Annotated in this window: 52 protein-coding genes, 1 tRNA gene and 4 pseudogenes (2 of these 57 cut by a window edge); 31 read left to right on the top strand and 26 right to left on the bottom strand. The window is 60.7% G+C overall.

Annotated elements, in window-relative coordinates; all coding sequences use genetic code 11:
- Together LUU92_RS29180 and LUU92_RS29175 are read left to right on the top strand one after the other, a co-directional pair.
- Nucleotides 1–502, top strand: a pseudogene (locus tag LUU92_RS29180) (PDC sensor domain-containing protein); its annotated part reaches 716 nt to the left of the window's first position; the annotation flags it as partial.
- Nucleotides 503–517: 15 nt separating this feature from the next.
- Nucleotides 518–1,360, top strand: a complete 843-nt coding sequence (locus tag LUU92_RS29175) for a methyl-accepting chemotaxis protein (protein ID WP_371322052.1) — start codon at nt 518–520, stop codon at nt 1,358–1,360.
- A gap of 29 nt (nt 1,361–1,389) precedes the next feature.
- Here LUU92_RS29175 and LUU92_RS10730 read toward each other — a convergent pair whose 3' ends face one another.
- Together LUU92_RS10730 and LUU92_RS10725 are read right to left on the bottom strand one after the other, a co-directional pair.
- Entirely contained in the window at nt 1,390–2,838 is a 1,449-nt protein-coding gene (locus tag LUU92_RS10730) for an APC family permease (RefSeq protein WP_222541434.1), read from the bottom strand.
- Between the two features lie 207 nt (nt 2,839–3,045).
- A complete protein-coding gene (locus LUU92_RS10725) occupies nt 3,046–4,020 on the bottom strand; it encodes a helix-turn-helix domain-containing protein (RefSeq protein ID WP_071489614.1) in 975 nt (324 codons plus the stop codon).
- 206 nt (nt 4,021–4,226) lie between these two features.
- Here LUU92_RS10725 and LUU92_RS10720 point away from each other — a divergent pair, with 206 nt between their 5' ends.
- From LUU92_RS10720 to LUU92_RS10710, 3 genes are all read left to right on the top strand, one after another.
- A complete protein-coding gene (locus tag LUU92_RS10720; RefSeq protein ID WP_071489615.1) occupies nt 4,227–5,603 on the top strand; it encodes an aspartate aminotransferase family protein in 1,377 nt (458 codons plus the stop codon).
- A 15-nt stretch (nt 5,604–5,618) separates the two neighbouring features.
- Nucleotides 5,619–7,073: an aldehyde dehydrogenase family protein gene (locus LUU92_RS10715; RefSeq protein ID WP_092249855.1), complete on the top strand. Its 1,455-nt coding sequence runs from the start codon at nt 5,619–5,621 to the stop codon at nt 7,071–7,073.
- 85 nt (nt 7,074–7,158) lie between these two features.
- Entirely contained in the window at nt 7,159–7,722 is a 564-nt protein-coding gene (locus tag LUU92_RS10710; RefSeq protein ID WP_222541431.1) for a cytochrome b, read from the top strand.
- A gap of 41 nt (nt 7,723–7,763) precedes the next feature.
- Here the strand turns inward: LUU92_RS10710 and LUU92_RS10705 are convergent, their stop codons facing one another.
- Complete coding sequence (locus LUU92_RS10705) at nt 7,764–9,101, bottom strand: alginate export family protein (protein WP_257103581.1); 1,338 nt, start codon at nt 9,099–9,101, stop codon at nt 7,764–7,766.
- 205 nt (nt 9,102–9,306) lie between these two features.
- On the opposite strand from LUU92_RS10705, the gene LUU92_RS10700 reads away from it, so the two are divergent.
- The 12 genes from LUU92_RS10700 (at nt 9,307) to LUU92_RS10645 (ending at nt 18,371) form a co-directional block, all read left to right on the top strand.
- The gene (locus LUU92_RS10700) at nt 9,307–9,699 is read left to right on the top strand and encodes a DUF6152 family protein (protein ID WP_071489618.1); all 393 of its coding nucleotides are present in this window, start codon (nt 9,307–9,309) and stop codon (nt 9,697–9,699) included.
- A 61-nt stretch (nt 9,700–9,760) separates the two neighbouring features.
- Nucleotides 9,761–10,507 carry a hypothetical protein gene (locus tag LUU92_RS10695; RefSeq protein WP_071489619.1) on the top strand — a complete coding sequence of 249 codons (747 nt, stop codon included), beginning with the start codon at nt 9,761–9,763 and terminating at the stop codon, nt 10,505–10,507.
- 10 nt (nt 10,508–10,517) lie between these two features.
- Nucleotides 10,518–12,005, top strand: coding sequence for an alpha/beta hydrolase domain-containing protein (locus tag LUU92_RS10690; RefSeq protein WP_257103580.1), 1,488 nt, complete (start codon nt 10,518–10,520; stop codon nt 12,003–12,005).
- Nucleotides 12,006–12,026: 21 nt separating this feature from the next.
- Nucleotides 12,027–12,503, top strand: a complete 477-nt coding sequence (locus LUU92_RS10685; protein ID WP_257103579.1) for a DUF6644 family protein — start codon at nt 12,027–12,029, stop codon at nt 12,501–12,503.
- Between the two features lie 32 nt (nt 12,504–12,535).
- Nucleotides 12,536–13,024 carry a DUF6644 family protein gene (locus LUU92_RS10680; RefSeq protein ID WP_071489621.1) on the top strand — a complete coding sequence of 163 codons (489 nt, stop codon included), beginning with the start codon at nt 12,536–12,538 and terminating at the stop codon, nt 13,022–13,024.
- The gene (locus LUU92_RS10675; protein WP_257103578.1) at nt 13,024–13,725 is read left to right on the top strand and encodes a DUF6162 family protein; all 702 of its coding nucleotides are present in this window, start codon (nt 13,024–13,026) and stop codon (nt 13,723–13,725) included. The genes LUU92_RS10680 and LUU92_RS10675 overlap by 1 nt, the downstream gene beginning before the upstream one ends.
- Nucleotides 13,722–14,669 (top strand): metal ABC transporter solute-binding protein, Zn/Mn family, encoded by a 948-nt coding sequence (locus tag LUU92_RS10670; RefSeq protein ID WP_071489623.1) that lies wholly within the window; start codon nt 13,722–13,724, stop codon nt 14,667–14,669. The genes LUU92_RS10675 and LUU92_RS10670 overlap by 4 nt, the downstream gene beginning before the upstream one ends.
- Nucleotides 14,669–15,337 (top strand): metal ABC transporter ATP-binding protein, encoded by a 669-nt coding sequence (locus LUU92_RS10665; protein WP_257103577.1) that lies wholly within the window; start codon nt 14,669–14,671, stop codon nt 15,335–15,337. Before LUU92_RS10670 ends, LUU92_RS10665 begins: the two co-directional genes overlap by 1 nt.
- Nucleotides 15,334–16,239, top strand: coding sequence for a metal ABC transporter permease (locus LUU92_RS10660; protein ID WP_092249810.1), 906 nt, complete (start codon nt 15,334–15,336; stop codon nt 16,237–16,239). Before LUU92_RS10665 ends, LUU92_RS10660 begins: the two co-directional genes overlap by 4 nt.
- Nucleotides 16,236–17,174, top strand: coding sequence for a metal ABC transporter solute-binding protein, Zn/Mn family (locus tag LUU92_RS10655; protein ID WP_257103576.1), 939 nt, complete (start codon nt 16,236–16,238; stop codon nt 17,172–17,174). Before LUU92_RS10660 ends, LUU92_RS10655 begins: the two co-directional genes overlap by 4 nt.
- Nucleotides 17,175–17,187: 13 nt before the next feature.
- A complete protein-coding gene (locus LUU92_RS10650; RefSeq protein WP_071489626.1) occupies nt 17,188–17,511 on the top strand; it encodes a hypothetical protein in 324 nt (107 codons plus the stop codon).
- 8 nt (nt 17,512–17,519) lie between these two features.
- Entirely contained in the window at nt 17,520–18,371 is an 852-nt protein-coding gene (locus LUU92_RS10645; RefSeq protein WP_071489627.1) for a DUF4198 domain-containing protein, read from the top strand.
- Here LUU92_RS10645 and LUU92_RS10640 read toward each other — a convergent pair.
- Together LUU92_RS10640 and LUU92_RS10635 are read right to left on the bottom strand one after the other, a co-directional pair.
- Nucleotides 18,365–19,114, bottom strand: a complete 750-nt coding sequence (locus tag LUU92_RS10640; protein ID WP_222541423.1) for a creatininase family protein — start codon at nt 19,112–19,114, stop codon at nt 18,365–18,367. The genes LUU92_RS10645 and LUU92_RS10640 overlap by 7 nt on opposite strands.
- A gap of 19 nt (nt 19,115–19,133) precedes the next feature.
- A complete protein-coding gene (locus LUU92_RS10635) occupies nt 19,134–20,465 on the bottom strand; it encodes an MFS transporter (protein WP_257103575.1) in 1,332 nt (443 codons plus the stop codon).
- Nucleotides 20,466–20,602: 137 nt separating this feature from the next.
- Here LUU92_RS10635 and LUU92_RS10630 point away from each other — a divergent pair, with 137 nt between their 5' ends.
- On the top strand, nt 20,603–21,535 hold the full coding sequence (locus LUU92_RS10630) for a LysR family transcriptional regulator (RefSeq protein WP_257103574.1): 933 nt from the start codon (nt 20,603–20,605) through the stop codon (nt 21,533–21,535).
- Here LUU92_RS10630 and LUU92_RS10625 read toward each other — a convergent pair.
- Nucleotides 21,520–22,884 carry an ArnT family glycosyltransferase gene (locus tag LUU92_RS10625; RefSeq protein ID WP_083351565.1) on the bottom strand — a complete coding sequence of 455 codons (1,365 nt, stop codon included), beginning with the start codon at nt 22,882–22,884 and terminating at the stop codon, nt 21,520–21,522. The two genes, LUU92_RS10630 and LUU92_RS10625, sit on opposite strands and share 16 nt — an antisense overlap.
- 404 nt (nt 22,885–23,288) lie before the next feature.
- On the bottom strand, nt 23,289–24,239 hold the full coding sequence (locus tag LUU92_RS10620) for a LysR family transcriptional regulator (RefSeq protein WP_093513780.1): 951 nt from the start codon (nt 24,237–24,239) through the stop codon (nt 23,289–23,291).
- A gap of 98 nt (nt 24,240–24,337) precedes the next feature.
- Between LUU92_RS10620 and LUU92_RS10615 the strand changes: the two genes are divergently transcribed.
- Nucleotides 24,338–25,552 carry an MFS transporter gene (locus LUU92_RS10615; protein WP_257103573.1) on the top strand — a complete coding sequence of 405 codons (1,215 nt, stop codon included), beginning with the start codon at nt 24,338–24,340 and terminating at the stop codon, nt 25,550–25,552.
- A 187-nt stretch (nt 25,553–25,739) separates the two neighbouring features.
- On the opposite strand, the gene LUU92_RS10610 is transcribed toward LUU92_RS10615, so the two are convergent.
- The 5 genes from LUU92_RS10610 to LUU92_RS10590 all read right to left on the bottom strand — a co-directional run bounded on the left by LUU92_RS10610 (nt 25,740) and on the right by LUU92_RS10590 (nt 29,455).
- Nucleotides 25,740–25,815 (bottom strand) — tRNA-Gly (locus LUU92_RS10610).
- A 63-nt stretch (nt 25,816–25,878) separates the two neighbouring features.
- A complete protein-coding gene (gene pgsA, locus LUU92_RS10605) occupies nt 25,879–26,439 on the bottom strand; it encodes a CDP-diacylglycerol--glycerol-3-phosphate 3-phosphatidyltransferase (protein WP_003232771.1) in 561 nt (186 codons plus the stop codon).
- A 32-nt stretch (nt 26,440–26,471) separates the two neighbouring features.
- The gene (uvrC, locus tag LUU92_RS10600) at nt 26,472–28,295 is read right to left on the bottom strand and encodes an excinuclease ABC subunit UvrC (RefSeq protein ID WP_092249788.1); all 1,824 of its coding nucleotides are present in this window, start codon (nt 28,293–28,295) and stop codon (nt 26,472–26,474) included.
- A gap of 1 nt (nt 28,296) precedes the next feature.
- A complete protein-coding gene (gacA, locus tag LUU92_RS10595) occupies nt 28,297–28,938 on the bottom strand; it encodes a response regulator transcription factor GacA (protein ID WP_003190387.1) in 642 nt (213 codons plus the stop codon).
- Between the two features lie 151 nt (nt 28,939–29,089).
- On the bottom strand, nt 29,090–29,455 hold the full coding sequence (locus tag LUU92_RS10590; protein WP_071489634.1) for a helix-turn-helix domain-containing protein: 366 nt from the start codon (nt 29,453–29,455) through the stop codon (nt 29,090–29,092).
- Between the two features lie 82 nt (nt 29,456–29,537).
- Here LUU92_RS10590 and LUU92_RS10585 point away from each other — a divergent pair, with 82 nt between their 5' ends.
- Complete coding sequence (locus LUU92_RS10585; RefSeq protein WP_071489635.1) at nt 29,538–29,777, top strand: BcepMu_gp16 family phage-derived protein; 240 nt, start codon at nt 29,538–29,540, stop codon at nt 29,775–29,777.
- 35 nt (nt 29,778–29,812) lie between these two features.
- Here the strand turns inward: LUU92_RS10585 and LUU92_RS10580 are convergent, their stop codons facing one another.
- A complete protein-coding gene (locus LUU92_RS10580; RefSeq protein ID WP_092249782.1) occupies nt 29,813–30,244 on the bottom strand; it encodes a GNAT family N-acetyltransferase in 432 nt (143 codons plus the stop codon).
- Nucleotides 30,245–30,994 carry a carbon-nitrogen hydrolase family protein gene (locus tag LUU92_RS10575; protein WP_257103572.1) on the bottom strand — a complete coding sequence of 250 codons (750 nt, stop codon included), beginning with the start codon at nt 30,992–30,994 and terminating at the stop codon, nt 30,245–30,247.
- 608 nt (nt 30,995–31,602) lie between these two features.
- On the opposite strand from LUU92_RS10575, the gene LUU92_RS10570 reads away from it, so the two are divergent.
- Nucleotides 31,603–32,673: a 3-deoxy-7-phosphoheptulonate synthase gene (locus tag LUU92_RS10570; RefSeq protein ID WP_071489638.1), complete on the top strand. Its 1,071-nt coding sequence runs from the start codon at nt 31,603–31,605 to the stop codon at nt 32,671–32,673.
- A 137-nt stretch (nt 32,674–32,810) separates the two neighbouring features.
- Here the strand turns inward: LUU92_RS10570 and LUU92_RS29170 are convergent.
- Nucleotides 32,811–33,100: pseudogene (locus LUU92_RS29170) on the bottom strand (hypothetical protein); the annotation flags it as partial.
- Nucleotides 33,101–33,296: 196 nt separating this feature from the next.
- Between LUU92_RS29170 and dkgB the strand changes: the two are divergent.
- Nucleotides 33,297–34,112: a 2,5-didehydrogluconate reductase DkgB gene (dkgB, locus tag LUU92_RS10560; RefSeq protein ID WP_071489639.1), complete on the top strand. Its 816-nt coding sequence runs from the start codon at nt 33,297–33,299 to the stop codon at nt 34,110–34,112.
- Here the strand turns inward: dkgB and LUU92_RS10555 are convergent.
- The 8 genes and pseudogenes from LUU92_RS10555 to LUU92_RS10520 form a co-directional block, all read right to left on the bottom strand.
- Entirely contained in the window at nt 34,109–34,531 is a 423-nt protein-coding gene (locus LUU92_RS10555; RefSeq protein ID WP_071489640.1) for an ANTAR domain-containing protein, read from the bottom strand. The genes dkgB and LUU92_RS10555 overlap by 4 nt on opposite strands.
- A 134-nt stretch (nt 34,532–34,665) precedes the next feature.
- Nucleotides 34,666–38,280, bottom strand: coding sequence for a transporter substrate-binding domain-containing protein (locus LUU92_RS10550; RefSeq protein ID WP_257103571.1), 3,615 nt, complete (start codon nt 38,278–38,280; stop codon nt 34,666–34,668).
- A 1-nt stretch (nt 38,281) separates the two neighbouring features.
- Nucleotides 38,282–38,908 carry a response regulator transcription factor gene (locus LUU92_RS10545; protein WP_071489642.1) on the bottom strand — a complete coding sequence of 209 codons (627 nt, stop codon included), beginning with the start codon at nt 38,906–38,908 and terminating at the stop codon, nt 38,282–38,284.
- A gap of 301 nt (nt 38,909–39,209) precedes the next feature.
- Nucleotides 39,210–39,926 carry an MgtC/SapB family protein gene (locus LUU92_RS10540; RefSeq protein WP_033902087.1) on the bottom strand — a complete coding sequence of 239 codons (717 nt, stop codon included), beginning with the start codon at nt 39,924–39,926 and terminating at the stop codon, nt 39,210–39,212.
- 16 nt (nt 39,927–39,942) lie between these two features.
- Nucleotides 39,943–42,648: a magnesium-translocating P-type ATPase gene (gene mgtA / locus LUU92_RS10535; RefSeq protein ID WP_257103570.1), complete on the bottom strand. Its 2,706-nt coding sequence runs from the start codon at nt 42,646–42,648 to the stop codon at nt 39,943–39,945.
- Nucleotides 42,649–43,094: 446 nt separating this feature from the next.
- The gene (locus LUU92_RS10530) at nt 43,095–43,439 is read right to left on the bottom strand and encodes an FKBP-type peptidyl-prolyl cis-trans isomerase (RefSeq protein WP_071489645.1); all 345 of its coding nucleotides are present in this window, start codon (nt 43,437–43,439) and stop codon (nt 43,095–43,097) included.
- 39 nt (nt 43,440–43,478) lie between these two features.
- Nucleotides 43,479–43,613, bottom strand: a pseudogene (locus tag LUU92_RS10525) (type II toxin-antitoxin system HicB family antitoxin); the annotation flags it as partial.
- 11 nt (nt 43,614–43,624) lie between these two features.
- Nucleotides 43,625–43,753: pseudogene (locus LUU92_RS10520) on the bottom strand (type II toxin-antitoxin system HicA family toxin); the annotation flags it as partial.
- Between the two features lie 512 nt (nt 43,754–44,265).
- Here LUU92_RS10520 and LUU92_RS10515 point away from each other — a divergent pair.
- The 3 genes from LUU92_RS10515 (at nt 44,266) to LUU92_RS10505 (ending at nt 48,402) form a co-directional block, all read left to right on the top strand.
- Nucleotides 44,266–46,215 carry a flavin monoamine oxidase family protein gene (locus LUU92_RS10515; protein WP_257103569.1) on the top strand — a complete coding sequence of 650 codons (1,950 nt, stop codon included), beginning with the start codon at nt 44,266–44,268 and terminating at the stop codon, nt 46,213–46,215.
- A 112-nt stretch (nt 46,216–46,327) separates the two neighbouring features.
- Nucleotides 46,328–47,215 (top strand): nitrilase family protein, encoded by an 888-nt coding sequence (locus LUU92_RS10510; RefSeq protein ID WP_257103568.1) that lies wholly within the window; start codon nt 46,328–46,330, stop codon nt 47,213–47,215.
- Between the two features lie 14 nt (nt 47,216–47,229).
- The gene (locus tag LUU92_RS10505; RefSeq protein WP_257103567.1) at nt 47,230–48,402 is read left to right on the top strand and encodes a hypothetical protein; all 1,173 of its coding nucleotides are present in this window, start codon (nt 47,230–47,232) and stop codon (nt 48,400–48,402) included.
- Nucleotides 48,403–48,639: 237 nt separating this feature from the next.
- Here the strand turns inward: LUU92_RS10505 and LUU92_RS10500 are convergent, their stop codons facing one another.
- Nucleotides 48,640–49,260 (bottom strand): transglycosylase SLT domain-containing protein, encoded by a 621-nt coding sequence (locus LUU92_RS10500; protein WP_257103566.1) that lies wholly within the window; start codon nt 49,258–49,260, stop codon nt 48,640–48,642.
- Nucleotides 49,261–49,379: 119 nt separating this feature from the next.
- On the opposite strand from LUU92_RS10500, the gene LUU92_RS10495 reads away from it, so the two are divergent.
- Entirely contained in the window at nt 49,380–50,876 is a 1,497-nt protein-coding gene (locus LUU92_RS10495; protein ID WP_071489649.1) for a PAS domain S-box protein, read from the top strand.
- A 102-nt stretch (nt 50,877–50,978) separates the two neighbouring features.
- Nucleotides 50,979–51,251, top strand: coding sequence for a DUF1652 domain-containing protein (locus tag LUU92_RS10490; RefSeq protein WP_071489650.1), 273 nt, complete (start codon nt 50,979–50,981; stop codon nt 51,249–51,251).
- Here the strand turns inward: LUU92_RS10490 and LUU92_RS10485 are convergent.
- Together LUU92_RS10485 and LUU92_RS10480 are read right to left on the bottom strand one after the other, a co-directional pair.
- The gene (locus LUU92_RS10485) at nt 51,214–52,407 is read right to left on the bottom strand and encodes an MFS transporter (RefSeq protein WP_071489651.1); all 1,194 of its coding nucleotides are present in this window, start codon (nt 52,405–52,407) and stop codon (nt 51,214–51,216) included. The genes LUU92_RS10490 and LUU92_RS10485 overlap by 38 nt on opposite strands.
- Before the next feature lie 77 nt (nt 52,408–52,484).
- Nucleotides 52,485–52,793, bottom strand: coding sequence for an RcnB family protein (locus tag LUU92_RS10480; RefSeq protein WP_257103565.1), 309 nt, complete (start codon nt 52,791–52,793; stop codon nt 52,485–52,487).
- Between the two features lie 191 nt (nt 52,794–52,984).
- Here LUU92_RS10480 and LUU92_RS10475 point away from each other — a divergent pair, with 191 nt between their 5' ends.
- The 4 genes from LUU92_RS10475 to LUU92_RS10460 all read left to right on the top strand — a co-directional run.
- Nucleotides 52,985–53,542: a helix-turn-helix domain-containing protein gene (locus LUU92_RS10475; protein ID WP_071489653.1), complete on the top strand. Its 558-nt coding sequence runs from the start codon at nt 52,985–52,987 to the stop codon at nt 53,540–53,542.
- An 11-nt stretch (nt 53,543–53,553) separates the two neighbouring features.
- A complete protein-coding gene (locus LUU92_RS10470) occupies nt 53,554–54,900 on the top strand; it encodes a glutamine synthetase family protein (protein WP_071489654.1) in 1,347 nt (448 codons plus the stop codon).
- 20 nt (nt 54,901–54,920) lie between these two features.
- The gene (locus LUU92_RS10465) at nt 54,921–56,021 is read left to right on the top strand and encodes a DNA alkylation repair protein (protein WP_257103564.1); all 1,101 of its coding nucleotides are present in this window, start codon (nt 54,921–54,923) and stop codon (nt 56,019–56,021) included.
- A 147-nt stretch (nt 56,022–56,168) separates the two neighbouring features.
- Nucleotides 56,169–56,696, top strand: the start of a protein-coding gene (locus LUU92_RS10460; RefSeq protein ID WP_257103563.1) for a DUF3857 domain-containing transglutaminase family protein. 1,332 nt of this gene lie beyond the right edge of the window; only the first 528 of its 1,860 coding nucleotides appear in the window; the start codon lies at nt 56,169–56,171; its stop codon lies off the right edge, out of view.

The following is a 56,696-nucleotide window of genomic DNA, read 5'->3' as shown; positions in this document are numbered from 1 at the left end:
GGTACTCGGCGTGGTCGGCATGGACGTCAGCCTCGACACCCTGCAAAAGCTCGCCGCCCAGTTGGGCCAGGATTTGTATTCGGGCGCCGGCGAAGTCAGCATCCTGTCGCCCGCCGGCCAGATAGCAGGACGCAGCGGCGCCGTCGCGGGGGACACTGTCGATATCCGCCAGCCCCTGCAGGTGGTGGACGGCAACCCCGGCTGGCACCTGCAAATCAAAGTGCCGCAAGCCCTGGTGCAGGCCCCCGCCCGGCAGATGCAACGCGAGCTGGACAGCAAAAGCCGCGCCGCCAACGGTTTCAACCTTGGCCTGGGCCTGCTCGCCAGCGGCCTGGGTATGCTGCTGATCTGGGTGACCGCCTACGGCGTGACACGCCCACTGCTCAAGATGGTCGAATTGCTGGATGCCATCGTCGAAGGCGACGGCGACCTCACCCAACGCTTGCCCGCCGGGCGGCGCGACGAACTGGGCAGGCTGGCCGGTGGCTTCAACCGCTTCCTGGACACCTTGCAACCGATGATTCGCGCCATTCAAACCGCCGCCCGCGACACCCGCGACAGCGCCGACACCTCCTCGGGGGTTGCCCGCGACGTCAGCACCGGCATGCAACGCCAGTACCGCGAAGTGGAGTTGGCGGCCACCGCCCTGCATGAAATGAGCGCCAGTGCCCAGGAGGTGGCGCGCCACTCCCACAGCGCCGCCGATGCCGCCACCGCCGCCGAAAGCGCGAGCCGATCAGGCCAGGCGGTGTTCGCCACAGCCGAGCGCAGCATCGAGGCCCTCGATCAGCGCCTGGACGCCACCCTCCAGCACGTCACCGCCCTCGCCGACAGCAGCCACCAGATCGGCCAGGTGCTGGATGTCATCAGCAGCATTGCGCAGCAGACCAACCTGCTGGCGTTGAACGCCGCCATCGAGGCCGCCCGGGCCGGCGAGCAAGGGCGGGGTTTCGCGGTGGTGGCCGATGAGGTCAGGCACCTGGCGAGCAACACCCAACGCTCGGTGGAACAGGTACGCACGGTGATCGAAACGCTGCAACAGCTGAGTGAGGACGTGGTGCACAGCACCCAACTGAGCCGTGATCAAGCCAGCGGCAGCGTGGTCCAGGTGCAACAGACCCGCGCCGCGCTGGCGGATATTTCCCAGGCCGTGGACGTGATCGAACAGATGAACCAACAGATTGCCAGCGCGGCCCTGGAGCAAAGCACAGTGGTGGACGACATCAGCCACCGGGTCAGCGATATCCGAGGCATCAGCGAAACCCTCAGCCAGCGCATGCACGAGGCCTCGAAGGCCAGTGATGCACTGCGCGAAATGGCCAGTCACCAGCAGCAGCTGGTGGGCCATTTCCGTGTTTGACGGGGGAGGAGCCAGCCGCAGGGCACGCCTTAGAGCTTGTGGCTGCCCAACGCCCGGAAGCGTTCCGGCGACGCCTTGCGCAAGCGGGCCGCCAGGTACACACCGCCCAGCAGGGCCAGGGGAATGATTGCGCAGAGGCCATAGGACAGGAGCTGGCTGGCCCCGGTCAGCACATCGAAGTGCACCACCGCCAGCGCCAGCACTGCGAACAGGGCCAGGCAGGAGAAACCGGGGAAAATCCGTGCACGCCAGATCCCCACCTTGAGTTCGGGATGGCGCCGGAAGAACGCCAACACCGCGACGGAAGTCAGCGCCATCAGCAAGATCACGCACAACGTGGCCAGGTTCGACAGCCAGGCGAACAATTGCAGGATCGGGTCGGCATCCATCGCAGCAAAAATAAGCACCACCACTGCAGAAATCAGGCTTTGCAAGGCCGAGCCCATGTGCGGGCTCTGGTGCACGCGATGGGTGGTGCCCAGCAGGCTGTGCAGCAACCCATCGCGGCCAATCGCATAGAAGTAACGCGCGGCGGCGTTGTGGAACGCCAGCAGTCCGGCATAGATACTCACCATGAACAGCACGCGGATGACCTGGGTCAGGTGCGGGCCGACAAAATGGTCGGACATGCCGTAGATAAAGGTCGTCGGGTCCTGCAAGGACTGCAACAGCGGCACGATCTTGTCCGCGCCGACGCCCACCACCATCGACCACACCGACAACGCGTAGAACCCGCCGATCAGCAGCACCGAACAGTAGGTGGCAATCGGAATGGTGCGTTGCGGGTTCTTCGCCTCTTCGCCGTAGATGGTCGTGGCCTCGAAGCCGATGAACGCCGCGAAGCAGAACAGCAGGCCAATGGACGGCGTGCCGCTGAATACGTGATGGCTGCTGAACGACGCCAGGTTGACGCCACTGTCACCGCCTGACCTGAGGATCGCGAAATCCAGGATCAGGATCGCCAGGTACTCGGCAATCACCACCACCGACAACACCCGCGCCGACAGGTCGATCTTGCGATAGCCCAATATCGCCACGCTGGCCATCGCCAGCAGCGAGTACGCCCACCACGGCAACTCCAGGCCGAACACACTGGCCATGGTGCCGCTGACCACCCCGCCGAACATGCCATACAAGCCGACCTGCAGGATGTTGTAGGCAAACATCGCCAGCACCCCCGCCGCCCCACCGGCCAAGCCACCCAGGCCACGGGAGGTAAAGGCATAAAAGCCGCCTGCATTGGTCAGGTGCTTGGACATGGTGGTGTAACCCACCGAGAACGCCAGCAGCACCAGCAGGGCCAGGATCAGCAATGCCGGGGTACCGGCGCCGTTGCCGAGCATGATGCCAATCGGAAAGCCACCGGCGATCACGCTCAACGGGCTCGCCGCCGACACCACGAAGAAGATGATGAAACCCACGCCCAGGGCGCCACGCTTGAGTTCCGTGGAGGGGTTGACCGGGAGAGATACGCTCATGTTGTTGACCTTATTGTATGAGGCAGTCGCTGTTGGATCGGCACAGTCAACCACTCACCGTCACCGAGTCGCTTATCGTTGTTGTTGCACGCTGGAATCGATCCTATGCCTGCCAACGAACGTCGCGGTAGCCCAAATCGGTCACGCACGTCCTCACCTTGCGCAAGCAGCGAAGGTGCTCTCAGGTCGTTCAAAATCGGTGAAGGTTCAGCCGCGCGCAAAACCGCTGATGGCGGCGCGTGCCGTCTGGGACGGCAGCTCGGCGAACAGTTCCTGGTACTCCGCGGCAAAATGGCTCAGGTGGTAAAAACCCCACTGGGCAGCGGCATCGCCGATGGAGAGGTCGCAGGCACGGGTCGACATCAAGGCCCGGCGCACGCCGTTGAGCCGCACCGAGCGCAGGTAGTTCAGCGGCGTGGTTTCGGCCACCGCACGGAAGCTGTTCTGCACGGTGCGCCGACTCACCTGGAGCCGCTGGCACAACTCGATCACGCTGGGCACGTTGATCATTTCCGTGGTGGTCAGGCGGTGGCATTTCTCGACAATGAAACTGCGCGTAGAGCTGGGGCTGCGCTGCTGCTTGTCACAGGCCGGATCGGTCATCAGTTGCAGCAGCTCACCGAGCATCGCCTGTTCCAGCACCATCTCTCGCTCCCGATCGCGCGTGCTGTCGAGGTCATCGTCGGCCAGGGCCTGGGAGAACAACGCGAGCAATCGGCGGCGCGCCTGGGCGAAACGCTGGGGCGACACCTTGATCACCGGCTGGCGCAGCAGCAGGTTGAGTTCCTTCGCCGACGCGGTCTGCTCCAGCGCCTGCTCGAACAGCTCACGCTCGAAGGTGATGGACAGCAGCTCCATGCCCATCGGCATGTGGAACATGAACTCCTCGCCACCGTGCAGAAAGAACAGGCTGCTGTCGTCCACGTCGCGCCCCTGCATGCGGATCGAACCGGGCACGTTGATCGGCACCGCGAAGCACATCTTGCCCCGAGGGGCCACGCCGTTCTGCACCACACGCTGGTTGATCTGTTCGAGGAACAAGTGGCAGCCGGCGGTCGTCAGCTGCATCAGTGTGCTTTCGGCGGAGCCGGCGGTCAGCTGGCTGTAGTCCTGGCTCCACTGCTGGACGGTGGCTGCATGCACATGGATATCGCGAAAATGGCTGATCGTCTGATTTTTCATGGAGTCGCAAGCCTCTGCCAGAAATTCTTGTTTTTTTGATCGCCGCTGCGCTCGATAGTCGCACATAGCACACGTCCTGCAAATCGTTTGTGGGATAGCCGGCGGGCTGGAGCAGGCACGTGTATAGGTGCCGATTCGGGATACCGGTCAGGAACGCGCACCGGAGATGATCGGCACACGTAAATCGACCTGTCAGAGAGACCGTCATGAGTGAAGCCACACTAGAATCCCTGCACTTCGCGGATGCCCCGCGCATCCTCTCCAGCGCCCTGCCCGGCCCCAAGGCCAGCGAAGCCCTGGCGTTGTCGGCGCGCACCGAGTCGATGGCCCGTGGCGGCGGGCGCATGCCGGTGGCCATGGACCGCGCGTTCGGCGCAACCTTCAAGGACCCGGACGGCAATACCTACATTGACCTGTCCGCTGGCGTCGGCGTCAGCAGCGTGGGCCGTTGCCACCCCAAAGTGGTGCAGGCCATCCGCGAACAGTCCGAAGTGCTGATGCATGCCCTGGAAATCAACAGCACCCGGCGCACCGAGCTGGCCGCCAAGATGTCCGAGATCGCGCCGGACGGCTTGCGTGGTGACTGCATCACCTTTTTCACCCAAAGCGGCAGCGATGCACTGGAAGCCGCGATCAAGTTCGCCAAGCGCATCACCGGGCGGCACCAGATCATTGCTTTCCACGGCGGCTACCACGGCGTGTGGAACGCGTCGGGCGCGCTGACCACCGGCACTGCCTACCGCAAAGGCTACGGCGCGCAGATGGGCGGTGTGATTCACGCGCCCTACCCGTATGCCTACCGTTTCCCGTTCGACACCACCCACAAGAGCGCCGAGCAGATCGCCGGCGACTACGTGGACTACCTGCTGAACACGCCCTACACCGCCGCCGATGATGTGGCCGCAGTGATCGTGGAACCGGTACAGGGCGAAGGCGGCTACGTGCCGCCTTCGCCGGAGTTCCTGCAACTGCTGCGCAAGGCCTGCGACCGCAGCGGCACCTTGCTGATCGTCGATGAAGTGCAATCCGGCGCCGGGCGCACCGGCAAGATGTGGGCGGTGGAACACTCGGGCGTGAAACCGGACATGCTCACCTTCGGCAAAGGCATCGGCAGCGATCTGCCGATGGCCGGCCTGATCATGCGCTCGGACCTGGCGGCAAAGATTCCCGATGGCTCGATGCCCAACACGTTCGCCGCCAACTCGCTGTCGGCGGCCGTGGCGCTGACCAACATCAGCATCCTGCAGGACCCTGAACTGGACCTGCTCAACCGTGCCCATGCGCTGGGCCTGGAAGCCCAGGCCTACATTCGCGGCTTCAACAGCCCACTGGTCGGCGAAGTGCGCGGGCGCGGTTTGATGATCGGTATCGAATTGGTCGAAGACCCAGTCACCAAGGCGCCCCTGGCGGGTGAAAAGATCGGCCAGCTCATGGGCTACCTGCTCAACCACGGCGTGCTGATGATTCCCTGCGGTCGCTACAGCAACGTGATGCGCGTGATGCCGTCGCTGACCATCTCCCGTTCGCTGTTCTTCAAGGCACTGGACATCTTCGGCGACGCCCTGGCCGCCCTCAAGGCATGACTCATGGAGCGCAACATGACTGAACACTTGAATCACTTCATCGCCGGCGCGTCGCTTGAAGCCTCCGATGGACGCCGCATCGACCTTATCGATCCGGTCACGGAACAGGTCTACGCCCGTTCGGCACGCGGCACGGCCGACGACGTCAACCGCGCCGTGGGTGCTGCGCTCGAGCAACTCGAACGCGGCGCCTGGAGCCAACTCGACGGCGCCCAGCGTGGCCGGCTGCTGTCGAAACTGGCGGATCTGGTAGAGCGCGACAGCGAACGGCTCGCCGACCTGGACGCCAACGCCATCGGCCGCTCCCCCATCGAGCCGCGCCGCATGGACCTGCCCAATGCGATCGCCCACCTGCGCGCCGCCGCCGGCTGGGCCAACCAGCTCGAAGGACGCACCATCCCCACCGGCGGCTACTTCGGCACCCGCACCCTCTCGTACACCGTGCGTGAGCCGGTGGGGGTGGTCGGCGCTATCGTGCCGTGGAACTCGCCATTGATGATCACGGTCTGGAAGCTCGCCGCGTTGCTGGCGGCAGGCTGCACCGTGGTGGTCAAGCCATCGGAAGAGACCCCGCAGTCGGCCCTGCACCTGGCGGCGCTGGCGCAGGAAGCGGGTTTCCCGGACGGTGTGATCAACGTGGTCACAGGCTACGGCGCCGAAGTGGGCCGCGCCCTGTGCGAACACCCACACGTCGCCAAGATCAGCTTCACCGGCAGCCCCGAGGCCGGCCGCGAGATCCAGCGCACTGCCGGCGTGCTGTTCAAGCGCGTGGCCCTGGAACTGGGCGGCAAGAGCCCGCAGATTGTCTTCGACGACGCCTCCTTCGATGACGCCTTGCGCGGTTGTGCCCTTGGCCTGTTCGCCAACCAGGGCCAGGTGTGTGCGGCCGGTTCGCGCATCCTCGTCCAGCGCAGCCTCGCCGAGCGCTTCGGCGCGGCGCTGGCCGAAGCGGCCCAGGCGGTCAACGTGGGCGACCCGCGCCAGCCCGGCGTACAGATGGGGCCAGTGGCCAAGAAAGCGCAGTTCGATCGCGTCAACCGCTACATCCAGCTGGGCATCGACCAGGGCGCTACGCTGCTGGCCGGCGGCGTGTCCACCCCTGCACGCGGCTGGTTCGTGCGCCCGACGATCTTCGCCAACGCCCGCAACGACATGGCGATTGCCCAGGACGAGATCTTCGGCCCGGTGGGCACGCTGATCCCCTTCGACACGGAAGACGAGGCCATCGCGCTGGCCAACGACTCCACCTATGGCCTCGCCGCCACGGTGTGGACCACCGACCTGGTGCGTGCGCACCGTGTCGCCGCAGCGGTGAAAGCCGGCGCGGTGGGCATCAACTGCTGGAGCCCGCTGGACGCCAACCTGCCCTGGGGCGGCGTCAAGACCAGCGGAATCGGACGTGAAGGCGGCTTCAGTGGCGCGCTGGCCTACACCGAAGAGAAGGTGATCACCGTACTGATGCCCGGCTGAGCCAGCGCACTGAGCGAGCCACCCTCGATATCGCCAGGGTGGCTCACTCAACGGTGCATTTTTGATGATCGTTGGAGAGACCGTGATGAACCCAGAAAACCCAACCATAATCGATCGTTATCCAACATCCCTGCGCCTGCTGCACTGGGTGCGCGCTGTGCTCGTCGTCGGCCTGCTGTGGGCCGGCTGGCACATGACCGGTATGAATGATGAAGTGGCGAGCAAATTCGAGCTCTATTACCCCTGGCACAAATCCTTTGGGGTGCTGGCGTTCCTGCTGGTGTTGACACAGATCGCCGTGCGCTCGCGCACTCCGAATATTCCGCAACCGCTGCAAACCCTGGAACGCTACGAACAGGTGTTATCCCGACTGACCCAACGTGCGATGTATGCGCTGTTGGTGATCGTGCCGCTGATGGGCTACTCCATGTCGAGCACCTTCACCATGAGCGACGGTGTGTTCTTTTTCGGGGTCAACCTGCCCGAGTTGTTGCCGAAGAATGACGACTGGTTCGTGGTGTTCCAATGGCTGCACAAAACACTCGCCTATACCCTGCTGGTGCTGATCGTGTTGCACATCGCAGGGGCGCTCAAGCACCGCTTCTACGACAAAGACCCGCGCAACGACGTGCTGCGCCGCATGCTCTGAAACAACCAGGCGTCGGCGCCAGGCGCCGACGCCCTTCCCTTCTAGAACGTCACCCAGACAATGAACTGCATGTAGGTGTTGGTCGACGCACTGCCACTTTGCAGACCGCCATTGCCCAACCACTTCTCGGGTTTGTAGAAGCCGATCAGCGGTGACAGCGTGATGTTATCCGTCACCATCCAGTCCAGGAACAGGTCGACCTCGCGGGCGCTGAAATCCCGCTCCTGCTTGCGGGAAAGCTGGTGGTAATCGAAGGCCATCGCATTGAGGGTCAATGTATCGGTGGGCCGGACGGAGAGCAGCACATCGTTGATCCGCATGTTCGAGGTCACGGAACCGGCGTAATTCGTCGCTATCTCACCTTGGTAGCGTTTGCGGAAGCCACCCTGGAACAGGAAATCCCAGCCTTCGGAATAACGCGAATAGCGATAACTCACGGTCGGCTGCCATTTGACGTCGGCGAAGGTATAGCCCGCGTCGAAGAACATCGCCCGCTGCGAGCCGGAACGCTTTTCCTGGCGCGCCACTTCGAAGGCAAAGTCGGCATTCTCGATCCCGGCATTACCCTGCCCGCGCAGGCTGTAGATGTTCATGCCCTTGCGCTCGAGCCGATCACCGAAGGCGTAGCGCTCCTCCACATCCAGGCCGCGAACGTAGGTAGAGCCGATCGAGCCGAGGGGCGTTGTGTAGTCAATCGTGGCCGCCGCCACTTCGGTCTTGGACTGTCCGGGGTTATCCGATTTCAGCCAGATCAGGCTGCCGTGAAGGCCATCCTTGCCACCCAGCTTGAGCACCGCCGTGTTGCCGAACGCCAGGCGCTGGCCCAGGTAGAACGCGCCGCCACGGTTGAAGCGCCCGTCACGCACACCCTCGATGGGGCTGAAGGCATTGCCGGGGTTGAAGCCATCGTCGGTGATCAGGAAACCGTCCACCGTCACCAGCTGGCGGCCGAAGGAAAAGTCGACGCCGTCCTGGCCCAGGACGGGCACCAGGTCACCTGAGCGCCAGCCCAGGAAGGCATCTTCCACCGCGGTGCGGCGCTCGTTGCCGGCAGTGATCGCACCGGTGTCGCCATCGCCCCAGGTGCCGGAGCTGAGCAGGCTGAACCCGCCGTAGACCGACCCGGCGATGAGCTTGTCCGTCGAGCCGTTGAGGCCATATTTGGCATAGCCTTCCTGCCAACGCATGCTGCCGGGCGCCTTCTGCGGGTCGCCGAGGTAGTTGCGGGTGCTGCCGAACCAGCCAAAGCCGGCGCCCAGTTCCGCGTTCAGCAGCGTGCCGCCGTCGTCTTCGTTATAGAGCGTGTAGGCGTGGGCCTGCGGCTCGAAGGCACAGAGTGCAACCAGCGAAAGCAGGGGGGCATAGGGGGGGGTGCGCATGACGTCTCTCCTGTTTTTATATTTATGAGGCGAGACACGAGTGTTCCGATTGCGGCGTGCAGGCGGTAACCCAAATCAGCATGTGCGGGGCTGCTCAAAACATTCCCCCCTCCTCCCTCATTGGTTGCCGTTTTGGGCTACGGCCCGAGAACGCCATCCCCCTATGCTGGGCCCATAAGAACCATAAAAAACCGAGGCACCCGTCATGAGCGTTTCATCCCCCTCCCCGCTGTTCCGTCAGGCGCTGTGTCTGCTGACTCTCACTGCCTGCAGCGTGCTGTCGTCGGTCGCCACCGCCCACCATTCGTTCGCCTTGTTCGACCAGACCCGCACGGTCACGGTCAAGGGCGTGGTGGAGCGCTTCGCCTGGACCAACCCCCACATCACCCTTTACCTCGATGCCGACGGGCCGCCGCCCCAGCGCTACAAGATCGAGACCGGCAGCGTCAACGCCTTGCAACGCACCGGCTGGAGCGCGGACTCGATCAAGGCCGGCGACATCGCCGAGGTGTCCTTCAAGCCCCTGAAAAACGGTGAACCCGGCGGGCTCCTTGTCGAGATCAAGATCGGCGACGTGGTGCTCTCGGGCGGCGGATAGATCGCCCCTGCCCTGCGCCACGACATCCGAACTGCATCGATCCGCCGCGTGGAGACACCCCATGAAACCGACACGAACCTTGCTCGCCCTGGCCGTGGTCCTCGTGACCTGCGCCGGCATCGGCAACGCCGCGACAACACCGAATAAACACCGCCCCGACATCAGCGGCACCTGGGAAAGAACCCCGGACGACTGGTTCGGCGAGAACCCGGACGACCCTGTGCACCCGGGCGGGCCGATGGACCTCAAGGCGCCCTACGCCGCCGAATACGCCGCACTCAAGAAGAAACAGGCGGCGGCCAACGAAGCCGGGACGCCGCTGGCCACCACCAGCTCACGGTGCCTGCCCGAGGGCATGCCGACACTGATGGCGGCGCTGTTCCCGATCCAGATCATCCACGACGACCAGGACGTGATCGTGCTCGGCGAGTACCTGCAACAGGTCCGCCGCATCCGCTTGAACCAGGCCATGCCGCCCAAGGAAAAGCTCGACCCGCTCTACCAGGGCCATTCCCGTGGGCACTGGGAAGGCGACACCCTGGTGGTGGAGACCCAGCGGGTGCGTACGGATGTGCGGTTCTATGACGTGCCCCATGGCCCGGACATGAAGATCACCGAACGCATCCGCCTGCGCGGGCCGGACCGCCTGGAAGACCAGGTGCTGATCGAAGACCCGCAGGTGCTTGCCACGCCCTATCGCTTCACCTTCGAGTACAAACGCTCCAGCTACGCCATCCAGGAGTACGTCTGCGAAAACAACCAGATCGTGATCGACAGCGAGGGCAAGGCGTCCCTCAGCCTTGAGTGAGGTTGACCGCATGGAACGCTCGATAATCCTCGGCTGCATGCTGCTATCGCTGGCCCTCACGGCAAACGCGTGGGCAGAAGTGCCACGCATGCCCACGGCGATTGCCATCCCGCCGTCGGGCCAGTTGCCGCTGTCGTCGGCCAGGCGTCCCGGCACCGAATACAGCGACCTCGACAGGTACGGCTACACCGAGGAAGAGTTTTACCTGCAAGGCGTCGCCCCGGCCATTACCGCCGCGGGTCAAACCCTGCTGGAGGCGCCTTACACCACGCGCATCCTGGTGCGTAAGCCAATGGACCCGGCGCGGTTCAACGGCACCGTGGTGATCGAGCCGTTCAGTTGGTTCGGCGAGCGCGGTGCCGGCTGGATCCTGACCCGTGACTACCTGCTGCGGCGCGGCTATGCGTTTGTCGGGTACACCCTGAACCTCAACCAGCCGGCCGTTGATCCGAAGTTCATCGCGGACACCCCGGCGGCCGAGGCCGATGGGATTACCCAGTACGGGCGGATCGTGAACTTCGAGTTCATGCGCCGCTTCGACTTCGCACGGTACGCGCCGCTGGGTACCTATTACGACCCGCAACGTTTCACCCGGGGCAACGCGCCCGACCCGTTCGTGCCGCAATCCCAGGGCATCGGCGCGCAACTCGCGTTGCTGCTCAAGACCCCGGCGACACAAGGTCCACTGGCCGGCTTCGCCGTACAGCGCGTGTATGTGAACAGCTGGGCGGTGACCGCCCAGGTCTGGATGGACTACCTCGACCAGGGCCGCCACCAGCAATGGCGCATGCCCGACGACACACCACTGATCGATGCCTACATGACCGGCCGCATGGCCTATGGCGAAGTCGGTGGCGACGTGATCCGGCTGCCACGCCGGATGCCCGAGGGCGTGCCGTTCGTGACCGTCTACAGCCAGTCCGAACTGATGCATGACGTGCTCGAAGGCATCCCCCTGCCGCCGGACACCGACAGCCCGCAGGTGCGCTACTACGAAGTCACCGGCATGCCCCACCTGCGCCTGGCCGACCTCGGCACGCAGCATACCGAACGGTTCGCCGCCGATGTCGGCAAGGGCGACGACCCACGTTGCCAGACGCTGTACGACGAACCGGTGGAACTGGTGGTGTCGGCGCTGCTCGAGCGCATGGATCAATGGGTGCGCGAGGGCACCCCCATGCCCCGTGCGTCCCGGGTGGTGCGTGACGGCAAAGCCGCTGCGCGCGCGCCCTCCACCGGCAACCTGCTGGGCGGCGTGCGCCCGCCGTGGGTGCAGGTGCCCAGCGCGACTTACCTCACCGACCAGGAGACCGGCTGCGGGCTGATCTACGACACCAAGGTGCCTTATGCGAAGGACGTGCTTGGCCGGCGCTATGGAAACTTCAACCGCTACGCCCAGAAATTCGAAGAGGCCAAGGCCCAGTCGGTCAAGGAAGGCTACCTGCTTCCAGACGATGCGGCGGGCCTGCGCCCGATCGCCACGCCCCAAGACTTCTAACCCCACGAGGAAGGTACGCCGATGTCATCGTCACTCATCATTGCCTGGCTCTATGCGACGCCCTTGAGCACCGCCATCCGTGACGTCCTCTGGGTCATCCCCACGGTCCAGAGCATTCATATCATCGCCATCACCGTGCTGTTCGGCTCGGCGCTGGTCAGCGACCTGCGCCTGGCCGGGGTGCTCGCCACGGACGAGCCCTTGCGGGTTGTGGTGCGCCGCTACTACCCGTGGATGCGCAACGCCCTCATGGTCCTGCTCTTCACCGGGCTGATCATGATCATCGCCGAGCCCGACCGGGTACTCGTCAACACCACGTTCTGGCTGAAGATGGTCCTGGTGGTGACGGCGTTCACCCTGACGTTACTCCTGCGGCGCCCACTGCTGCGAGCCCCCGATGAGCGCGAAAAGCGCCCCATCAAGGCACTGGCCTGGCTGTCGATCGGCCTGTGGTGCGCGGTGATCATTTGCGGTCGCTGGATCGCCTACACGATCTAAGCGTTTTCAACCCAAGCCTTGAGGTACTCGCCATGGACATCCAACCGCTGCTGCAAACCCTCCAGGACACTCCCGTCGCCGCGTTCATCCGTGAGTCGGGCTCGGTCTTCCCATTGCTTGAATCGGTGCATGTGATCGGCATCGCCATCGTCTACGGCACCATCGCCGTGGTGGACCTGCGCCTGCTGGGCGTGGCCTCCCATCGGCGCAGTGCGCTGAAGCTGATCCAGGATCTGCTGCCCTACACCTGGGTCGCGTTCGTGGTGTGCGTGATGACCGGCCTGCTGATGTTCTGCGCCAATGGCACGACCTATGTGCAGAACACCGCGTTCCTGTGGAAGATGGGCCTGCTGGTGCTGGCCGGGCTGAACATGGGGGTGTTCCACCTGGGCGCCTTTCGCCGCATCGGCGAATGGGACACCACGCTACCGCCGCCCAGCCAGGCACGCGTGGCGGGTTTCAGTTCACTGGCGCTGTGGGCAGGGGTGATTTTCCTCGGCCGCTGGATTGCGTTTCTCTGATGGCCAGCCTGAGCGATGCAATCACGGTGGTGCGCCCGCGCTCCGGGCGCTGGGAGTCGCTGGCACTGCTGCTGGCGACCCTGGCCGTGATCGCCGGCGTGGCCGGCTATGTGGCCCTGCGCCCGCAGAAAGCCGGCCCGCCCATCCCCTTGAGCTGGCAGGTGCGCTCCTTCGACGGTCTGGGCGCAGTCGACCAGGCGATCCATAGCGCGCTGTTGCCGGCCGGCGAGGAAATCATCTGGTTCAACAACGACACTGGCGGCTGGATCACCTTGGAGCATGCGCAAAAGCTGCTGTTGCCGCCTTTCTACCGCGATGGTTTCTGGAAGACCCATGGCGAGGTGCAATGGCAGTTGATTTTGCCGGGTACCCACCAGGCCCACGGGCTTTCCGGCGACGCCCATGCACCGGCGGATCCGAGCGCCAACCAGGTGTCGCAAGCCACCCAGGGCCAGGGTGCCACGGTGTACTACGGCGCTGGCGGCCGCGCCACGGGCCAGAGCGCCTACCTGCTGGTCATCGGTCACGCCCACGCCGGTGTGATGTGGGCCAACCAAGCGACGATCTGGGTCCATCCCGACCCGAACGCGCCCTACCCTGGCATCGTCAAGCCCGAGTCGCTGGTCGGCGATGGCTGGCGCCAGGTCATTCCATACGACGGCGCCAGCGAAGTCGAACGTGTCAAAGGAACCCAGCCATGACTACCGCTACCCAACGCCCGTCACGGTGGCGCAGATGCCTTGCGCTGTTGATGCTGATGCCTGTGGTTGCACTCGCAGGCACCGCGACCGCCTCGGGCAAACCGCTCAGGATCGGCGTCACGCTCCACCCCTACTACAGTTTCGTGGCGAACATCGTCGGTGACCGGGCGCAGGTCATTGCGCTGATCCCGCCCGAGGCGAACCCGCACAACTACCAGCCGCAACCCGACGACATCACCCGGGCGATGAACCTGGATGTGCTGGTGGTCAACGGCATCGGCCACGATGAATGGGCTTTCCAGATCGTAAAGGCCGCCGGGCGCACGGCGACGTTGCCGATCATCCAGGCCAATGCATCGGTGGCCCTGATTCCCATCGCGGGCGACCAGAGCGGGGTCAAGGTGGTCAACCCACACACGTTCGTGTCCACCACCGCGGCGATCCAGCAGGTGTTCGAGATCGCCCGCCGGCTGGGCGAACTGGACCCGGACAACGCAGCGACGTACCGCCACAACGCCCTGGCGTATGCCGCGCGGATCCGCGAGTTGCGCGCGCGCTTCATGACCCGCTTCGCCGCGCTGGACCTGTCGGCGTTCCGCTGCGCGACCACCCATGCCGGCTACGACTACCTGATGCAGGAGTTCGGCCTGTTCGTCAGCGCGGTGATTGAACCACGCCATGGCGTGGCCCCGACGGCACGCCAGTTGGCCAACACCATCGAGGCCATCAAGCGCGCCAACGTGCGCGTACTGTTTGCCGAGAAGAACTTCTCCCTCGACCTGGCCAAACCGATCGAAGCCGCCACCGGCGTGAAGGTCTTCGCGCTGTCGCACATCACCGGCAACGCCTATAGCGCGGACGAGTTCGAGGTGGCCATGGCCGAGAACCTCGAAACCCTGGCCCAGGCCATTGAGTTCACCCAGCCAGCCAGGAGCACCCCGTGATGCATGGACCTGCCATCGTGTTTGACAACGTGTCCCTGCAACTGGGCGGCACCCGGGTGCTCGATGCCGTGAGTTTCCGGGTCGAGGCCGGCGCCCTGCATTGTCTGGTCGGCCCCAACGGCGGCGGCAAGACTTCACTGGTGCGCACACTGCTGGGCCAGATGCCGCATTCGGGGTCGGTACGGCTGGAGGGCGAGATCACCACGCCACTGGGCTATGTCCCGCAGCTGCTGGACTTCGACCGCAATGTGCCGATGACCGTCAACGACGTGATGGCCATGCTCGGCCAACGCCGACCGGCCTTCCTGGGTTCCAGCCGCGCAGCCAAGGCACTCAGGGCTGCGGCCCTCGCGCGTACCGGCGTGGCGGCGATGGGCGCGAAACCCTTCGGCAGTCTGTCCGGAGGCCAGCGCCAGCGTGTGTTGCTGGCCCAGGCGATCAGCCCGGTGCCTTGGCTGTTGATCCTCGACGAGCCGACCGCCGGCATCGATGAACCCGGCGTGCGCCTGGTGGAGGCGTTGGTCGCCGAACTGCACGACCGAGGCGTCACCATCCTGTGGATCAACCACGACCTTGAACAAGTGAGGCGCGTTGCGCAATCGGTCACGGTGATTAATCAACGGGTGTCGTTCCATGGCAGCCCCGCCCAATGGGAGAACGTGCGATGAACGCGCTGTACGACTTCATTCGCGAGCACCTCCAGGCGCTCGCTGCGACGGGCGTGCTGCCGCAACCCTTCGAGTACGAGTTCGTGATCAACGCATTGCTCTGCGCGGTGCTGATCGGGCCGCTGCTGGGCGTGCTCGGCTCGATGGTAATGATCAAGCGCATGGCATTCTTCAGCCAATCGGTGGGCAACGCAGCGATGACCGGCGTGGCCATTGGCGTGCTGATCGGCGAGTCCTACACCTCGCCTTACTTTTCGATGTTCGGCTTCTGCCTGCTGTTCGCCCTGACGCTCAAGTACACCCAGCATCGCACCACGCTGGCCAATGACACGCTGATCGGCGTGTTCCTGTCGATCTCGCTGGCAATGGGCGCCTCGCTGCTGCTGTTCGTGTCGGCGAAGATCAACACCCATGTGATGGAGAGCGTGCTGTTCGGCTCCATCCTGGCGGTGGACCACACCGACATGAACGTGTTGCTGGTAGTCACCGCGATCTGCGCGCTGATCGGGCTGCCGCTGTACAACGGCATGCTGCTGGCCAGCCTCAACCCAAGCCTGGCCCATGCGCGCGGCGTGCGGGTGCGCAGCGTCGACTACCTGTTCGTGGTGCTGGTCACCCTGGTCACAGTGGCCTGCCTGAAAATCATCGGCGCCGTGCTCGTCGAAGCGCTGTTGCTGATACCGGCAGCGGCGGCCCGCAACATCAGCCATTCACTGCCGGCACTGGTAACCCGCGCCGTGTTGATCGCGACGTTTTCCTGCGTGGTCGGCATCCTGGCGCCGATGCAGTTCCACATTCCCGTGCCCACGGGCGGCGCCATCGTGATCGTTGCGGCACTGGTGTTCGTCGTCACCACCGTCATTCGGGCGACCACGGCCCGGTTCAGAGGGGCCAGCGTATGAAATGGCTGAATGCTACGTGCCGCCCAAGACTGGCGCTGTTGGCGGTACTGCTGGGCAGCCCGTTGCTGGCCCAGGCGGACCAGGTGCTGGTGGCGTTGCCGGCGCTGTATGCACTCACCTCGGCACTCGGCGACGGCACTCGCCTTGAGGTGGTGCGTGTGCCGCCAGATGCGGCGGTGTCCCTGCAAAGCCAGGCCAATGCGCTGTCACGCCTGGACGCCAGTGTGTTCGAGCAGGCGACGGCGGTGGTCACCTTGAGCAGCCTGTGGCGCGCCGATCCTTTGTATGCCGCGGCCCGTCGCCACAACCTGCGGATCGTCGAGATCGACGCGTCACATTCCTGGGACGCCATCAAGCCCGGCGTGGCCGTGGCCCGCGTGCCGCCAAACGACGTGCCCTGGGCGGGCGCGCAAGTGGCCGACGACGGCCTGTCACCCTATGCCTGGCTCGGCCCCGTCAACGCCATGCGCATGTCGGCGCTGATCGCGGCCGACCTGGAACGCTTGTCTCCCGTAGACGCGCCACGCATAGAGCGCAACCTCACCGCACTCGACAGCCGCTTGCGCCGACTGAAGGCCGACTACGGCGCCCGGCTGCTGGCGGTGCCGGACCTGCGCGTGCTGTCGTTGGCCGACGAATTCATCTACCTGTTCGGCGAGTTCGGCATTTATGTCGACGGCTGGTTCGTACGGCAGGACATCGATTGGAGCGACGCTGACTGTGCTGCGCTGACCCGCTACCTGCGCGAGCGTGACATTCGCGTCGTCGTGCACAAGTGGGCGCCGGACGCCAGGATCGCCAAGGCCATCGAAGACGGTGGCGCACGCCTGGTGCTCCTGGACACCGGCGCCGATGCAAGCAACGGCTACGAGGCCCTGCTGAGTTCGAACCTGGACGCCTTGCTGGCGGCCTTCGCCCCCCTGCAACACCCTTGACTGTGGAGCGCTCATGAAACCCTTGGGTCCAACCCGTTTGATACTGATGACAGCAGCCCTGTCGTGCTGCCAGGCGGCCTTCGCCCATGGCCCGGTGTTCGACTGCTACCTCGAACACGATGACCAGGTGAAATGCGAGGCCGGCTACACCGACGGCAGCTCCGCCGTCGGGAGAAAAATCCGTGTCCAGGATGCCCGCAACAAGCTGCTGCTCGAAGGCAGCATCGGCGCGGACAACACCTATACGTTCCAGGCCCCCGCAGGCGACTACACCGTGTTGTTCCTGGGTGGCGACAACCATGACGCGACCATCCAGTCCGCCGACATTTCCAGGTGAAACAGACCATGACCTTCACACGACGACTGTTCCAAACCCTCGCCGGCGCCACTTTCGGCTGCGTGGCCTGTGCCGCCCAGGCCCACTTCCAGATGCTCTACGTCGAAGACACGGCGCCACAGCGCGGGGATAAGCTGGAGTTTGCGCTGGTGTTCACCCACCCCTTTTCCGGCGGCCCCACCCTGGTGATGGACAAGCCCCGGGCGTTCAGCCAGGTGAGCGCCCACGGCAGCAAGACCATCGACCTACGCCAATACCTGCGGCCGGTGCAGTGGCAGAGCCGCGACAATCAGGCGACGGCCTATCGTGCTTCAATCCCGCGGGAGTTGATGCGCTCGCTGGGCGACCATATTTTCGTCCTCGAACCCGAACCCTACCTGGAAGCCGAGGAAGGCCTGTACATCCAACAGTTCACCAAGCTGATCGTCAACGTCGGCGGCGTCCCCGGCGACTGGGCCGAGCCGCAGGGCTTGCCGGTGGAGATCCAGCCGCTGAGCAAACCCTACGCAAACTGGACGGGTGGCGTGTTCCGCGCCGTGGTACTGGCCGATGGCAAACCGGTGCCATTCGCCGAAGTCGAAATCGAATACCTCAACCATGCCGTCGATATCGAGCAGAACAGCTTCGGCCAGGCAGCCTACGTCACCGCGCCGCAAGCTTCATTCAACGCTCAGAGCACCTACGCGGACGCCCAGGGCATCGTGACCCTGGGCCTGCCCCGCGCCGGTTGGTGGGGCATTGCCGCGCTCGACATCGGCGCGACCAAGACCCACAAGGGCAAGCCGCTGTCGCAGGATGCGGTGTTGTGGGTGCAGGCCAGGGACATGGTGCCCGGCAAGGACTCAGGTATCGCTCATTGAACTATTGGCTCGCGACTGAACGCCTCGACTTCGCGAATCAAGCCCTGTGCCGCCATCATCACCAGGTCTCGCCCTTTCTCCGGCGAGGCCTGCGCCGGGTCCGAGCCCATGCGCCCATCGACGTGGCGGGCGCGGAAGTCGAAGGCCTCGCGGATCGGTCCCCACGGCGCGATCCGGGGTGAGTAGTCGGCGGTCTTGATCGAGTCCGGGTAGGCCCATTGGGTCACGGCGATCTCGGACGGCGTGGCATGGATGCCGTGGCCGGTGGGGAACTGCGCCTTGGCCAGTTCGCCCACGCCTTCCAGGTCCCACCAGTTGCATAACTTCAGGGCGAACCCCGCCGGGCGACGGGCAAAGCTGGCTTCGGCATACAGCTCGGAAAACGCCGCTTCAATGGACGCGACGTTGCCGCCATGGCCATTGAGAAACAGGATCTTTTCAAAGCCATGGGCCGCCAGCGAATGCACCCAATCGCTGATCGCGGCAATGAACGTCGAGGGCCGCAATGAGATCGTGCCGGGGAAGCCGATATGGTGCTGGGCCATGCCGATATTGAAGGTCGGCGCGATCAGGATATCGGCGCTTTTTTGCGCCTGACACGCAATGATCTCGGGGCACATCCAGTCGGTGCCGAGCAGCCCGGTCGGCCCGTGCTGTTCGTTGGAGCCGATGGGGATGACAATGGTGCGGCTGCGCTCGAGAAAGTGGCCGATCTCGGCCCAGGTCGACAGGTATAGAAGCATCTTGGGTTCCTCAGGGTGTTCAATGATGGCGGGCCACTCGACCCGTGCTGTATTCGCCCGCCGAGCCGGTGCGCGCTCGCGGTTTGGTCGCGATGATCACGAACGCCGCGCACAGGAACACGCAGCCCACGGCTACGACCCCCGTGTTCAAGCTGCCCGTGGCGGTTTTGGCCCAGCCGATCATGGCCGGGCCCCAGAAACCACCGGACAGGCCGATGGTGTTGATCAAGGCAATGCCGCCTGCGGCCGCGTCGCCCTTGATGTGCTCGGAGGGCATCGCCCACAACACGGTGTAGGCCATGAACATCATGCTGATCGACAGGATCAGCAGGGTCATCGACCCCACCAGGTGGCCGCCCGCCAGGGGATAGAGCATCAGCAGGAGCGCACCGGTGGCCGCCGGGACGGCGCAGTGCAGCCGGCGCTCGCCCAGGCGGTCCGAACGGCGCCCGATCCAGTACATGCCCAGTGCCGCCCCGACATAGGGCATGGCGGCATACCAGCCCACTTGCTGGGTGTCTTGCAGGCCCAGGGTCTTGATGATCGCCGGCAGCCAGAAACTCATGGCGTAGATCGAGAAGATGATGCAGAAGTACGCCGAAGCCAGGACATACAGCTTAGGGTCGCGCAGTACCGCACGGAACGAATGGCTGCGGGCATTCGCCGTGCCCAGTTCGGTTTCCAGCAGCTGTTTTTCCGCCTCATTCAGCCAAGGCGCATCGGCGGGCCGGTCGGACAGCACGCAGTACATGAGCACGCCGAGCAATACACAGGGCAAGCCTTCAATCAAAAACATCCATTGCCAGCCGGCCAGACCGCCGACACCGGCAAGCGTGGTGATGAGCCAGGCCGACAAGGGTCCGCCCAGAATGCCGCCCATGGGGCCGGCGATAAACACAACGGCAATCGCCCGCGCCATGCGGTTCGGGCCGTACCAACGCGACAGGTAATAGATCATGCCGGGAGCGAACCCGGCTTCGAATACGCCGAGCAGAAAACGCATCGCATAGAACGTCGGCACGTCCCGTACAAACAACATGCACGCCGAGGTAATACCCCACAGCACAAGGATCCTGCTAAAGGTTTTACGCGCACCGATGCGGGGCAGCATCAGGGTGCTGGGCAGTTCGAACAGCACGTAGCCGATAAAGAAAATCCCCGCGCCGGCGCCGTAGGCAGCATCGGACAAGCCCAGGTCACTTTGCATCTGCAGCTTGGCAAAGCCTACGTTGATGCGGTCCAGGTACGCAAAGACATAGCCGATGAACAACAGCGGCAACAGCCGCCAGTTGAGCTTGTGGTAGAGGGCAGAAATGGCTGCACTTTCTGCCGGCGCCAGGGAGGTTGGCATACGAGTCTCCAGTTGTTTTTGTGGGTCTGCGTACTTGCCAATTCAGGGTGCGCCGGCCCACGATAAGCAGCAAGAGCAACTAAGTTCACTTAGCGTTGCTCTGTAGGCAACACAACTTCTGGAGCGGGTCATCCTTCATGCGTGAGATCAATCAACAACGTCTTCGCTACTTCCACGAAGTGCTGGTGCACGGTTCGATCAGGGGGGCGGCGGACAGCATCAACACCTCGCCCTCGGTGATCACCCGCCAGATCAAGCTGCTGGAAGAGGAATTGGGCGCCAAGCTGTTCGAGCGCCAGGCCCGTGGCGTTCAGCCCACCGAGGCGGCGGCGCATCTGCTGGAGTTCTGGCGCGGCTATCGCTCGCACCAGGAAAAACTCGAAGACCAGTTGCAAGCCATCAAGGGCCTGCAGCAAGGCCATGTGCGGGTGGTGATCAGCGAAGGCTATGTGGATGCGCTGGTCGACAACGTGCTCGCGCCTTTCAGCAAGCAATACCCCAGGCTTGAAGTCACCCTGGACATCCTGCCGGTGGACGATGTGCTCAACGAAGTCGCCGAAAACCGTGCGCATATCGGCCTGGCCTATAACCCGCCGCCCCATCCACACATCGACTACCGCGCCGCCTCGCTGCAGCCGGTGATGTTGCTGGTGCGTCCCGATCATCCGCTGGCAGTGCGCGGCACCATGGTGACCGTGACGGAGGTGTTGGAATGCCCATTGGTGCTGACGCCGACCACATTTGGTATTGGCCATGCCATCACCCTGCTGGAATACGCCGAGAAGATCGAAGTACGCCCGACCCTGGTCAGCAACTCCCTGGCGGCACTCAAGCGCCTGGTTGCCACTGGCGGCTTTGCCTCGCTGGCCGGGGAGTTCGCGGCCTATCGAGAAATTGAAAACGGCGAGCTGGCGTCGGTGCTGATCGACCATCCGCTGTTGCTGGGGGTGGAGGCCAAGCTGTTGGTGAAGGCCTCAAGACCGCTGGCGGCACCCGCTCAGGAATTGTTGACGTGGATGCTGGAGCGGTTGCCGATGTTTTGCATGCCCACTGTTCACCAGAACCAATAAGGCAGGAATTTAGGCGTCGGCTCATGGGCCAACTCCAGATGGTAAGTAACGCAATTGAAGAAAAACATATCCAGTATGAGAAAGGTGACAGCCCCGAAAGAAAAGATGACGAACTCACGATGGGGATGCCCGTGAAAACGTGATTCCAACCAGGGCCGCACGGCGACTAGCGTAATCAGACCCAGGCAGGCACCGAGGTAGTTGGGCTGCAGCGGGGTCACCGCATACAAGCTGTACCCATAGGCAAGTAACAGCATCACGAGGCCTATCAGCGGCAACTCCAGGCAGAACCCAAGCAGTTTTTTCCGGGTGTTTGCAAACATTTCACTGCGGTCCACGAAGACATAGGCCGCCAACAACGAAATAGCTGGCGTGATCGACAGTATGTAACGCGCCTTTTTCGAACTTGGAATCGTGAACAGCACAATGATCACAAGGAGCCAGCCGGTGAGGTACAGGAGCATGTTCGTGGCGGCATGAGGCGTACTGTCGAAAAAGTGTTTGCCCTTCCTGATGATCACACTCACTGCAATCAAGGCGGTGACACCGTAGGTCAGCAAGCCTGCCGAAAAGTAGAAGTAATAACGGGGCGCGTGATCACTGCCGAACCGCCCGAGTCCTTGCATGATCAAAACCTCTTGCAGAAAAGCATCGCCGCCCTGCACATAGGCCGCCCAGGTCAGCACCGCGATACCCGTGGCCAGGACCAGGCCCGCCAATAATGAGAACACCACCAGCATGCGCCACTGCCGGCTCAACAGGTAATAAGAGGCGACGACACTGGCAGGTCCGATCAGGCCGATCGGGCCACGAAACGCAAAGCCCAGTGCCAGGCCCGCGAGTACCAGCGGCAACCGATAACGCTGTTGGTGCACCTCGCCCGCGTAGGCCAGGTAAAAGCACACCACCGTAAAAAGTGCCGGGTACACATCCAGCGCCAGGGAGTTCACGCCGTCCAGAAATGACCAGGTGAACAGCGCAAACACCACCCCGTAGGCGCCCCACTTCTTCTCATGCAAAGCCCCCAATTTATAAATGAACACCAACATCAACGCGGCAGCGACGCAAAAAGGCACGCCCATCGACAGAATGGAGACACGGCCAAACGGCAAGGACACCAGATAAACCAGGAGTGTATTGATCACCGTGTAATCGGGGTAAGGCTGCAGATCTTCGGCGATTGGAAACAGCGTGACGCCGTGCGCAAGCATATATTGGGCAAAGTCGACAAAGCGCGTGGTGTAATTGAGCACGGCGGGCTTGTATTGCAAGACAGCCAATAGAATAAACGCGACGACAAAAATAAATGAACAGGGCTTTTTTACAGCCACTTCCTTTAGCTTATTCATACGACCTTGCCGTCCCTGAAAAAAGCGCAGACTAGCACTTTGCTTTTCAGGCGTTCCAGATTGGAAAAGTGAAGAGTTGTAAAGGCCGCAAACTGTATTCATTCAACCCGGCAACTCGCCGTGGCATTCTGAACATTCGCTGAACATGCGTTAAAAAAATGCGAAGTCAGCCTAAGAAAAACTTCAACTGAATTTAATTTAGCGCCTTGTTGTGTGCGTCATGTGAAGAGGCACCAAGGAATAGTTTTATAAACAATCCGGTCACCTTGAAAAATAAGCAGTCCGTGCAAAAATTCGGAACAAGAGCAAAAAGCAAGGGTAGACACCCGGTGGTACATCAATCAGTTATCCGCACATCAACTCCCTGTTCTCCCCCTCAATCCCTCCTCGTAAGATCGCGTGGCTTACAGCCTCCTGGCATCAGGCATTTCAAGGCCTGACAACAACTGATCGGTTGCGCAATCGAACTGTTCGATAAGGAAGTCCAGCAATACACGCACGCGGGGAACCCGGTAACGGTTGCCATGTAGCACCGCGTAGACGCCGGCCTCTGGGACACAAAAGTCAGGCAACAGGACGTTCAGTCGTCCAGCACAGATATCGGCTGCCGCATCCCAGATGGTCTTGCGTGCAATGCCATGCCCGGCCAACGCCCATGCACGCGCGAGTGCGCCATCATTGGTTTCCCATGCCTGGCTCATAGGTACGGTGTAGTTCCATGCCTGACCGTCCACCACAAAGTGAAAGGTGTTCAAGGGCCCTGCGCCAGTCACCAGCACGATGAACTTGTGGTTAACCAGGTCAGCAGGGGTCTGCGGTTCGCCGTATCGCGCCAGATAGTCAGGCGAAGCGCACAGTACTCGCCAGTTGGGCGCCAACTGCCTGGCGATCATCGAGCTTTCATGTGGCTGCCCAAACCGGATTGCCAGATCAATATCGTCCTGCAGCAGATTCGACACCGAATCCGACAACGTCAGCGCAACGGACAGTTCCGGGTGCAACTTACTGAATGCCTCAAGCCAGTCATTCAAAAGATTGCGGCCAAAATCGGCAGACGCGGATATCCGTACCTTGCCACGCACCTCAGTTTGACTGGCTTGAAGCCCCGCTTCCGCCTCATCAATCGCCCGCAATGCGACCCAGCATTGCTGCAAGTAAAACCGACCTTCTTCCGTAAGGCGCAACTGACGCGTTGTGCGATCAAACAATTTGGTGCGCAGCGCCGCCTCAAGCTTGATAAGGCGCGCGCTGGCCGCGGCTGGCGACAGCGCCAGTTTGCGCCCTGCGGCAGACAGGCTGCCGAGTGCTGCCGCCTCGACAAACAAACGCATATCACCCAATCGGTCAGTGGCCATATTCAATTCAAATTTGATAGCTCATCAAATATTAAGCCAATTATCAAATCGTAGGCAATTCATCACACTCATGCCTCCTCTCCCATTGAGCACAAGTCATGACCGGCAAATCACAGGTTGAAAATGGCTCTTTCACAACATCGAGCAATATCGAACACCTCACTACCGAGGGTCTCCCACTGACGGCCCTGTTGGCGCTGACATTGGGTAGCTTTATCGCCACCGCCAACGAAACGGTGCCGGCAGGACTTTTGCCGCAAATCGCCGAAGCATTTGGTGTGTCGCAAGCATGGGCCGGTCAGATGGTGACGCTGTGTGCACTGGGCTCAGGGTTGGCGGCTATTCCTTTGACGCTCGCGTTGCAGGGTTGGCGTCGGCGCGGGGTGCTGTTACTGGCGGTCGGGGTGTTTTGCGCCTGCAATGCGGTGACCGCCCTGTCGCCCTGGTTTGCATTGACGCTGGCGGCTCGCTTCATGGTGGGTATTGCAACCGGTCTGGCCTGGAGCCTGCTGGCCGGCTACGCCAGACGGTTGGTCACCCCACCACTGCAAGGTCGCGCTATGGCGCTGGCCATGCTCGGTATCCCTCTGGCACTTGCCCTGGGCGTACCGCTGGGTGCCTGGCTCGGCAAACTGCTGGGATGGCGATGCGTGTTCGGGACGCTCTCAGGACTCAGCCTTTTGCTGATGGCCTGGATCTATCTGAAAGTACCTGATTACCCCGGACAACACGCCGATCGACGCCTGCCGCTGCGCAGGGTCTTGCAAACCCCGGGGGTGCGGCCGGTACTGGCGGTGGTCATGGTCTGGATCCTGGCCCATTACACCTTCTATACCTATATTGCTGCGTTCCTGGCTTCTGTTGGCTTGGCCGATCAGGTTGATCAGGGCCTCCTTGCATTCGGTATTGCGGCCTTGTTCGGTCTATGGATGATCGGCACGCTGATTGATGGCAGGCTTCGTAGCCTGGTACTGCTCAGCCTGACAGCATTCACCCTGGTGTCGTTTGTCCTTGGGCTGGGTGACCTGCCCGCCAGTGCGATCTACATCAGCATGGTCTTGTGGGGGATGAGCTTCGGTGGCGCGCCAACCTTACTGCAAACCGCCTTGGCTGAAGTTGCCGGAGACGGCGCTGACATTGCGCAATCGATGCTGGTCACCGTCTTTAACCTGGCGTTTGCAGGCAGCGGTGTGATCGGTGGCGTTCTCTTGGAAACCTGGGGGGCAAGCGCTATTCCCTGGGTAGCGCTGGCGTTGTTGCTGCCGGCGCTGATGATGGTCTCGGTGGCCAAGAGGCATGCTTTCAGGCGTTGACCGTTGAGCTGTGCTAACAATCGGCAATCGAGACTGGCCGAATGGCGGACACAACTCTGCACCAAATGAGTCCATTTGCCCGTGCACGTCGATAAAAATCAAAGTCACGAAAAAAGAGGACGAAGCGCCCAGCCAGTAAATTGCAGGCAAAAAAAAGCCACTCGTTAGAGTGGCTTTTTTTTGTGTTTGGAGCGGGAAACGAGACTCGAACTCGCGACCCCGACCTTGGCAAGGTCGTGCTCTACCAACTGAGCTATTCCCGCGTCTTGGTGATGCGCATTCTATAGAATTATCAGAACCGGTCAACCCCTTGATTCGAAAATGTTTTATTTCTTTTCAACGGTGGTGCGCAGATGCGGCCAGGCAGCGCGCAGGTACTGGAGCATGGACCACAAGGTCAGGCCGGCGGCGATGAGCAGCAGGGCGTAGCCGGTCAACACCCAGAAGGAGAAGTCCGACGGGTTGGCCAGCAGGATCACCAGCGCGAGCATCTGCGCGGCGGTTTTCCATTTGCCCATGTTGGAGACAGCGACGTGGGCGCGGGCACCGATTTCGGCCATCCATTCGCGCAGTGCGGACACCACGATTTCGCGGCCGATGATCACGGCGGCCGGCAGGGTCAGCCACAGGTTGCCGTGTTCCTGCACCAGCAGGACCAGGGCGACGGCCACCATGAGTTTGTCCGCTACCGGGTCGAGGAACGCGCCAAACGGCGTGCTCTGTTCCAGGCGACGGGCCAGGTAGCCGTCGAGCCAGTCGGTGGCAGCCGCGAAGGCAAAGACGGAGCTGGAGGCCGCATAGCTCCATTCGTACGGCAAATAAAACAACAGGATGAAAATAGGAATAAGCAGGACGCGTAGAACGGTGATCAGATTAGGGATATTCATCGGCACAACTGGCTACGAGGTGGAAAGGCATTCTATTCGCTGTGCAGATTCGCATAAATCAACTCAGCGAGCTTTTTACTGATACCGGGAGCTTTGGCTATTTCGTCAATGCTGGCACGGGATAGCTCCTGCAAGCCACCAAAATGTTTAAGCAAGTCGCGTCGCCGTGTCGGCCCGACGCCCGCCACCCCTTCCAGGGTTGAGGTTCGCCGGGTTTTGCCGCGTCGGGCGCGGTGACCGGTAATGGCGAAACGGTGCGCCTCATCGCGGATCTGCTGGATCAGGTGCAACGCCGGTGAGTCGCCCTTCAAAGTGAACTCATGGGCGGCATCATTCAAGTACAACGTCTCGAAACCGGCCTTGCGCGTAGCGCCCTTGGCCACGCCGAGCAGGATCAGGTCGGGCACCGCCAGTTCGTTGAGTACGTCGCGGGCCATGGACAGCTGGCCCTTGCCACCGTCCACCAGGAGGATATCCGGCAGTTTGCCCTCGCCGTCCTTCAACTTGCTGAAACGCCGGGTCAGGGCCTGGTGCATGGCTGCGTAGTCATCGCCGGCGGTGACGCCTTCGATGTTGTAGCGACGGTAATCGGCTTTGATCGGCCCTTCCGGCCCGAACACCACGCAGGACGCCACCGTGGCTTCGCCACTGGAGTGGCTGATGTCGTAACACTCCAGGCGCTGCGGCGGCTCGTCTAGGTTGAGGACTTCGGCCAGGGCGTCGAAGCGTGCGGCGACGTGCTGTCGATTGGCCAGGCGTGCGCCCAGGGCCTGCTCGGCATTGGTCACGGCCAGTTGCTGCCAACGGGCTCGCGTGCCGCGTACGCGATGGCTGATGTCCAGCTCGCGACCGCGCAATTCGTGGATGGCCTCGATCAGCGTGGGGAAGTCTTCGTGCACCACGTTGACGATCAGCTCCGACGGCAGGTCGCGCTCCGGGCTGCTCACGTAGTACTGGCCCAGGAAGGCCGCCATGACCTCAGCCACGTCTTCGTCGATACCGGTCTGCGGGAAGAAGTTCTTGCTGCCCAATACCCGCCCGCCCCGCACGCTGATAAGGTGCACGCAGGCACCGCCCGGGTTGACGAAGGCGGCGATCACATCGACGTCACCGGTACCGCCTTCCATGCTCTGCTGGTCCTGCACGCGGCGCAGCAGGGAGATCTGGTCGCGCAGTTCGGCGGCCTTTTCGAAATCCAGGGTGCTGGCCGCCTGCTCCATGGCGCCGGAGAGTTCGTCGGTGAGGGCATTGCTGCGCCCTTCGAGAAACATCACCGAGTGACGCACATCCTCGGCGTACTCGGCCGGCTCCACCAGGCCCACACAGGGTGCCTTGCAGCGCTTGATCTGGTATTGCAGGCACGGCCGGGTGCGGTTCTTGTAGAAGCTGTCTTCGCACTGGCGCACAAAAAAGGTCTTTTGCAGCAGGCTCAGGCTTTCGCGGATCGCGCCGGCGCTGGGATAGGGCCCGAAATACTTGCCCTTCTGCTTCTTCGCGCCTCGGTGAATGCTCAGGCGTGGGAAGTTGCCGTCGGATAAAAACACGTAGGGGTAGGACTTATCATCGCGCAGCAGAATGTTGTAAGGCGGCCGCCATTCCTTGATCAGCGTCTGCTCAAGCAGCAGTGCTTCGGTTTCATTGGCGGTGATGGTGGTTTCGACCTGGGCGATGCGCGCCACCAACGCGGCGGTTTTCGGCGCGAGACCGCTCTTGCGAAAGTAGCTCGCCAGGCGGTTCTTCAGGTTCTTGGCTTTGCCGACATACAGCAGGCGCGCCTCGCTGTCGAACATGCGGTACACGCCGGGACGGCCACTGCAGGTCGAGAGGAAGGCACTGGGATCAAACGGTGTGGTCATGTCAGGCGCTGGCGTCCACCATGCCGTGGCGCACCGCGAGCAGGGTCAATTCAACATCACTGCTGATGGCGAGCTTCTCGAAAATGCGATAACGGTAGGTGTTGACGGTCTTGGGCGACAGGCACAACTTGTCGGAGATCGTCTGCACCTTCTGGCAGCCGACGATCATCAGGGCAATCTGGATTTCCCGCTCCGACAGCGCATCGAACGGCGAGTCGCTGGTGGGCTGGAAAGATTTGATGGCCAGTTGCTGAGCGATCTGCGGGCTGATGTAACGCTGCCCGGCAAACACCAGGCGAATGGCTTGCACCATCTCGGCCAGGCCGGCGCCCTTGGTCAGGTAACCGGCCGCGCCGGCCTGCAACAGGCGCGTCGGGAACGGGTCTTCTTCACACACGGTCACCACCACGACCTTGATGTCCGGGTGGCTGCGCAACAATTTGGTCGTGGCGCCAAGACCACCGATACCGGGCATCTTGACGTCCATCAGTACCACATCGGGTTTCAACTCCCGGGCCTTGATCAGGGACTCTTCCCCGGACTCGGCCTGACCGACTACTTGCAGGCCATCGATGTCAGCCAGCATTCGTGTAATGCCTGTACGAACGAGATCATGGTCATCGACTACTAGCACCCTAATCAAGCAGACACCTCGCGATATGGTCTTATAGGTTGCTGAACACCTTAGCAAAAAACCAAGGCGCAGACCTAGCTGCAAGCGTCATATATATAGAGTTTGAATACACAGCAGCCGTCCACCCTGCGGTGGACGGCTCTATTTGTTGGGCAGCAGGTCAGGAATCCTGGGGCTGCGGTCTGCTTTTTCCATTCAGTGACACGGAGTGCTCGGCCAGGCTTGACGTCAAGCGACGGATTGCAGCCTGGTCTTCCTTGAACATCGCACGGTAGTCACCCAATACTTTTTCTTCAACCTGGCTCAGGTTATCCAGTTGAATCGGGGTAGGCGTACCGGTCAACACGTACAGCACATCCACACCTTTCTCGGCGACACGCGACAGGTAGTCCGCTTTAGGCGCCCGTCCTCCACTTTCGTATTTACCTTGTGCGTTGGCTTCAACGCCGCCTATTTCACCAAAAACTTTTTGCGACAAGCCAAGTCGCTCCCTTTCTTGCCTCAAACGCGAACCGATTCCACTCATTTGGATGTATGATCCTGGTTGGGACACCCCAAGAGGTGACACACTCATCTTTTTGCTAAACAAACTTGAACGGTTTTGAACTATGCCCGGAATCCGTACTGCCGCACAAGCCAAGGCCTGGCTGGAACATCAAGGAAAGTCAGTTCAAGCGTTCGCGCGTGAACATGGCGTTGATCCGGCAACCACCTATCAAGTGCTCGCTGGGCGCAAAAAGGGACGACGTGGAGAGGCCCATAAGGTAGCGGTCCTCTTGGGCATGAAAGAAGGGATCATCCATTCTGAGGCTGATGCTCAAAAAAACGATCAGGAGGTCATTTCCTGAAGCCAGTATGCGCTTATTAGAATTGGGTGCGTGGTTTAGCTTGATGGACAGAGACGTTCCATGCGCCAGAAGCAGTTTTCTTCACCGACGATACTCAGCCCCATGCGCTGATAGAGCCTTCGGGCCGGATTGGTCTTGAACACGGTCAGACGCAGCAACCCCAGGGCCTGAGCCTTGAGCGCCATCTGCTCCAAGACCCAACTGCCCGCGCCCTGCCCACGACATGCCGCAAGCATATGCAGCTCACGGATATAGAGTGCGCGGCTGTCGCGGCTCAAACTGATAAAGCCCAACACGGTCTCGTCGTTGCAGATCAGCCAGTTTTCGCGGCCCGCCCAAGCCACATCGAAGCCGTCGTTGGACCACACCAGATCGTATTGCAGGTAATAGCGACTCATGGCCTCAAAGGTCAGGGTTCGGGCGAACGGCAAGTCCTGGTCCGTCGCAGCGCGCAGGTGAAACGCCATTTACAGCGCTACCACTTGGCCAGCCCACACGGCGCCATCACGACGGGCGATTACCAGCGCATCACCCAGGCCCGACGCAGCAGCCAGTAAACGGCCATCTGCGGCCCAAATGGCGCTGCGACCGGCACACACATAGCCACCCGATGGCCCGCCATGGTTGGCTACCAGCACCACCAGGCCATGCTCGGCCGCATACCCCTGGAGCAACGCGCTGTCCGCTGCGTAGCCGCCTTCGCTGATCAACACACCGGCGGCATAGACAGTGGCGCCCACCTGGGCCGCCTGGCGCGGGTGACTGGCGCGGGAGAAATCCGCGCACACCGCCAGCGCAATCCGCTCATCGCCGATGTCGAGCGCCGCTCCCCCCTGCCCTGGGGCAAACGCCGCTTCTTCGCCTGGATGCAGATGCTGCTTGGTGTACACCGCAAGAGAACCGTCTGCCCTCAACACCAGCGCGCCGATCAGCACACCTGCCCCAGGTGCCAGGCGAATCGGCATGCCGACCACCGCCGTCAAGCCCAATTCCCGTGCCATTTCGCGCAGCGGTGCCAGCAGCGCGTCTTCGGGAGCAATCGCTAATTCGGCCGCGAGTGATGGTTCATAGCCGGTCAAAGACAGTTCCGGAAACACCAGCACGTGCACGCCATGTTCGGCCGCCGCGTGCATGAGGGCCAAGTGCCGTTCGATATTGGCCGGCACGTCGCCCGCGATGGAAACAGATTGAGCAGCAGCAAGGGTCAGGGCAGTCATGGTCGCGTCCAGGCAATCATCCAAGGTGTTGCAAGCATATCGCGGTCGATAGCGGTCAGTACCCCCGCGCAATAGAAATTACTGATTGAATCCACCTGCGTGCCTCTAGTAAGCTCCCCCCATCATTTGGAGACACACCATGTTGCAACTCACCCCCACTCAGGTTTGCCCTGTTGCCAGCGCCCCGCGCTCGGTATCGGCTACCCGTGTGAACGGTTCGAGCGCACTGGTCAGCTTTTATTTTGGGTATTGGTTTAGCCACTGGCGCGCCTGATACCTGAAATCGGCGCCCACTACTCAAGGGGTCGCCTACCAGAGAAATCCAAACCCCCGGTCGGCTCCCCGACCGGGGGTTTTGTTTTTTCAGGCCCCAATATTTTTTGACGAACACTTAAAGGACACACGACATGAACTACGCCACCTATTACCGCTACGACACTTCCACTGCATGGCGATTTAGCCAGCTCCGCTCGGGACAGCCTGCCGCCTCCGATCGGTCACCTATGGGTGGCAAGCCAACACACACAGCCAATACGGCCCACTGTCGAACACCCCAGTAGGGCCAGGCGCGCGGGAACAGCCCGCCGCTTGCCCAGGAAGCCTTGAATATGAACTCTGCCACCGCCGCTCTGCCCGTTTCTGCCCTGACCAGCGCCAATGAAGCCCTGACCCAGCGCTTGCCCAGCGCGCTTGATTTAAAGCTCAAGCTGCCGCTCAGCCCGTTCCTCAATGAACAAGTCCACGCCCATCGCCACGCCGTGCGCGCCATCCTCAATGGCCAGGATTCACGTTTGCTGGTGATCGTCGGCCCGTGCTCGATCCACGACCCGGAGTCGGCCATGGAATACGCACGCAACCTGAGGAAACTCGCACTCGAAGTGAGCGACCAGATGCTGCTGGTGATCCGCGCCTACGTCGAGAAACCGCGCACCACCATCGGCTGGAAAGGCCTGGCCTACGACCCGCACCTGGACGGCAGCGACGACATGGCCGCGGGTCTCAGCCTGTCCCGCGAACTGATGCGCGAAATGCTGCGCCTGGGCCTGCCGGTCGCCACTGAGCTGCTGCAACCGATGGCCGCCGGCTACTTCGATGACCTGCTCAGTTGGGTCGCGATTGGCGCACGCACCACCGAATCACAGATCCACCGCGAAATGGCCAGCGGCCTGGGCATGCCCGTGGGCTTCAAGAACGGCACCGACGGCGGCGTGGCGATTGCCTGCGACGCGATGCGCTCGGCGTCCCACCCGCACCGTCACTTCGGCGTCGACAGCCAGGGGCACCCGGCGATCATCCAGACCCCGGGCAACCCCGACACCCACCTGGTGCTGCGCGGCGGCCACCGTGGGCCGAACTACGATGCGCAAAGCGTGGCGCAGGTGAAACACGACCTGGCCAAGTCCAAGGTGGCGGCGCGGATCATGGTCGATTGCAGCCATGCCAACAGCGGCAAAGACCCGCTGCGTCAACCGGCGGTGTTCAACGACGTGCTGGAGCATCGCTTGCAGGGCGACACGTCGCTGATCGGCATGATGCTCGAAAGCCACCTGTTCGAAGGCTGCCAGCCGTTGAGCGCATCGATGAAGTACGGCGTGTCGGTGACCGATGGCTGCCTGGGCTGGGATGCCACCGAGCAGTTGTTGCGTAGCGCTGCCGAGCGTCTTCGCGCACAAGGCTGAACGACCAAGGCGCTGCCACATCGTGTACGGCGCCTCATCAAATTGCTCGAGTTTCGCAAACACCAGGCGTCAGTGCCGCTGTGAACGACTGCGGCTCGGGATGGGCGTGAACAATCAAAAACCTTCACGTGAGTTCCTCAAACAGCGCAGGCATGTTTCATGCTCTATCAGGGTCACGCCATTGCCTTGGAAACACGTTGCGCAGGTCCGTCTGCAATTAATCCAGGTTGCGGAGCTGGTTCACGGTGCAGCCGAACGCCCGGGCGAACAGCGCAAAGTCCGGGTTACACGGCAGCACCACCAGCGGGCAGTCCAACTCCTCCGTCAACTCGGCCGGGTAGTCCAGCACTAACAGGGCGGCATCGGCTTCGGTGCGCAGGGCGGCGTCGAGCATGGCATCGAGGGCCTCACGGTTGCCCCAGATGGCCTTGGGTCATGCGGAGGTTTCCTTGGATTGAGTCGCCAGCATGACTCTACATCGTCGCGAAAGCCCGGCGACACCCATCCAGCCCCCCGTAAATTCGTGATCTGCGGTAAAGAGTCCTTTTCGGGTTCGACGGTTTTTCCGAAGGAGCAACAGGCGGATACTTGACTCCATTGTTCCCCCCCTTCAGGAGTTACTGATGTCCACCACGCAAAACGTTCCGGCCTTTGGCCTAGGCACCTTCCGTCTGCAAGGTCAGGTGGTGATCGATTCCGTCAGCACCGGCCTCGAGCTGGGCTACCGCGTCATCGATACGGCGCAAATCTACGAGAACGAAACCGACGTCGGCCAGGCCATTGCCGACAGCGGCATCCCGCGCGATGAGCTGTTCATCACCAGCAAGATCTGGATCGCCAACTTCGCCGACGGCCAGTTGATTCCAAGCCTGAAAGAAAGCCTGCGCAAACTGAAAACCGACTTCCTGGACCTTACCCTGATCCACTGGCCCTCGCCGGAAGACCAGGTGCCTGTCGCCGAGTTCATGGGCCAGTTGCTGGAAGCCAAGCGCCTGGGCCTGACCCGACAGATCGGCATCTCCAACTTCACCATCGACCTGATGAAGCAAGCGATTGCGGCGGTGGGTGCGCAGAATATCGCCACCAACCAGATCGAGCTGCACCCCTACCTGCAAAACCGCAAGGTCGTGGACTTCGCCACCGCCAACGGTATCCAGATCACGTCCTACATGACCCTGGCCTACGGCGAAGTGCTCAAGGACCCGGTGATCCGGCAAATCGCCGAACGCCATCAGGCGACCCCGGCGCAAGTGACGCTGGCCTGGGCCATGCAACTGGGTTACGCCGTCATCCCGTCGTCGACCAAACGCGTCAACCTGGAAAGCAACCTCAAGGCCCTGCAACTGACCTTGAGCCCTGCCGACATGGTACAGATTGCCGAGCTGGAACGCGGTCATCGCCTGACCAGCCCCAAGGGTATCGCCCCGCAGTGGGACTAAACTCCGGCCACAGGCGTGCGGGATAATTCCCGCAGCCATGGCAGCACGCGCAGGCCTGTGGCGGCCACGGGCGGGTCGATGATGTCCATGAAGTGTTCGAGGTTGACGTTGTCCGGCACGCCGGGCAGGCGTACCAGCACCGCCGGCGTTGCGTCGGCAGACAGGCCCAGATCCAGGTGATCATAGACCAGCACATGATGCACCTGGGGTTGAGGACCGCAGGTGTGGATCGCCAGCCCCGCGTTGATGATCAGGACATCGAACGGCTGCGCCGGGATGGCGGTGAGCAGTTGGACCTCTTCGAAGGTCTGCACCGGAACGATCCGGTGATAACCCAACTGGTTGAGCATTTTTTCGATATACAGGCGTTGCAGGTGTTGCTCATCGGCAATCAGGATGGTCAGTGCTTTGTTTGGCATGGCGAACCCCTGGGCAGGCAGTGCTCGTCAGTGAGCGAGGCCCATTTTCCAGACATATGCCGACGATAAAATCAGGCTTGTTCCCGTTCCATGTAGGAGTTCTCCCAAACCTGCCGAGCGGCTGTCCGCTTCGGTCAAGCCTGCTTGCAGTACTGACTCAGGCCATGATGCAAACCATCGATAGCCACGCTCAATGCCGCCACCGCCACCGCCACCGCATCGCCGTCGCGCCTTTCGCACGCGTCCTCCAAAGCCTCGCAACAGGCGATCAGCGCCTGGGCCTTGACCATGCGCGCACCGCCTTTGACACGATGAGCCAGGTCATACAACTTGGCGAAATCGGCCCGGTCCTGCAGGGTCGACAGCATTCGGAGGTCCTCTGCAAGGCTAGTGAGCAAGGGTGCCAGCAAGTCGTTGAGCACAGCCGTGTCGCCACCTGTCAGCATCGCCAGCGAGCCCAAATCAAATTGCGCTTGGGCTTCATCCGTTGCAGCGCTGGCCGTGCGCGATGCCAAGGCCGCACGTAGATCGTCAAGTCCCGTCGGCTTGAACAGGCAACCGTCCATGCCGGCCTGTCGGCAGCGCTCGACTTCCTCAGGCTGGGCGTTGGCGGTAAATCCCAGTACCAGGCAAGGTACCAGGCCACGTTGCCGTTCCTGGGCACGAATATTACGCGCCAACGTGTAGCCGTCCATGACGGGCATATTGCTGTCAGTGATCACCCCGTCAAAATGCCCGCCTTGCCAAAGTGCAAAGCCTTCGGCGCCATCCTCGGCCGTAACGATGTGATGCCCCAGGAAGGTCAACTGTCGAGCCAGCAGCAAGCGGTTGGCCGGATAGTCATCGACCACCAGAAGTTTCAATGCCTGCGTGGCAGGAGCACAGGGGACAGATGAGCAAACCGGTGCTGCCGTGGTCAACACCAGTGCCAGTGTCACATCCACCCGCGTCCCCTTTCCCAGCACGCTGCTCAGGTGCAGCTGGCCGCCCATCATCTCGCACAGGTTACGGCTGATCACCAACCCCAGGCCCGAACCGCTACGTGCCGATTGCTCGTTATTGCTGCCCTGGATGAAGGGGTTGAACAAACGCAGCTGATCTTCGGCACTGATGCCGATCCCCGTATCTTCCACGCAAAGCCGCAGATTCAAATGCTCCCCGGCCAACACCGATGCGGCTTGGGCACCCAAGCGTATGTGACCGGAAGAGGTGAATTTGATGGCATTGCCTAACAGGTTCGACACCACTTGCTTGAAACGCAACGGATCGACCAGTACCGGCCGGTCGATCATCGGGTCCAGCTCGACATGCAACAACAGGCCCTTGTCCCGCGCCAGCCCTTCGAACACCCGCGCCACAGAGGCCAACAGCTCGTGCAGGTTGGCCGGCTCCAGGGTCAGGGACAGGTGGCCGGTTTCTATTCGCGCAATGTCCAGGATATCGCCGATCAGCTCCAGCAAGCTGTGCGAAGCCACCGACGCCACTTCCAGCGCATCTCGGTCCACATACCCCTGCTCAGCGTTTTGCTGGGCGAGTTCAATCATGCCGATCACCGCGTTCATCGGCGTTCGGATCTCATGACTCATCGTCGCCAGGAACGTGGTCTTGGCACGGTTGGCGGCATCCGCGTCTTCCTTGGCTTCCCGAAGTTCGCCCAACAGGCGTTGACGTTCGCTCACATCCACCCAACCGGCAATCATGCCCACCACGTTACCGTTGCTATCACGGTACGGCAGCATCCACTGGTAAATCGTCAGCACACCGCCACCGGGCACCTTCAGCACCCGGTCGTGAATCTGCGGCTCACCACGCGCCATCAAGTCCAGGTAGTCGGCATGGAACGACTGGGCCTGGGGCGGGTTGCCCGTATCGGTCTCCACAACGGTCTTGCCGATCACGTCCTCCAGCTTGAAGCCGAACACGTCAAGGTACGCGTTGTTGCACGCCATCAAGCGCCCCTGGCGGTCGCGCACGTAAATCGGGTGAGGCGTGCCGTCGATCAGCACGCTCATAAACCGCATCTGGTCGCTCAAGGCGCGTTCGGCCTGGGCACGCTTGCGAATCAGGTTACGCAGGTAGAACACCCAACCCAGGGTGATCAGCAACAACAATGCGGCCAGGCCAAACCCTTGGATGATTACATTGCGATGACTGACCCAGTAGCTGTCTTCAATGATGATTTCACTGCGCCAATGATTAGTCAGTCCGTCCATTTCTTCAGGCGAAATGCTCAACAGCGCTTTCTCGAGGATCGAATACAATTCCAACTGGCTGCGGTTGACGCCGAAGGCAATCCGCGCCGGTTCCGTACCGACCGTGCTGGTGATACGCAGACGATCGCGATAGCTGCGCGTGATCATGTAGCGTGCGCTGATCAACGAAATGACTGTCGCGTCGGCATTGCCCTTGGCCACCCATTCCATAGCCTGCTCAGGGTTTTCGACGTCGACAAACACGATCCCCGGATAGTCCTGCGCGATTTGCGCAGCGAGGCTGTTGCCACCGATGACCGCCAGGCGTTTCCCCGGCATGTCCTCCAGGGTCAGCAGACGTTGGTCGTCGGCGCGCGCCACAAGCACATAGGGATTGGACAGGTAAGGCCGGGTAAAGCGAACCTTTTCGGAACGCTCGATACTGGGCGTGATCACCGCCAGCATGTCCATTTGGCCGGCGCTGACCTCGTCGACTTGCCGAGGCAGCGAACTGCCCTGCACCACCTCGAACTTCAAGCCCGTGCGCAAGCTGATACGCGACAAGACCTCATCACTCAACCCCGCGAACTGCCCTTGCTCATTGAAAAATGACAGCGGCACGAACTTATCCAGTACTGCCACTCTCACCCGGGGATGCTTCTCCAGCCAACGCTGCTCGCTGTCACTCAAGCGCAATCGGTCAGCCTCCAGGAACCCACTGCCGCCGGCACTCCAGCGACGCAGGATTTCCATCTGCTGGCTGGCCGGGATAACTGCCAGCGCGGCATTGATGATCGTCAACAGACGCTGGTTGTCGGCAGTAAACGCGAACCCGAACGGGTTGACCTCCAGCGCGGAGAAGTCTGCCATGCGCACGTTATTAAGGTGGTTCTTGTTGATCAGATAGCGGGCGCTGATGGCATCGCCCAGGTAGACATCCGCCTGGCCGAAAGCCACGGCACCGATGGCCTGATGAGTCGAACCGTACAACAACAGTTGCGCCTGGGGGTAAAAGGCCTGGACAGCTTCGGGTTGCATATAGTGGTAGAGCATCGCCACGCGCTTGCCGGCCAGGTCGGCGCTCAAGGAATGGCTTTCACCCGTGCGGGTCACCAGCACCGGTTGATCATTGGCGTAGGAACGCGACAGTACCAACGCCTTGTCGGCCGCCTCATAACCATTGGCCGACCCCACCAGATCCACCTCGCCCAGCTTGAGCGCCTCGATCACTTCATCACGGGTGTCGTAGCGCCGAACCTCGATAGGTACATTCAAGATCAGGCTGATCAGCCACGTGTAGTCAGCCGTGATGCCTTCAAAATCGTTGTCGTTGCTCAGGTCGAACGGTGCGTAGTCGGGAGCCGACACGCCCATCACCAACGTGCGGCGCTCGCGCAACCACTGCCAGTCGCTGTCATCCAGCGCTACTGTTGGGTGCTCCAGGGTGGAATGGCCGAGCAGTCGAAGGGCATGCGGTTCGTCCAGGGCCATCGCTGCACAGGGCAACAGCCCCATCAGCAGGATGGCCGTGAATGTCACCAGCCGGGAGATGGTCATTTCAGATCAGATGATTGCGCTGGGCAAACTTGGACAGGTGCACCACCGAGGACATGCGCAGCTTCTCTTTGAGGCGAGTCTTGTAGGTGCTGATGGTCTTGTGGCTCAACAGCATATCCTCGGCGATTGACTTGTTGTCCAGGCCCAGCGCCAGTTTTTGCAGTACCGTCAATTCGCGGTCGGACAGCGCCTCCACCAACTCCTGTTCGGTGGTCTGCAAATCGTCGCGGCGCACGGAACTGGTGGCCGTGCTCGGGAAGCAACTGTAACCGGCCCTGATGGCCCTGATCGCCTTTTGCAACTCGTCCAGTTCACCGGTCTTGGCAACAAAGCCCATGGCCCCGGCGCGCATGCAGCGAGTTGAGAAAAATACCGCCAGGTAGGACGTGAGCACCAGGATCTTGCAGGGCAGTCCCAGCGCCTTTATCCGGCTGATCACCTCCAGCCCGCCAAGCTTTGGCATTGCCAGATCGAGGATAACCAGATCCGGGCGCTCCTCCCGAGCAATCTGCATGGCGTCGGCGCCGTTGCCCGCTTCAAAGATGGTATCGAAGCCCTCCTGCTTCAACAGGTACTTCACGGTGGCGCGGATAAAAGGGTGATCGTCCACAATTAAAGCTTTGCTCATAAGACTCCCCGAGGGATCAGTACGCTTACATATCACACGGGACCTATCTACCTGTGAAAAGTAACAGTTCCGACAAACGGTACTGATTACTCTGCATGACACTTCAGGCAGTACAGACCCCTCCTTTTGATAGAACACGCTAAACACGTAGAGCTGCGCCCTGCCTCCTGGGAAGACGCAAGCGCGCAACCTTAACAACGGCGTGTCCGCTCAAATGAAGGGATAGTCTCCAATACTTGTAGGACTTTTCCTTGTCATAGCATAGCCAGCTTTGCGCGGGGCAAGGCCCGACAGGCGGGGACTACTCGGTGGTACTGGGGCTCCAGAACGCTTGCACCACCAGGGTCGACATCGAAATTCGCGCCACCAGGGCGTCCAGCTCATCACCGTCTACCGAGGTCACGGCCAGGGTGGCTTCGATTTCCACTTCTTCCGTGCCAAAAGGCCGCACGTCCACATCGCTGGCTGGGTAGTTACAGCGCGCCAGCTCGGCCTCCAGCAAAGCCAGAACGGCCTTTTGCTGGGTACGCCGGGCAATCACGTACAAGATGTTGGTGACTTCCGCCGACACCACGTCCAGTGGCTGACGGTTGATGTTATTGACGATGGGACGCAGCAAGGTGTTGGCCGCCAGCACAAACAGCGTGCCCAGCAGCGCTTCGAGGACCAGGTCGGCGCCCGCGCAAGCGCCCACCGCCGCCGACGCCCAGAGGGTGGCCGCCGTGTTGAGCCCGCGCACATTGCCTTCTTCGCGCATGATCACGCCGGCACCTAGAAAGCCGATGCCCGACACCACATAGGCCACCACCCGCACCGCGCCTTCCGCGCCGCCGAGCCGGCTGGCCATGTCGACAAAAATCGCCGCGCCCACCGCCACCAGCACGTTGGTGCGCAGGCCCGCCGTGCGCTGGCGGTACTGACGCTCAAAACCGATCAGGCCACCCAGGATGAAGGCTGCGGTGAGGCTGACCAGGGTGTCGACCAGGGATTCGAGGTTGATGTTGTTGATTGCTTGCATAGGAAATCTTCCCTGTTCATTGCCAGCCAAACTTACGGATGTAGTACCCCTTCACCGCCTGGGTCAGGGCCATGTATGCCAGCAGGATCACCGGCAGGAACACGAAGTACAGCGACGGCAGCGCCTGCAATTTGAAGTAGTGCGCCAGTGGCCCCATCGGCAGGAAAATCCCCACCGCCATGATCACGCCAGTCATCGCCATCAACGGCATCGCCGCACGGCTTTGCAGGAACGGAATCTTCGGGGTGCGAATCATGTGCACGATCAGCGTCTGGGTCAGCAACCCCACCACGAACCAGCCGGACTGGAACAGGGTCTGGTGGTCGGGGGTATTGGCGTCAAAGACGTACCACATGAGTGCGAACGTGGTGATGTCAAAAATTGAACTGATCGGCCCGAAAAACAGCATGAAACGGCCGACATCTCCTGGCTGCCAGCGCTGGGGTTTACTCAGCATCTCGTCGTCGACGTTATCGAACGGGATCGCAATCTGCGAAATGTCATACAGCAGGTTTTGCACCAGCAGATGCATTGGCAGCATCGGCAGGAACGGAATGAACGCACTGGCCACCAGCACCGAGAACACATTGCCGAAGTTGGAGCTGGCGGTCATCTTGATGTACTTGAGCATGTTGGCGAAGGTGCGCCGGCCTTCCAGCACGCCCTCCTCCAGGATCATCAGGCTCTTTTCCAGCAGGATGATGTCGGCCGCTTCCTTGGCGATGTCTACCGCACTGTCCACCGAAATACCGATGTCGGCAGTACGCAGCGCTGGCGCATCATTGATGCCATCCCCCATGAACCCCACCACATGCCCATTGGCCTTGAGCAGGCGCACGATGCGCTCTTTATGGGAGGGCGTCAGCTTGGCGAACACGTTGGTGGTTTCCACGGCCTTGGCCAATTCGGCGTCGGTCATGTCCTCGATGTCGTTGCCCATCAGCAGGCCCTGTTGCTCCAGGCCCACTTCGCGGCAGATCTTGGCGGTGACCAGTTCGTTGTCACCGGTCAGCACTTTCACGGCGACGCCGTGGGCTTTCAGCGCCTTGAGCGCGGGCGCGGTGCTTTCCTTCGGTGGGTCGAGGAAGGCAACGTAGCCGATCAGCGTGAGGTTTTTCTCATCCGCCAGGCTGTAGGTATCGCGCACTGGTGCCATCGGCTGTGCGGCCACCGCGACCACGCGCAGGCCTTCTTCGTTGAACGCTGCCGTTACCTGACGAATGCGCGCCAGCAACTCTTCAGTCAGCGCCTCATTGGTCTCACCATGGCGCACGTTGTTGCACACCGAGAGGATTTCCTCCACGGCGCCCTTGCAGATCAGCAGGTGCGGTTGACCCTGTTCGGCGACCACCACCGACATGCGGCGGCGGTTGAAGTCGAACGGGATCTCATCAATTTTCTGGAACGCGGTGCCGACCTTCAACTCGCGATGCACCTCCACGTGCTCCAGCACCGCTACATCCAACAGGTTTTTCAGGCCGGTCTGGTAGTAGCTGTTGAGGTAGGCCATTTCCAGCACGTCATCGGACTCTTCGCCCCACACGTCCACATGGCGCGCCAGGAAGATCTTGTCCTGGGTCAGGGTGCCGGTCTTGTCGGTGCACAGCACGTCCATGGCGCCGAAGTTCTGGATCGCGTCCAGGCGCTTGACGATGACTTTCTTGCGCGACAGGAACACCGCGCCTTTGGCCAGGGTGGAGGTCACGATCATCGGCAGCATTTCCGGGGTCAGGCCCACGGCAATCGACAGCGCAAACAACAGCGCTTCGGTCCAGTCACCCTTGGTGAAGCCGTTGATGAACAGCACCAGCGGCGCCATCACGAACATGAAGCGGATCAGCAACCAGCTGACCTTGTTGACGCCGTGCTGGAACGAGGTGGTTGCACGGTCGGTGGCGGTTACACGTTGGGCCAGCGCCCCGAAATAGGTGCTGTTGCCGGTGGTCAGGATCACTGCCGTCGCCGCGCCGGACACCACGTTGGTGCCCATGAACAGGATGTTCTCCAGGTCCAGCGGGTTGCGGGTCTTGGCGTCCTGCTGCTGGGCGAACTTTTCCACCGGCATCGATTCGCCGGTCATCGCCGCCTGGCTGACGAACAGGTCCTTGGCACTGAGCACGCGGCAATCGGCAGGGATCATGTCACCGGCGGAGAGCACGATCAGGTCGCCCGGCACCAATTGCTTGATCGGCAGTTCGATGCGCTTGGCTTCATCGCGGCGCAGCACGGTGGCGGTGTTGCTCACCATCGCCTTGAGGGCATCGGCAGCCTTGTTGGACTTGGCCTCCTGCCAGAAACGCAGCAGCGTCGACAGCACCACCATGGAGAAAATCACCGTGGCGGCCTTCATGTCTTCGGTCAGCCACGAGATCACCGCCAGCAACGTCAGCAGCAGGTTGAACGGGTTCTTGTAGCAGTGCCACAGGTGCACCCACCAAGGCAGCGGCTGCTCATGCTCGACTTCGTTGAGGCCGTATTGCACGCGCAGGGCGTCGGCTTCCTGGGTATTCAACCCCTCGGCGTGACTGCCCAGGGTACCGAGCAATTGCACGGCACTGCTGTTGGCCGAGACCACCAGGGTTTGCGCCAGGGTCGGCGGCACTTCGCGGCTGACGCTGGCGTCGGTCACGGTTTCGAGCATCGCCAGGCGGCGGAAATGCCGGGCGATGTGCCGGGTCCGCAGGAAGCCGGCAAAGAACTCTTTGAGCAGAGTGAGGTTCATGGTGTTACTCCTGCGCGAGGAAAAAACCGTCGTGCAGGTACTGCCCTGTGCGCCGCGCCCTGTTTACAGGCACAGCCACTTTGGCCCGCCTGCCGCAAAGGACAGGCGCGTCCGTAGCATCCCGAGGTGAACCGGGTGCTGGTCAGCGTCGATGAGAGGGATTCGGGCAGGTGCCAGGACTGGCCGCTGCCGGGATGCCGCTTCTCGCTTTTAGTGGCGAGACAACGGCATCGGAAAAATGCGCGTTACCTTGCCAAGCCTGTGCCGGTTACTGAAACCGGCCGACTACTGTCACTCGAACAAGTACCCACTGAGGGTCTCCGCTATTGATGAAAACGCGCGAAGCTTACGCCCCGATGATGGGAGAGTAAACCGTAGGAAAGTTTCCGTATGGTGAATAAGAAGATTCTTCAGGGAGGGTTCAGGAAGTGTTTATCCAGGAGGTCTCAATCATCCCGCGTCAGTACTTCCAGCAACTCAATCTCAAAACGCAGGTTGCTGTTGGGCTTGATATGCTTGCCCATCGATCGCTCGCCATAGGCCAGATGCGCCGGAACGAACAAGGTCCGTACACCGCCGACCTGCATGCCCATCAAGCCCTGGTCCCAGCCCTTGATCACACGCCCGGTGCCGATCACACACTGGAACGGCTTGCCGCGTTCCCAGGACGAATCGAACACCGTGCCATCTTCCAGGGTGCCGGTGTATTGGGTGGTGATCAGCGCGCCCTTGACCACGGCTTTGCCGGTGCCGGGTCGCAGGTCGGTGATTTGGAGTTCTTCGGGGCTCATGGGGAATCCGTTGGATAGATAGTGTTTGCTTGAGTTGGTTTACGCTGAAAGCTCGCGCAATGCGGCAGTCGCCAAGAACGCTGACCGCGATGCATAGCGATGGTGCTTCTGCACACGCTCATCAATGCGTTGCAACAGGTGTTCCGGCAAAGAGGCATTAAACCGCACTGACTTGAAAATACTGCAATCTCCGACTTGGGATGAGGGACGGTTACTCTCCCCCGCTTCATAGGGTGTTTGAACTGGTGATGACTCCCCTTCACCGCCACCCAACCATCTGCAACCAACAGGTCAATCACCTCTCGACTTCTCATTGCCCACCTTTAGGTGTGCATATTACACACCGCTAAATGGCAATGCGTTTTTTGTACACACATGACACACCAATGAACCCCTCAAGCAAGCTTGCGTGCCGTGATGATGACGATGTGCGAAACATTTGCGCCAGAGAACTAATGTCAGTTTTTGTGCCTTGATCTTATGGCGCCATACGGAATATTGGAGAGATGACACACCTCAAGTCAGTGACATTGCCCTTTATCTCGCAGAACGTTTCCGAAAGAATCCCAACCGCGTGCGCCGCTCAAATCACGTGGCTAGTCTTCGTCGGTCACTGCCCATTCTCGTTCACTGGAGTGCATGCAGCCTCGCTCGTAATACACTGTCGTTAAGGGTGAAGCATGCTCTCCCACTCTAAATCTTTTGCACCGCCCCTACAAAAAAATACGAACTTCCCTCATCAAAACCCAACTGCAGCCTATTTCTGGCCAGCAGCGCTCACATCCATCCTTTCAGAGTCCGTTAACTCTGAACAGGAAATATCAGAATGACCATCGGTTCCACCTTTAATTACCCCGCAGATACAGCCCAACACGCTCATCGAAAAAAGCGCTCCAGCAAGAGCAAATGGGCGGCCAGCTTTCCAAACCCACCAGACTTATGTTTTGACTACCGCACCTTGGTGGAACAATTCAATGGCATTGCCCAAGCCACTGAGCCACATCATAAAATTTGCATCATTGGCGCTGGCATTACTGGACTGACAACTGCACGTGAACTTTACCGATGTGGTTTCACAAACATAACGTTAATTGAAAAGTCACAACGTATAGGCGGCAGGCACCTTACGGCCCTTGGAAATAACAATACCGATACCGTTGGAAGACCACCTTTCGAAATGGGCGCAATGAGAATGCCGTTCTTCAATAAATCAAACGAACTGCCTAAAGATGGGCGTTCACTCATGGCCTATTACGCCAACGAGTTCGAATTGCGCCATACAGACTTTCCCAACCCAGGCAGCCCTGCAGTGCGGTCGACGGGTATATTTCTACGTGAAGGGAGCATAGATGACAGCACCGAACCCACAATGCTTATCTGGAAAAACACTGATGGCAAAACACCGCCTCCCGGTCAAACACTGGGTAGTGTTTTCGCAAAATGGAAAACCTTCGCCGAGCGAATGACGCTGATTGTCTCCGAGCATTACGGTTGTGAAGGCTGGGAGCACATGTGGAATTCAATCGTCAAAAAATATGAAAGTGTTTCCTTCCGCGAATTGGTAAAAATGCCAAGCCTTGATGGCTGGCACCACAGCGACCCTGGAAACTTCGGTGGCTTGGGTATGACCGCACAGGAATCCGCTGTTTTCTACGCCATCGGCATTGGTGACGGCAGTTGGGGGGCATTCTATGACGTATGCTCGCTTTACCCACTTCGCACGGCGATATTTGGATTCAGCAGTCATCTGCAATTAATTCACGGGCGCGTAAACGTGGACGGTAAACCGATAGCATCGCCTTACTTGAATCATCCAGAGACCTTGGATTCAAGAGGCCTTGCATTCAACAAACCCACCTACATCGGCCTTGGTTCACTGGCCGAATCACTCCTTTTCATCAAATCCCAAGAAACACATGAGTCTCTATACGAGCACCTCATAAAAAGTCATTCAGGTTTCATGACCAGCAGTGCAGTGACAAAGCTCAAGAAACTAAAGAACGGAAAAATACGGGTCTATTTCGACTGGAACATCACACAAAAAGAACAGGCAAAGAAAGAGTTCATCGATTACGACTCTGTGGTAATGACACTGCCTTCGTGGCTGATCGAAACACACATATCAATTGAAAACTTCAGCCAGGAAATGCTTCCATTTGAAGTCATAGAAGCCTATAAGTCAGCCCACTGGGAAACCAGCTGCAAGGTGTGCGCACCTCTCAAAAAGTCGTTTCTCTCTCAAAATAAAAAAATCCCTCAAGCCATCGTCACAGATAGCTTGATTCATGACGTATACACTTACCGCTACAACGCTACCAATACCTACGATTGCATCCTTCTCAGCTACACATGGGAAGACGACGCTACCAAGCTATCGATATTTACTGACAAAGAACTGGTTGACCGGTGCATCGAAGACCTCGACAGAATTCTTTTGAAATCTGCCAATATAAAGGAAAAAATATCACCGTATATCGGACGCGATAACGCGGTGGTTCAACGGTGGATGAATGATAAAAACTCCCTTGGCTGTGCAAAACTTTATCGTGCAGGTACTTATTACGACGCCATGAAGCTACTGAAATACAATCGAGATTTTTCTCACACCTCAGGTTTGTATCTCTGCGGTGAATCTTTCTCCGTAGATGCGGGCTGGACGGAACCTTGCTTCAGGGGAGCAATTGATACCGTGATAAACATTTGCAGTAAAACCCAAGCCGATTTCAATGGTGACTTTACGATGCATGACTACCCACTCTACAAAGCTGAACCGTAAAAGAAAGAGACTACAACGCAACGGGAATCACCTGACTTTTAATTAAACATTTGTTCGCCTCTTATAAACGCCCAACCGACTCCCGGTTGCATAACAATAAGAGGTCACCGCCATGAGCGAACCAGCAAGCCCCGCCCGCGTAGCCGTCATCCAACTGGACCCTCAGGTTGGCATGAACAACCGAACCAACAACCTGCGTCAAAGTCTTGCACTGGCGACCGAGGCGGCAAACGGTGGAGCGAATCTGATCGTACTGCCCGAACTTACCAATTGCGGGTATTTCTTCAGCAGCCGCCAGGACGCCTTTGATCATGCAGAGCTGATACCAGGCGGCGAAAGTGTGCGGGCGTGGGCAGATTTTGCCTGCAAGCACCAGGTGTACCTGGTGGCGGGCCTGTGCGAAATAGACGGTATGCAGTTATTCAATACGGCTGTGCTGCTGGGTCCCGATGGGTTCATCGGCAAATACCGCAAGGCACATCTATGGAACCTGGAAAAGCTCTGGTTCACGCCTGGTGATAGCGGATTTCCAGTATTTGAAACGCCGATAGGCCGCATTGGCTTGCTGATTTGCTGGGATATCTGGTTCCCGGAGGTGCCCCGTATTCTCAGCCAGCAGGGCGCCGATATCATTTGCAGCCTGAACAACTGGGTGTGGACGCCTCCGCCCCTGTTCGATGAGGCAGGCAAATGCATGGCGTCGTACCTGACGATGACCGCCGCCCACGTCAATAACGTGTTTATCGCTGCCGCCAGCCGCATTGGCGAAGAGCGGGAAGCGCGCTACCTCGGATGCTCGTTGATTGCCGGAACCAACGGCTGGCCTATAGGCCCGGTAGCTTCAGCCAATCGCCAGGAAATCCTGTTCGCCGACATTGATATCACCAGCGCCCGCAGTGCTCCGATCTGGAACAGCCTTAATGACCTGCAGCGTGATCGACGCAATGATCTCTACGATCAAATGCTTGGCTACTCCCGCCACCCTGCCCTTCCACGCTGATCGGAGGGCTCTGTATGAAAACACTCAGTACAGAAACGAGGCCCCGCCGGTCCATGGCCGATATAACCGTCCTGATGTTGGGATTAGCCAGCGTGCTATTGATGCTGTGGGTTGCACTTAGCAACCAGTGGTCCTGGCCGGGCTATACCGAGATGATCACAAGCCTGCCCCATCCCGTTGCCTGGCTGCGGTGGATAGTCGGGGATATCAGTGAAGTAGCCTTCTACAAGCACGAACTGGCATCGCTCGGTTTGTTGGGCGGCGCCTACCTTGCATGGTGGGCGAGCAAGCACGGTAAAGCCTGGCAAGGGTTTTCTATTTCCTACGGAACAGGGCTATGGCCTTGGTTGGTGACAAGTTCACTGCTGGGGCTGATGTTGAGCAATCTTCTGTGGGGTTGGAGCGTCACCGCACAAACGTGGCAACCCACGTTTGCGGCATTCGTCTCGTTACCGGCAGCCATGGTGCTGATGTTCGGCGGCGGCTGGAAAGTTGCCGTAAACGGTGCGGTATTGGGCGCATTGCTGGTGACCCCCCTTTGTCTGCTGATCGTGAACTTCGTATGCGTTCCACTGGGTCTTCCAGTGGTGATCGGCAACGTGGTGGGCATGGCACTCGGCAGCGTCATTGCGTTTGTACTTTGTCGCCGAGTGCCGTCGTTGGTGAGTTCTGATTACACAGCCCTCGCCAAACCGGCCCCCGCCCCGCCCCCCACTTATGGTATTGCCTGGAGTCTGCGTCGGGTGCTCGCAGATTTTTCCGAAGCGCCTTTTTTCGGGAACGAACTTGCCAGTCTCGGGTTGCTGGCAGGTGTACTGGTAGCCTATGCGCTGAACCCGATCAGCCCGGCGTATGGATCAGGCCTGGTGTTGCCCCTGATAGCGGCCCAGGCGCTGACATCGGCACTGGGTGTCGCGATCTGGCGAAAACAGTGGAAGAAACGCGGATGGTATCCGACCTACGTTCCACTGGTCTCAGTGGTCCCGGCGGCTGTATTGACCCACGGTGGCAGTTGGACCGTCATCGGTTCAAGTGCACTGCTCGGGGCTTTGATCGCGCCGCCACTGGCCTGTGCAATTGCAGGTCGCTTGCCCACACACTTTCACCCGTACATTGGCAATGTCACCTCAATGGCGTTGAGTACGCTGATGATAGTGCCTTTGGTGGGTTGGTTGATTCAGATGTAGCCCATCCCCACGCTGTGCTCTTCACAATACCCTCCCAATAGGGCGGTCACTGCAACTGTGGCGAGCGGTCTTGCCCCGCGTTGGGCTGCGAAGCGGCCCCAAAACCAGCGGCCGAGGAGTGCCTGATTCACCGCATTCCTTCCTCCAGGGTCGCTTCGCGACCCAACGCGGGGCAAGCCCGCTCGCCACAGGGTGCTTACCGCCTGTGCGACCTTAAGACCTTGAAAGGGCTGCCCCTTACAACCAATGCCAGAACCGACTCCAGAACCCCCGCCCCAAGTCATCCTTGCACCGCGCATATTGCGCCGCATACATCTGCGACCGCGCCTGTACCTTGCTGGCTACCGGTGGCAGCCAGGCCTTGGCGGCGTAGGTGCGCTGGCGATAGCCGCCCCAGCCTTCGTGGTAGTTCAGGTACTGGCCGTAGGCGTCGTATTTGTAGACGCCGTTGATGGTGTAGGTCTTGTCCATGTACCAGCCGACGAAGTCGATGGCGTCGTCGAAGTCCTGGCGGCTGGCGCCGCTGCGGCCGGTGCTCTTGCGGTAATCGTTCCACACCTCGTCCTTGGCCTGGGCGTAGCCGGCGGCGGTGGAGACGCGGCCCCAGGGAATGATCCACAGCAGGTATTTACGCGGGGCCAAGGCGTCCTGATGGAAGCCGGACTCCTGATACATGATCGCGAACGGCACCTGGATCGGTACGCCCCAGCGTTTTTGCGTGACTTTGGCAGCGTCGTACCAGTCGTCTTTTTCGCGGAAGATGCCGCACAGATCATTTGGCGTACGTGGCGGCGAGGTGCCGCACGCCGTCAGCAGTGAGGTGAGTAACAACAGTCCGACGGCTTTGCCTGCGCTCAAAATGCACCTGTGCCTGATACGTATGAAACGGGCATTTTACGCAGGTCTGCGCCTGGTGCATCTGCACTATCCTGAGGCCCGGGTGTCGTAATTCCATGCGCCCACTCTCAGGAAGACCTATGACCCAGGATGTGCTTGCCAAGGAAACCAACCGCCGCCAGTTGCAGCAGATCATCTCCGGCCTGTCCGACGGGGTGATTCTGGCCGAGGTCGACCAGACCATCCTGTGGGCCAACGAGGCCGCGCTGACCATGCATGGCGTGGGTGACGTGATGGGGCTGGGCGCCAACGGGCAGCAATACGCCGAGCGCTTTGCGCTGCGCTACCGCAACAACCACCCGGTGCAGGCAGACAACTACCCGCTGGCCCGGGCCGCGGCGGGCGATGAGTTCAGCGACGTGGTGGTGGAAGTCACGCCCACCGCCGACGAAGAAAAAACCTGGGTGCACCGCCTGCGCAGCCTGGTGATCACCGACTCCCACGGTGAACCGGAACTGCTGGTGCTGATCCTCAGCGACGCCACCGAGTGGGCCAGCGCCGAGCAGCGCTTCGAAAAAACCTTCAATGCCAACCCGGCGCCGGCGGTGATCTGTCGCCTCAGCGACCTGCGCTATATCAAGGTCAACCAGGGCTTCCTGGAGATGACCGGCTACAACCGCGACCAGGTCATCGGCAAATCGGTGTATGAACTGGATGTACTGGAACAGGCCGAACGCAAGGACCTGGCCATCCAGCGCCTGGGCGAAGGCGCGACCATCCCGCAGATGCAGGCGGAGCTACGGCTGCCCGGAGGCGGCAGCAAGCTGGTAATCGTTGCTGGCCAGCCATTGGACATGAACGAAGAGGACTGCATGCTGTTTTCCTTCATGGACCTGGAGCCACGGCGCAAAGCGGAAATTGCCCTGCGTCAGAGTGAGGAGCGCTTCGCCAAATCCTTCCGCCTGACCCCGGTGCCGACCCTGGTGTGCAGCGCCGGTAACCGCCAGGTGGTGGATATCAACGAAGCTTTCATGAGCATCACCGGCTACATCAGTGAAGAGCTGATCGGCAAATCGATCGAGGACATCGACTTTATCGACAGCCCCCAGGCTGCCGCACAGTTGTTCGCCAGCCTGGAAAAAGCCGGCAACCTCGACGGCCAGGACCTCAAGGTGCGCAAGAAAGGCAACGAGGTGATCGACTGCGTGGTCTCCGCCGACACCGTGATCATCCAGGACGTGCCCTGCTACCTGATGGTGATGATGAACATCACCGAACGCAAACGCTCGGAGCTGGAGCTGGTAGCGGCCATCGAGGAAGTGATGCAGGATGCCTCGTGGTTCAGCCAGACGCTGATCGAAAAACTGGCCAACGCCAAGAGCGTCAACAGCGCCAGCCAAACGAACGTGGCCTTTACCGACCTTACCGCCCGCGAGCGCGATGTACTGGGCCTGATCTGTGAGGGGCTGGCCGACAAGGAGATCGCCTCGCGCCTGAAACTGGCGCCCAACACCGTGCGTAATCATGTGGCCACGGTGTACTCCAAACTGGGGGTGCACAGCCGCAGCGCTGCCATCGTCTGGGCCCGTGAACGCGGGCTGTTCGCCGGGGAATTGCGGGTCAAAAACAAGCCGTGACAGTGCAAATGCACTAGTGCACCTAGTGCGAATTCGCCTTATTGCGGCGACGGCTAGTCAATAACCTTCAAGGTATCAAACTGAATGCCTGAAGGAACCCGCATGTTTACCCTCTCTCAACTGCGAAACTGCATCGAAGAAGGCCTGTCGCCGCTGACGTGCGAGTTCACCCTGTGCCGGGATGCGTCCCTGACCCTCAAGGTCTATGACGCCGAAACCGGCCGGGTCGACCTGGTCGTCACCGGGATCAGCACCAACCGCCTGCAGACCCCGCAAGAAGTGGAAAAGATGGTGGAAGAGCTGCGTTACGAACTGCAGAGCAACACCATGGGCAAGCTCACGCTGGATGACTTGCCTTCAACGACGCCCCAATAAAGTAGAACACCCCGCCCCCGACGATAAACGCTCCCAGCATCCAGAACATGTAATGGGCCGGCAGGCTGGCCAGCACCAGCCCGCACAACACCGGCCCCAGCGCGGCGCCCAGGTTGGACAGGTTCTGTGCCCCGTAGTACATGCCGCGCAAGTGGTGCGGGGCTATCCGGTCGATGAACATGTATTCGGCCGGGAACACAATGATCTCCCCCACGGTGAACACCGCCATCGCCAGCACCCACCACAGTACGCTGGTGGACAGCGCAAACCCGACGATCCCCAGCATGAACATGCCCAGGCCCGCGACCAGCCACTGGCCGAGGTAACGGTGCGATATCCGCCGCCCAATCAGGTATTGCAGGGCAATCACCAACACCGCGTTGGTGGTCAGCACGGCGCTGACCACGGTGTAGGTGTATTCGGCCGTGGTGGTGGTCACCAGGTATTGCGACAGCCACGCGGTGAACTGGCCGAACACCACGGCACTGAGTACACCGCCGAGGGTGAAGCACACGAGACGATGATCCCTTAAAAGTACTCGCCCGACGGCAAGGAATGGCACCGGTTTTTGCGTGGCATCAACGGTGGCCAGGGTACGGTCGCCCCAGCGCCAATACAGAAGGAAAAACCCTACCCCCAACAACGCCGAAAGGATAAACGGCACGCTGATATCCAGCTTGGCCATCACCGCCCCGAAAGCGGGCCCAACCGCATAACCGATGTTGGTCAGGGTGTACTTGATGGAAAACACTTCGCTGCGGGCGTCTTCGGGCAACAGGCTGGCAAAACCGGCCTTGACCGCAATATCGATCACCGCATAAGCCAGGTTGATCAGGATCAGGCAGCTGTAGAACGCCCAGATGTTCTGGGCCAGAACAGTACCGACAAAGCCCAGCACAAACAGCACGCTGAAGGTCAGCAGCAACCGATAACTGTTGATACGGTCGACCAGGAAACCGCCATACACACTGAGCAGCGAGCCGACGATCAGCGAACTGCCGATCACCAGGCCAACCTGGGTGATGTCGAGGGAAAAATGGTGGGTGAGGTAGATCACCAGGTAGGGAAAAGTGATTGCCTTGGCCAGCGTGAGCAGCAATGTGGCGGACAGCAACAGGTTAACAGTGCGAGGGTAGTTTCTTATTGTCGCAAGCATCCTGCTCTCTTTCCTTGAAGGTAACACGGCCGTTTCCGCCGGTTACCTTAACTCAGCAACAGGGCACAAATGCAAGGTCATTTCTTGACAGGGGTGATCTCGAGAATGGTGCCGTTGGTGGTTTTGAGCAGCACGAACTTATCACCTACCCGCGCCCACTGGCTGTCCTCTTCAGGCTGTTTGAGACCGCGCTTTTTCCAGTCGCTGACGGCCGACTCCTTGCGCATCAGGATATCCGGGGCACGGTCACCTTCTTTCAAGTCACGGGTATTGATACTCGAAGGTTGTACGGTTTCCTGCGGGGTATCACCGGCCTGCACGATAAAGCTGGCGGTGGACAGGCTGGTGGCGACCAGCAGGCAGGCAGCGAGGGATCTGAATTTCATGGGAGTTCCTTCAATGAAAAGGTGTGTACCGAAGTTCGGACCGCTGCCACTCGCGATCATTCAATTGTGCCAACCTTCGCGCGTCGCTACAGCAGCCGTTCCAGCCCGAACGGGTGCGCGCAAAAGCCCATGCCATTGCCCTTGTGAAATAAATCCTGTAATTTTTCATGAAATTTATCGAAATAAATTTCATGAACAAACAAGAAGAACTTGCCACCCTCGCGGCACTGATCCACGACCTGCGCAAGCACAAGAAGCTTACCCTCGCCCAGCTCGCACAGAAAATCGAGCGTTCGGTGGGCTTCCTGTCCCAGGTCGAGCGTGGCCTGTCGCGCCCGACCGTGGCGGACTTGACCGCCATCAGCCATGCCCTCGGCGTACCTACTACTTACTTCTACAGCCAGCCCAAACCCAAGGCCGTGGACTGGATCACCCGCCCCAACGAGCGGCGCACGGTGTATTACGCCAACGGCATCACCGACATCCTCGTCTCGCCGAGCATGAACGGCGCCTTCTCGATGCTCGACAGCCTGCTGGCCCCCGGTGCCAACAGCGGTGAACAAACCATGAGCGACCGCGCCGAACAGGCCGGGTTTGTGCTGGAGGGCGAGTTGACGTTGTGGGTGGACGGTGAAGCCGGCTCAGTCACCCTCGGCCCCGGCGACAGCTTCCACCTGGCCAGTTTTGCCCATTGCCGCTACGCCAACCTGACCGACCTGCCCGCCCGCGTGTTGTGGGTTTACAACTAGGAGCAACACCCGTGAAAAGCCATGCCTCCACGTTACTGGCCGAAGTACGGACTTTTCGCCAGAACCATCCGGACGTGCGTTATGTCGACCTGATCGCCCTGGACATTCCCGGGCACTTCTACGGCAAGCGCTACCCCATCGAGATGCTGGAAAAAGTCGCCGCCGGCAGCCCGCTGAAGCTGCCACAGAACGCCGTGTTGCTGGGGGTTCAGGGCGGGTTGTTCAAGATTGGCGACTACTGCTTCAACGACGGCGACCCGGATGCCAACCGTCGCCTGGTGCCGGGCACCCTCAAGCCGGTGAGTTGGGAATCGCAGCCGCTGGGACAGATGCTGATCACCTCGGACGGCACCGAGGCGCCCATCGAGTTCGAACCCCGCGAAGTGCTGGCCAAGGTGCTGGAACGCCTGCAACACAAGGGCATTCACCCGGTGGTGGCGTTCGAACTGGAGTTCTACCTGTTCGACAAAAAACTCGACAATGGCCTGCCGCAATTTGCCCGCGACCCGTTGAGCGATGACGCCGACGACCAGCCCAACCTGCACATCGAACGGCTGTCGCGCTTCAGCGAAGTACTGGATGACATGGCGCAAACCGCCAAGGACCAGGGCATCGATATCACCGTGATCACCGCCGAGATCGGCCCCGGCCAGTTCGAAATCAACTTCGGCCACCTCGACGATGGGATGCGTGCTGCCGACTGGGCCGCCCTGTTCTGCCGCAGCACCCGTGGCGTGGCGTTGAAACACGGTTACCGCGCCAGCTTCATGGCCAAGCCCTACCTGCAATATCCCGGCAGCGGCATGCATGTGCATGTGAGCCTGTATGACGGTGCGGGTAACAATTTGCTGGCGGCGCACCAGCAGCAACCCTTGCGCCATGCCGTCGCCGGATGCCTGGAGTTGCTGCCACACTGCATGCCGATCTTCTCGCCCAACCACAATGCCTTCCGCCGCCTGGGCGGTACGGTCAACGCCGCCACCCGCGCCAGCTGGGGCTTTGAAGACCGCGACGCGTGCGTGCGCATCCCCGAGTCCGACCCGCGCAACCTGCGTATCGAACATCGACTGGCCAGTGCCGATGCCAACCCATACCTGGTGCTGGCGGCGATCCTGGTTGGCCTGGAACACGGTCTTGAGGCCAGGCGCGAACCCATCGCCCCGCTGAATGAAGACCGCAGCAGCGGCAGCGACTTCCCCCTGGAAATGCTCGACGCCGTGCGTGCCATGCAGCATCACGCGGTATTGCGCGATAAGCTGGGCGCCGAATTTGTCGAGGTGTACTGCGAAAACAAGCGTCAGGACCACTTGGCCTTCCAGCAAGAGATCCATGCGCGGGAATATCGCTGGTTTCTCTAATAGCACTCACGGAATCATCGATGACCGACCAAAGCGCCCCGGCCCTCAAGGAAATCTTCAACGTCGAACGCCTGCAACACATCGCCACCGAGATGACGGCGGTGTACCCGGCGTTCGACGCCAAGGGGTTCCTCAAGCACGCCAAGGCCGGGCTGGCCGAATTGTCGGTGATGCAGCGCATGGCGCGGGTCAGCGAGAGCCTGCATGCGGTCATCCCGCTGGATTACCCGCAAACGCTGAAGCGGCTCTACGCCCTGGCCCCGCGCCTGAACAGTTCGTTTGTCAGCCTGTTCCTGCCGCACTTCGTGGCGAGCTACGGGCGGGATGATTTCAAACGTTCAATGGCCGCGCTCAAGTACTTCACGACGTTTGGCTCCGCCGAATTCGCGATCCGCCATTTTCTACTGCACGACTTCCCGCGCACGTTGGCGGTGATGCACGAATGGTCGCTGGATACCAACGAACACGTGCGCCGCCTGGCCAGCGAAGGTTCGCGGCCGCGCTTGCCCTGGTCGTTCCGCCTGGCCGAAATACAGGCCAACCCCGAACTGTGTGCGTCGATCCTCGACAACCTCAAGGCAGATACCAGCCTGTACGTGCGCAAGTCGGTGGCCAACCACCTCAACGACATCACCAAGGACCACCCGGAATGGGTGCTCAGCCTGATCGAAGGTTGGAATCTGGATAACCCTCACACCGCCTGGATCGCCCGCCACGCGCTGCGCAGCCTGATCAAGCAAGGTAACACGCGTGCGCTGACGATCATGGGGGCCGGGGCCAGGGCCGACGTGAAGATCCACCATCTGCAAGTGACGCCAGCGGTGATCAACCTGGGAGAGCGGATCAACCTGTCCTTCACCTTGGAATCCACCGCCGCAGCCCCACAGAAGGTGGTGGTGGACTACGCCATCGACTATGTGAAAAGTGCCGGCCACAGTGCGGCGAAGGTGTTCAAGCTCAAGGCGTTTACCCTCGGCGCTGGCGAACTTCACAGCATCCGCCGTGAGCAACATATCCGCGAGTTGACCACGCGCAAGCATTACCCCGGCAAGCATGTCGTCCATGTGCTGATCAACGGCGAGAAGCTTGCCAGCGCCGACTTCGAACTGAGAAACGACTGACATAAATCAAAGAAAAGGCTCTAGCACGGGCCTTTCAGCCACATAAATTGTCGAACAATCCTGGCTTTCTTAGTTGCGAGCAATTATCATCCAGCGCCTTCTCGCTACCCACCGGGTAGCTGTTTCAATGTGTCACCCGAGGCGCCCATGTACCGTTTTTCGTTTCACCGCCCCCTGATTGCCATCAGCCTGGGGCTTGTTGCTCCTGGCGTATTTGCCGCGCTGCAGCCCCTGGCCGAAGCACCACTGGCCAGCGACACCGAGCTGCACTGCCACTTCAGCCGCGACGCCAGTACCGACTGCACCACCACCTACCGCTATACGATCCTCAAGCCGAGCGGCCGCGAAATGCTCTCACGCATCGACTTCGATTATTCCGAAGGCGACATCTTTGAAGTGATCAGCGCGCAGTCCACTCAGCCCGGCGCCAAACCAGTGGCGCTGGATGCGACGCAGATCGACACCCGCATCGCGCCCAATCCGGACCAGGGCTTCAGCCGCGACAAACAGACCTCTCTAGCCTTCCCCAACCTGCGCGTCGGCACGCAGATTCGCTACACCGTACGCGAGCACCACGCCGCCAAGCCCTTGATGACCCAGTTTCACTACGTGCTCAAATTCGGCGCCAGCCCGGCGCGGCGCGACCGGTTCAAGGCGCGTTTTACTGCGGAGCGC

It is taken from the genome of Pseudomonas extremorientalis (assembly GCF_024584605.1).
GTDB lineage: Bacteria > Pseudomonadota > Gammaproteobacteria > Pseudomonadales > Pseudomonadaceae > Aquipseudomonas > Aquipseudomonas extremorientalis.
This window is presented reverse-complemented; position numbering and strand designations above follow the sequence as displayed.

Excerpts from the sequence above, each read along its gene's own strand:
- LUU92_RS10590 (WP_071489634.1), bottom strand. The coding sequence starts at position 29,455 with ATGAGTGGAATCGGTTCGCGTTTGAGGCAAGAAAGGGAGCGACTTGGC.
- mgtA (WP_257103570.1), bottom strand. The coding sequence starts at position 42,648 with ATGAACCTCACTCTGCTCAAAGAGTTCTTTGCCGGCTTCCTGCGGACC.
- LUU92_RS10575 (WP_257103572.1), bottom strand. The coding sequence starts at position 30,994 with ATGACTGCCCTGACCCTTGCTGCTGCTCAATCTGTTTCCATCGCGGGC.
- LUU92_RS10730 (WP_222541434.1), bottom strand. The coding sequence starts at position 2,838 with ATGAGCGTATCTCTCCCGGTCAACCCCTCCACGGAACTCAAGCGTGGC.
- LUU92_RS10655 (WP_257103576.1), top strand. The coding sequence starts at position 16,236 with ATGAAATGGCTGAATGCTACGTGCCGCCCAAGACTGGCGCTGTTGGCG.
- LUU92_RS10640 (WP_222541423.1), bottom strand. The coding sequence starts at position 19,114 with ATGCTTCTATACCTGTCGACCTGGGCCGAGATCGGCCACTTTCTCGAG.
- LUU92_RS10550 (WP_257103571.1), bottom strand. The coding sequence starts at position 38,280 with ATGACCATCTCCCGGCTGGTGACATTCACGGCCATCCTGCTGATGGGG.
- pgsA (WP_003232771.1), bottom strand. The coding sequence starts at position 26,439 with ATGAATATCCCTAATCTGATCACCGTTCTACGCGTCCTGCTTATTCCT.
- LUU92_RS10570 (WP_071489638.1), top strand. The coding sequence starts at position 31,603 with ATGAACTCTGCCACCGCCGCTCTGCCCGTTTCTGCCCTGACCAGCGCC.
- LUU92_RS10635 (WP_257103575.1), bottom strand. The coding sequence starts at position 20,465 with ATGCCAACCTCCCTGGCGCCGGCAGAAAGTGCAGCCATTTCTGCCCTC.
- LUU92_RS10645 (WP_071489627.1), top strand. The coding sequence starts at position 17,520 with ATGACCTTCACACGACGACTGTTCCAAACCCTCGCCGGCGCCACTTTC.
- LUU92_RS10485 (WP_071489651.1), bottom strand. The coding sequence starts at position 52,407 with ATGCTTGCGACAATAAGAAACTACCCTCGCACTGTTAACCTGTTGCTG.
- LUU92_RS10625 (WP_083351565.1), bottom strand. The coding sequence starts at position 22,884 with ATGAATAAGCTAAAGGAAGTGGCTGTAAAAAAGCCCTGTTCATTTATT.
- LUU92_RS10505 (WP_257103567.1), top strand. The coding sequence starts at position 47,230 with ATGAAAACACTCAGTACAGAAACGAGGCCCCGCCGGTCCATGGCCGAT.
- LUU92_RS10670 (WP_071489623.1), top strand. The coding sequence starts at position 13,722 with ATGACTACCGCTACCCAACGCCCGTCACGGTGGCGCAGATGCCTTGCG.
- LUU92_RS10545 (WP_071489642.1), bottom strand. The coding sequence starts at position 38,908 with ATGAGCAAAGCTTTAATTGTGGACGATCACCCTTTTATCCGCGCCACC.
- LUU92_RS10540 (WP_033902087.1), bottom strand. The coding sequence starts at position 39,926 with ATGCAAGCAATCAACAACATCAACCTCGAATCCCTGGTCGACACCCTG.
- LUU92_RS10495 (WP_071489649.1), top strand. The coding sequence starts at position 49,380 with ATGACCCAGGATGTGCTTGCCAAGGAAACCAACCGCCGCCAGTTGCAG.
- LUU92_RS10680 (WP_071489621.1), top strand. The coding sequence starts at position 12,536 with ATGGACATCCAACCGCTGCTGCAAACCCTCCAGGACACTCCCGTCGCC.
- LUU92_RS10555 (WP_071489640.1), bottom strand. The coding sequence starts at position 34,531 with ATGCCAAACAAAGCACTGACCATCCTGATTGCCGATGAGCAACACCTG.
- LUU92_RS10580 (WP_092249782.1), bottom strand. The coding sequence starts at position 30,244 with ATGGCGTTTCACCTGCGCGCTGCGACGGACCAGGACTTGCCGTTCGCC.
- LUU92_RS10615 (WP_257103573.1), top strand. The coding sequence starts at position 24,338 with ATGACCGGCAAATCACAGGTTGAAAATGGCTCTTTCACAACATCGAGC.
- LUU92_RS10530 (WP_071489645.1), bottom strand. The coding sequence starts at position 43,439 with ATGAGCCCCGAAGAACTCCAAATCACCGACCTGCGACCCGGCACCGGC.
- LUU92_RS10620 (WP_093513780.1), bottom strand. The coding sequence starts at position 24,239 with ATGGCCACTGACCGATTGGGTGATATGCGTTTGTTTGTCGAGGCGGCA.
- LUU92_RS10715 (WP_092249855.1), top strand. The coding sequence starts at position 5,619 with ATGACTGAACACTTGAATCACTTCATCGCCGGCGCGTCGCTTGAAGCC.
- LUU92_RS10510 (WP_257103568.1), top strand. The coding sequence starts at position 46,328 with ATGAGCGAACCAGCAAGCCCCGCCCGCGTAGCCGTCATCCAACTGGAC.
- LUU92_RS10690 (WP_257103580.1), top strand. The coding sequence starts at position 10,518 with ATGGAACGCTCGATAATCCTCGGCTGCATGCTGCTATCGCTGGCCCTC.
- LUU92_RS10465 (WP_257103564.1), top strand. The coding sequence starts at position 54,921 with ATGACCGACCAAAGCGCCCCGGCCCTCAAGGAAATCTTCAACGTCGAA.
- LUU92_RS10675 (WP_257103578.1), top strand. The coding sequence starts at position 13,024 with ATGGCCAGCCTGAGCGATGCAATCACGGTGGTGCGCCCGCGCTCCGGG.
- LUU92_RS10695 (WP_071489619.1), top strand. The coding sequence starts at position 9,761 with ATGAAACCGACACGAACCTTGCTCGCCCTGGCCGTGGTCCTCGTGACC.
- dkgB (WP_071489639.1), top strand. The coding sequence starts at position 33,297 with ATGTCCACCACGCAAAACGTTCCGGCCTTTGGCCTAGGCACCTTCCGT.
- LUU92_RS29175 (WP_371322052.1), top strand. The coding sequence starts at position 518 with ATGATTCGCGCCATTCAAACCGCCGCCCGCGACACCCGCGACAGCGCC.
- uvrC (WP_092249788.1), bottom strand. The coding sequence starts at position 28,295 with ATGACCACACCGTTTGATCCCAGTGCCTTCCTCTCGACCTGCAGTGGC.
- LUU92_RS10685 (WP_257103579.1), top strand. The coding sequence starts at position 12,027 with ATGTCATCGTCACTCATCATTGCCTGGCTCTATGCGACGCCCTTGAGC.
- LUU92_RS10630 (WP_257103574.1), top strand. The coding sequence starts at position 20,603 with ATGCGTGAGATCAATCAACAACGTCTTCGCTACTTCCACGAAGTGCTG.
- LUU92_RS10650 (WP_071489626.1), top strand. The coding sequence starts at position 17,188 with ATGAAACCCTTGGGTCCAACCCGTTTGATACTGATGACAGCAGCCCTG.
- LUU92_RS10480 (WP_257103565.1), bottom strand. The coding sequence starts at position 52,793 with ATGAAATTCAGATCCCTCGCTGCCTGCCTGCTGGTCGCCACCAGCCTG.
- LUU92_RS10475 (WP_071489653.1), top strand. The coding sequence starts at position 52,985 with ATGAACAAACAAGAAGAACTTGCCACCCTCGCGGCACTGATCCACGAC.
- LUU92_RS10585 (WP_071489635.1), top strand. The coding sequence starts at position 29,538 with ATGCCCGGAATCCGTACTGCCGCACAAGCCAAGGCCTGGCTGGAACAT.
- LUU92_RS10660 (WP_092249810.1), top strand. The coding sequence starts at position 15,334 with ATGAACGCGCTGTACGACTTCATTCGCGAGCACCTCCAGGCGCTCGCT.
- LUU92_RS10725 (WP_071489614.1), bottom strand. The coding sequence starts at position 4,020 with ATGAAAAATCAGACGATCAGCCATTTTCGCGATATCCATGTGCATGCA.
- LUU92_RS10490 (WP_071489650.1), top strand. The coding sequence starts at position 50,979 with ATGTTTACCCTCTCTCAACTGCGAAACTGCATCGAAGAAGGCCTGTCG.
- LUU92_RS10720 (WP_071489615.1), top strand. The coding sequence starts at position 4,227 with ATGAGTGAAGCCACACTAGAATCCCTGCACTTCGCGGATGCCCCGCGC.
- LUU92_RS10710 (WP_222541431.1), top strand. The coding sequence starts at position 7,159 with ATGAACCCAGAAAACCCAACCATAATCGATCGTTATCCAACATCCCTG.
- LUU92_RS10515 (WP_257103569.1), top strand. The coding sequence starts at position 44,266 with ATGACCATCGGTTCCACCTTTAATTACCCCGCAGATACAGCCCAACAC.
- LUU92_RS10700 (WP_071489618.1), top strand. The coding sequence starts at position 9,307 with ATGAGCGTTTCATCCCCCTCCCCGCTGTTCCGTCAGGCGCTGTGTCTG.
- LUU92_RS10705 (WP_257103581.1), bottom strand. The coding sequence starts at position 9,101 with ATGCGCACCCCCCCCTATGCCCCCCTGCTTTCGCTGGTTGCACTCTGT.
- LUU92_RS10665 (WP_257103577.1), top strand. The coding sequence starts at position 14,669 with ATGCATGGACCTGCCATCGTGTTTGACAACGTGTCCCTGCAACTGGGC.